Raw genomic sequence first — 57,671 nt, 5'->3', positions numbered from 1 at the left:
GTACTGCCCCGCTGGGTGAATAGGGTTTTTAAGAAGGACGAGTTGTTGAAATAGATTTTAATTTGTATTGGAATCAAATTGTAATAGCCTTTATGTGGTACATTTAATTCACAACAGGCTTCAATCCCCTAATCCCCATATCTAGCACCTTATCGCCGGCATCCGGCTGATACCAGCCATCGGGCGAAAAATGATCGTCCCACTCAAAACTCTTATTTATGCTGAGCGAAAGCGTTATGGTTATATCGCTGCTTTCATTTCCGCTTAACACCAGTGGGCTCGCAAAAGCACCTGTTACCACACAACTTCCCGGAGGAATTGGGGAGCTGGCAAATAACGGATTAGGCACCGTTGTTGCTCCCGGAGGCGCTTGTCCTTTAAAAGTAAGACCAAAAGTCTCAAATCCCCAATAACCTTGGTCTTTATTGGCGTTTTCAGTTATCGATAAAGTATTTATAGTGTAGCTTTGTACATAGGTTCTAAATCCTAAAAACGAAGCAATGGTACCGTTTGCCGTGCCACTACCCCCGGCATTGTTATACTTGTAGCGGATGTCGTAATTCTGATACGATAAAGAAACCCGCAACCACTGATAATTTCCGGCTAGCACTGAACTGATTGGAACACTAAAAAAAGTTTCCCCTTCTGCAACTTTAAGCGATTGGTTAAAGTCAATGGCATTAGCTCCTCCCGTTGTTACCTCCGGTGCTCGGTACAATACTTTTCCTGCACCCAATGCAGTTGTTCCGGTTGGGGCAAGCTCTATATAATGCGCGCTTATTTTTCGAAAATGGGGCGTTTGTGCCGCATGTCCGGGTAACATAGGAGCATTTTGTCCCAAATTATTCAAGCGTGGCTGCAGCGAATCAAATTTAAATTTAAAAATAAGTTTCGCTCCACTAGTTGCGGCCGGTTCATCAATCACGGCAACTACCTCCTTTTCGGATTTTTTACATGCAAAAACACTGAGCAACACAACGACTAACAATCCGTAAATTTTTGTTGGAATATTCATTTCCTTAAATTGATTTAAATTGCTGTAAAATTAATATTTAGAGCCAAAGAAATATATTTTTTTAAATTCGTAGCCCTTTTACAAACAACGCCTTAAACAGTATTTTAGTACATCTACATGAAATTCGCCACAAAAGCCATACACGCCGGTCAAGAACCGGATGCAAGCAACGGAGCCATTATGACTCCCATTTATCAAACCTCCACTTACGTGCAAGCCTCTCCAGGAAACCACAAGGGATACGCCTATGCACGCGGCAAAAATCCAACACGCACCGCCCTCGAAAAAAATATTGCAGCACTCGAAAATGCAAAACATACCCTCTGCTTTTCAAGCGGAATGGGTGCTGTAGATGCAGTCATTAAAATGCTTAAACCCGGCGATGAAGTGATTACCGGCGATGATATTTATGGAGGCTCCTACCGCATGTTCACTAAAGTATTCGCCAATTTTGGAATTAAATTTCATTTTATTTCCATGACGGATGCCTCTAATATCAGCAAATATATTACAGCAAATACCAAACTGCTTTGGGTCGAAACACCTACCAATCCTATGATGCAGATTATCGACATTGTAGCTTGTGCAAAGATTGCTAAGGAAAATAAAATTACACTGGCTGTCGATAATACCTTTGCCTCTCCCTACCTGCAAAACCCTTTGGATTTAGGTGCCGACATAGTAATGCACAGCGTAACCAAATACCTCGGCGGACACTCCGATGTAATTATGGGTTGCCTCTGCACCAACAACGATAAAATTCACGAACAATTGGCTTTTATTCATAACTCCTGCGGTGCCGTTCCCGGCCCGATGGATAGCTTTTTAGTAATGCGCGGAATCAAAACCTTGCACCTGCGCATGCAACGCCACTGCGAAAACGGAAAGGCAATTGCCCATTTTCTTAAGGCCCATCCAAAAGTGGATAAGGTTTACTGGCCGGGATTTCCCGAGCATCCCAACCACGAAATAGCAAAAAAACAAATGCGCGATTTTGGTGGAATGATCTCCTTTTCATTAAAGGATAATTCTATCGAGAACACATTTAAAGTTGCTTCATCACTTCACGTGTTTTCACTCGCAGAATCACTTGGCGGGGTGGAATCTTTAATCAATCACCCGGCAAGTATGACGCATGCCTCTATTCCAAAAGCCGAAAGAGAAAAAGCCGGTGTTACCGATTCTTTATTGCGATTAAGTGTAGGGGTAGAAGATATTGAGGATTTAATTGCCGATTTAAATAGCGCATTGGCATAATTTGAAGCCGAATAACTCGTATTTTAATTATCTTAGCTTAAATTTTAACCGCCCCTTTAATTAGTCAATTTGAAAACGAAACTGATAGTGCCTTTTTTTATTTTAGTTGCCTCCACAACTAATCTGTTTTCGCAGCAAACAATTGGCCCCTGTGGTGCGCATGAAATTTTTATAGAAGCACTTAAAAATCCCACTTACGCTAACAATCAGCAAGTCCTTGAAACCTTTACCCAACAGTATACTGCCCAGTATTTAAGTGAAAGGAATAGTTCCGGTGTCACTCAAAAAAAAGCGATTATCCGAATTATTCCTGTCGTGGTGCATGTATTTCATACCGGGGGTCCCGAAAATATTTCAAAAGCACAAATTTTAAGTCAGATTGATGCCCTCAATAAGTTTTTTAGAAGAACCAATGCAGATACGGTCAACACTCCTGGCCCCTTTAAAAGTATTGCCGGCGATAGTGAAATAGAATTCCGATTGGCTCAACTTGATCCCAATGGAAACTGCACCGATGGAATTGTTCGTGTTTACACTCCGCTCACCAATAATGCCGATGATAATGTAAAAGCATTAAGCTATTGGCCAAGCAATATGTACCTCAATATATGGGTGGTAAAATCAACACTGATTCAAAGAGTTGGATACGCCCAGTTTCCCGGATCTGGTGCTGCTGCAACCGATGGAATTGTAGTAATGTCGAGTTATTTTGGAACAATCGGAACTGCCGTTGTAGGCGAAACATCTGCTCATGAAGTCGGACATTGGCTCAACTTAAGACACATTTGGGGCGATGATAATGGCGCCTGTGGAGGTTCTGATTTTGTTGCCGATACACCCAACCAAGCCGATAACCATGACCAAACTTGTCCAAGCTTTCCATTATTAGATGCATGTACGCCTACAGGAAATGGCGTAATGTTTTGCAATTACATGGATTATGCGCTTCAACAATGCCAAAACATGTTCACAATTGGACAGGGAGCACGAATGAATGCAGCGCTATCCTCACCCATCAGCGGAAGAAACAATTTGTGGACCTCCACGAATTTAGCCCTCACCGGCGTAAGCCAAGCACAAAACCTCTGTAAGGCCGATTTTTCGACCAATGTAGCGAGCAATACCATTTGTGAAAACGGACAAGTTGTTTTTAGTGATATCTCTATCAATGGTCCTATCACCTCCAGAACATGGTCCTTTAATGGCGGAACCTTAGTACCCCCATCCTTGCCCGGCGATTCAGTTGTTACAGTAAGTTATGCTTCTGCAGGTAATTTCGGCGTAGGTTTATCGGTGAGCAATGGAGTAACCACTGTCAATACAAATCAAAATGCTGTAATTCATGTTTTGAGCAACCAAGCAGTTTACAATTCAGGCTTTTATTCCGAAGGTTTTGAAACGGCATCCCTACCCAACAACGATTGGGAAGTTACAAGCCCTGATGGTGGAAATATTACTTGGACTCAAAATACTTCAAGCAGCTTCTCAGGAAACTCTTGCGCTTTTGTCGAAAATTTTAGTGCCAATAGTTCCGATATGGATGAGTTACTTAGCCCTACCCTAAATGCTCAAGCAGTATTTGCACAAACAAGCCCCGGCAACATCACCTTTTCATTTCAATGTGCATTTGCAAAAAAAACGGTAAGCGATAACGATGTGTTAAAAATATTGGTATCAACCGATTGCGGACGATCTTGGGCACCTCGTTTGTCGCTAACAGCTTCATCCTTATCTTCCGTAACTGGTGTGAGAACTTCCTATTTTATTCCAACTGCATCCGAGTGGAAAAAACAAACGGTTAGCATTAACAATGTTACTGCTGCTCAAAATGTAAGAATCAAATTTCAGTTTATTAACGGCGGCGGAAACAATTTCTACCTCGATGATATAAATATTTCAAACCTGCTTTTAGGTGTAGATGAGCAATCCCTTGAAAATGCGAGTTTTCATATTTATCCCAATCCTACAAAAGGGGTTGCGCTGCTTTCCATCAGCACTAAAACAAAAGGCTATGCCGAAATTTTCATGACCGATATTGTTGGAAAAAAAATAGAACAACTATTTGTAGGTGAATTGCAAATGCCCAATCTTCAAATCGAAATCAATAAGAATGGCGCGCTTGCTGCCGGAATTTATTTCATTAATGCAACTATAAATGACAAACAGCGGGTTCAAAAATTTGTAATTGACTAAGACCAAAATGCTGTAAAAACAAACAAGTATTAAAATTTTTAATTCATTAACGCGTCAACTTAAACATAGATAATCGTACTAAACAATGAAATCAAAACTGTTTTTATCCATTCTTAGTTTCTTCCTGCTTTGGGGAAATCTTTTTGCGCAAACCCATCAAGGCTGGTGCGGTACGCACGAAACCTATGAAGCCGCCATGAAAAATGATCCGCATTTTGCTAGCGAACAACGAAATTTGGAAAGTTTCACTGAGCAATATTCAAGTCAATACATTGCTCAAAAAACAGCAAACACTGCCAATAAAAAGCAATCGGTGGTTAGAATTATTCCGGTGTGCGTGCATGTAATTCATGCGGGAGGGACAGAGAATATTTCAAAAGCACAAATACTAAGTCAAATTGATGCTTTAAACCGCGACTTCCGCAGAATGGCCGCCGATACAGCGCAAACACCCGGACCCTTCAAAAGTATTGCCGCCGACAGCGAAATCGAATTCCGAATGGCCAAACTCGACGACAATGGAAATTGTACTGATGGGATTGACCGTGTGTACTCCACTCAAACCGTATATGCCCGTGACAATGTGAAATCACTCAGCTACTGGCCCAGCAATAAATACCTTAACATTTGGATTGTAAAATCCATCCGTCGTGCAGATGGTTCATTGCCTCCCGCAGGTACCATTATTGCCGGATTTGCACAATTTCCGGGGGGGGCAGCAGCTACCGATGGTGTTGTGATTGCTGCAGCTAATTTCGGAACCATTGGAACTGCCCAAGGAAACCGAGGCAGAACAACCGTACACGAAGTAGGTCACTGGCTCAATCTACGCCACATTTGGGCCGATGATGGTGGTACTTGCGTTGGGTCTGACTTTGTTGGTGATACACCCAATCAAGCCAGCGAAAATTTTTCTACCTGCCCCAGCTTCCCCATGTTTGATGCCTGCACTGCTTCCGGAAACGGAATTAACTATAGCAATTACATGGATTATACCGATGAAGCTTGCCAAAACATGTACACGGTGGGGCAATCAGCACGCATGAATGCTGCTCTTTCCTCCGCAACCAGCGGGAGAAGTAATTTGTGGTCGGTAAATAACTTGGCCGCAACCGGTGTGAGCTTGCCAACTACTTTATGTGTAGCCGATTTTATCAACAATACTCCCGAAAATACCATTTGTGAAAACGGCTTAGTATCCTTTACCGATGTTTCTTTCAACGGCCCCTCCACTTCTCGAAACTGGACAATTACCGGAGGAACCTTCGTGGCTCCCTCCACAGCAAGCGATTCGATTGTTACGGTTAGATATACAACTGCAGGTGTTTATGATGTATCATTATCTGTGAGCAACGGCGCAACTACTGTGAGCGAAACAAAGCAAGCGCTTATTCGTGTACTGCCATCCCAAGCAGCATATTCCAATACACTCTACACCGAAAGCTTTGAATCGGGAGCTATTCCAAATGTGGATTGGGAAGTAACCAGCCCGGATGGAGGTTCTTTTATGTGGACTCAAAATACTTCAACAGGATTTTCCGGAACGGCATCCGCTTTTATTGAAAATTACAGTGCCGATTCTGCCGATGTGGATGACTTAACGGGCCCAACCATTAATGTTCAAGCCATTTACAATCAAACCAGCCCATCCAGCTTGACATTTTCTTTTCAATGCGCTTTTGCAAAACGAAAAGCTATCAATAACGATGCACTTAAAATTTTGGTTTCAAACGATTGCGGCCGCAGCTGGACTCCACGCCAAACAATCGCAGCAGCAAATTTATCGTCAGTTACCGGTTTAAAAACCAGCTATTTTATTCCAACGGCATCCGAATGGAAAAAACAAACTGTAAGTATTTTAAATGTTGCAAATGCACAAAACGTGCGTATTAAATTCCAGTTTTTAAGCGGAGGCGGAAACAATATTTACATCGACGACATTAATATTATTAATCCCCTGCTTTCAATAGATGAGAGTCAAACTCAAGCACTTTCATTTGAAGTATACCCAAACCCTAGTGAAGGAATAGCCACACTAGAGTTTACAGCACAAAATTCAGCCAGAGCTGATATCCGATTAACCGAGCCGCTTGGAAAAGAAGTGGCTGTTTTGCTTGCGGGAGTTGTAGACAGCGGAAAAAGACAAATTAAAATCAATGAAAATAAAAACCTTGCATCCGGAGTTTATTTTATCAAAGCCAACATCGACGGCAAGTTCGGAGTGAAAAAACTAATTATTAAATAAACCCAATTTCATAAATCATGCGTAATTTTTTAAAATCAAAATTAGTAATTGTAGGAATTTTCATGCAGGGTGCAGCATTTGCACAAGGCTTTAAATTTTGCGGCACCGATGAGGCGCAAAGGCTTGTTTTTAAGGAACATCCGGAGTTGGAGCTAGAATATTTACAGCGCGAAGAAGAGGCAATTATCCGTGATAAAAGAGAAGCAGCATCTAATTACGCCGAAGCACGTGCTACTAATGTAGTGCGCATTATTCCTGTAGTTTTTCACATCATTCACCAATACGGTCCCGAAAACCTCTCTGATGCAAAAATTAAGGAATCAATCGAAGTTATGAACGAGGATTTCAGAAAGCAAAATCCTGATTCCGGACAAACTATTGCACTCTATAAGCCATTAATGGCAGACTGCGAAATCGAATTCCGACTTGCAACAATTGATCCCAATGGCAATTGCACCAATGGAATCGAACGTTTTTACTCTTGGGAAACTAACAATGGTGGCGAATCAGCAAAGTTTAACCAATGGCCGCAAAATAAATACCTTAACATTTGGGTAGTAAAAAAAATGGGGCCATCCCACCTCAGTGCTGCAGCGTATTCCTACCTTCCAGGAACAGCACCCGGTGGTGGCGATGGAATTATTTGCCTCTACGATTATGTCGGAACAAATTCAGGAAACTCACATACCTTATCTCATGAAGTAGGACATTGGCTTAACCTAAAACATACCTGGGGTTCCGGAAATCAACCCAATGTTGCCTGCGGTGATGATAATGTTTCGGATACGCCTATTACAAAAGGGTCCTCATTGGTTTGTAACCTAAATTTAGCTGCTTGTAACCCACCTACTATCGAAAACGTACAAAATTTTATGGATTATTCTTTTTGTACAACCATGTTTACAAGTGGTCAGAAGGCACGCATGAATGCTGCGCTATTAAGCATCGTAGCCGGGAGAAGCAATTTGTCAACATCCAGTAATTTATTGGCCACCGGAACCGCAGCCGCTCCAACACTTTGTGCTGCCGATTTTGTTTCCAATAACTTTAATAACATTGTCTGTGAAGATGGTTTGGTTTCCTTTTCTGATGTATCCTACAATGGAACTGTTACTTCCCGTACCTGGACTTTTCCGGGTGGAACCCTTAATCCGCCATCTCAACAGGGCGATTCCACTATTACAGTTAAATATTTAACCGCCGGAGTGTATGATGTTGGCTTAAGTGCTACCAATACAATCAGCACTGTAAACACTACCAAAAATCAATACATTACAGTTTTACCGAATGTTGCCAGCTATAATACCAATTCTTACACGGAGAGTTTCGAAACCGCCCTTCTACCAAATGCCGATTGGGAAGTAAAAAGTCCGGATGGTGGAAATTTTACCTGGCAACAATTTTCTACTGCAGGTGCTTCCGGAGCAGCTTCTGCCTTTATCGAAAATTATAGCGCCGATTCAGCCGATGTGGATGAACTCATTAGCCCAACTGTGAATGTTCAGAATATTGGAAGTTCGTATTTGAAATTTAAATTTGCTTTTAGAAAAAAGACTAGCGCAGATAACGATGCACTCAAAGTTTTTGTTTCTTCCGATTGCGGTAAAAGCTGGAGCTTGCGTAAAACCATAACCGGAGCAAGTTTAGCAACTGTTGCAACTCCCAGCACGCAATATTTTATTCCCACAGCCATTCAGTGGAAACAAGATTCTGCGAGCATAGCCTCTGTAATTAATAAAACAAATGTGCGATTCAAATTTCAATTTATTAGCGGTGGTGGAAACAATATCTATTTAGATGATATTAATTTAATAGGAACTACTGGAATAAACAGTTTGGTGAACACATCTCCAGTATTTACACTATACCCTAATCCTGCAAAAGAAACAACGCGTTTAAATTTTTACCTTAATGCAAAAAGCGCTGTCGATATTGAACTTGTTGATCTGTTAGGTAAATCGATTGAACATTTAGCAAGTGAAAAAAATCAATTAGAACCGGGAAATCATCAGTATGAAATCAATTCCGATAAAAGAATGGCTCCCGGTGTTTATTTTGTGAAACTGCAGGTGAACAGTATCCGCTCCATAAAAAAACTTGTAATTAATTAATACCCGAAATAGCATATTATGCCAAATTTTACCCGTGTTTTTTTGTTGTTGACTTTGTTTGTTCAGCCCATTATCGGTTCTGCGCAAATGGTTGACTTTTGTGGCACCGATGCAAAAGTGCAGGAAGCCTTAAAGCGCTACCCTCATTTGCAAAAAAGCTACACTGCTTCTGCAATGGAACAAGAGAAAAGGGATATACAAAATTTTGCAAACGGCTATTCTTCCGCTAAAACCTCCAATGCCATCTATATCATTCCGGTTGTATTTCATATCATTCATGAAAATGGTCCCGAGAATGTATCGGATGCACAAGTTAAGGATGCTATCCGAGTATTAAATAACGATTTTAGAAAGTGGAATAGCGATACCAACCTTATCGTTCCTGCTTTTCAGGCGCTTGCAGCCGATTGCCAAATTTTATTTAAGCTGGCTCAAATTGACCCAAATGGGAACTGTACCAATGGTATCGACCGCATTTACAGCAGTCAAACCAATATTGGAGACGATGGAAGCAAACTCAATCCTTGGCCATATCAGAATTACTATAATATTTGGGTAGTTAAGAATATTAGTCCCGGCGGTATTGCAGGCTATGCATATTATCCCGGTACTGCACCTCCCAATGCCGAAGGAGTGATTATTCTGCACAATTACCTTGGAAGCATTGGCACCAGTTCTCCCTTTAGCTCCCGTGTACTTACTCATGAAACTGGACATTACTTAGATTTGCCGCATGTTTGGGGAAGTACAAATAGCCCAGGAGTGGCTTGTGGAGACGATGGTGTGAGCGATACACCTATTACAAAAGGATGGACAAGCTGTAACCTCAATGGAACATTGTGCACAAGCGCTGTGCTTGAAAATGTTCAAAACTACATGGAGTACTCTTATTGTACCAAAATGTTTACATGGGGACAAAAATCAAGAATGGTGAGTGCTTTAAATAGCTTTGATGGTTCACGAAACACACTATGGACAAACGGAAATTTGCTGCAAACAGGTGTTGATAATCCGGTTCTTTGCTCCGCAGATTTTACGGCTTTCCCAAATGCAGGCTCACTTTGCGAAGGAGAATCCATAACGTTCAAGGATGTTTCTTACAATGGAATACCTACCTCTTGGAGCTGGTCCTTTCCCGGTGGAACCCTAGTTCCACCAAGTACTGCCAACGATTCAATGCCAACTGTTCAATACCCTTCAGCCGGTACTTACTCGGTATCGTTAAGTGTTTCCAATGGAAGCAGCACTGCAAGCACCACAAAATCAAGCTTTGTAACTGTGAATGCTGCAACAGCACAATTTGTTGGCAATTCATTTATCGAAGATTTTGAAACCCATTTGGTGCCGGGCGATTGGATTGTAAAGGATTTGGACGCTTCAGGAATTACTTGGCAAAAAACAAGTAGTGCTCAAACTTCAGGTAATTTCTCGATTTTTTTAAATAACAACCTCGCTAATTTGGGTGATGCCGATGAATTAATCAGTCCGTCTATAAATATTGCTGCGATTGCAAGCCCCTATTTTACATTCAAATATGCTTTCGCTTCTAGAAGCGGTAGTGCAAGTAAATTATTAGTTTTCGTTTCTCCCGATTGCGGAAAGAGTTGGTTTCAGCGAAAGGGTATAAGTGGTACCGCTCTTCCAACTGCTCCATCCACATTCGGCACATTTGTTCCTCAAGCAAATGAATGGAAACAGGAAGTGGTTAGCATTGCTAATGTATTTAGCCAACCCAATGTGCTTATTAAATTCAAATACATCAACGAGGATGGAAATAATCTTTTTATAGATGACATTAATATCATTAGCGTTCTTGGAATCAATCCCAATTCTGCATCGACTTTTGATTTCAGCATAGGCCCAAATCCTATTACTGCTCAAACTAAAATGTCAATCGTCTTGGAGAAAAAAAGTATGATTAGTGTGGATGTACTTACCTTAACCGGACAAAACATTATTCATATGCCAACTGAAGAATTTGGTGCAGGCATGCATCAAATTGAAATTGGGAAACAAACCAATTTACCTGCTGGAGTTTATTTTGTTCAAGTGCTGGTAAACGGACAACAGTTCACCAAAAAATTGCTTGTAAATTAGGCATTCCGCATTTTAGCGAACCCATTTATCCTTGCCCCTAACCATCGATACAAGGAGGAACTTATTAACAATGCCTTCCTTAAAAAAAATTAAAAAAATCCTTTCACTTTAGCGAGGAATGACACTTTTGTTTGAGGAAACAAAAGAGCAAAATTTCATCTCGTTGAAAGATAGCAAATTAGAGCATTTGGGTTGGAGGGCACCATAACTTGAAAGTTGGCAAAGCATCCTTATTTAGAATTATTATAAATTACAGAAAGCCCACTTTTTTCAACATTTTATTTGAGTATAAAATATCAATTCTTGTAAATTTGCCGCCGTTAAAAGTGAGTCATGTTAAATAATGATAAAATTTTTGACGTGTCCGATTCCATATAAGTCTTGAATTTATTGATTTGTATGGAATTTAAAATATTCAGATTAGAACGTTAATATTGTTTTTATGATAAAATTAAAACCAGTCCGTTTCTCTCTTCTCCTTATTTGTTCCACGATTATTTTCAACTTTTCAGGTGTATTTGCACAAGCCAGCGTGGAGCAAGGCGAAAAAATCTTTAAGCAAAACTGTACTTCCTGTCACAGTATGGGAGCCACAAAAGTTGTTGGCCCCGGACTAAAAGGTGTAATGGGCCGTGTTCCAAGTGAAGAATGGTTGAGTAGCTGGATTAAAAACAACACTGCTCTTATTAAATCCGGAGATGCTTATGCTAAGAAGATTTACGAAGAGAATAATAAGGCTGCAATGACCTCCTTTACTAATTTGAAAGACGAGGAAATTGCCTCCCTTATTGAGTACATTAAAAACCCACCCGCACCAAAAGAAGCAACTGCTGCTGCTGGTGGAGCAGCCCCAGCTGCTGGCGGAGCAGCCAATAGTGACGGGATGTGGAATTATGTTCTTATTGGATTAGCTGCATTGTTTTTATTGTTAATTGTAGTGTTAGGTGGCATAAAATCAACACTTGCAAGATTAGTACGTGAAAAAGAAGGCCTCCCTGAACCGGTTCAATTGGCCTATGTTCCAGCTGCAAAACATTGGTTAAGAACGCACAAAAAACATGTGGCTGTAATCCTTCTTGTGCTTACCTGCTGGGGTGCGCGTGCTGCCTGGAATGGAATGATGGGATTGGGCGTTTATACTGGTTATAAACCGGAACAACCTATTAAATTTTCACATAAAATTCACGCCGGCCAAAATGGTATCAATTGTGTTTACTGTCACTCCGGTGTTGAAAAAAGTAAAGTTGCAAACGTTCCTTCTGCCAACGTTTGTATGAATTGCCACAAATATATTAAACAAGGACCGGTAACTGGAACAACTGAAATTGCAAAAATTTATGCAGCCTTGGATTATAACCCCGAAACACAAGTTTATGGGCCCAATCAAAAACCAATAAAATGGGTACGTGTGCATACCCTTCCTGATTTAGTTTATTTTAACCACTCACAGCACGTGGTTGTTGGACAAGTTGCCTGCGCAACCTGCCATGGACCTGTTGCGGAAATGGATACCATCCGTCAGTTTTCACCCCTCACTATGGGTTGGTGCGTGGATTGTCACCGCAAAACCGAGGTGCAAATGGCCGGTAATCCTTACTACGATAAACTACATGCTAAGTTAGCGGAGCAATACAAGGGTGAGAAAATAACAGTAGCTAAAATGGGTGGAATCGAATGTGGTAAATGTCATTACTAAGAGTACAATTTTCAACACACAAGCTGAAAAAATAATTTTGAGTTAATATCCCGCAAGTAAAAGGGGCATCAATTAAAAAAATATGGGTACAACAAAAAAATATTGGAAAGGATTAGAAGATTTAAATAACGACCCTGCGTTTATTAAATCTGCACAAAGCGAATTTGCTGAGGAAATCCCAATGGATAAGTTTCTAGCGAATGATTCGCTAGAGGAAACATCTACACCAAGAAGAGATTTCTTAAAGTTTTTAGGGTTTTCGGTTACCGCAGCTTCTCTTGCTGCCTGCCAAACCCCTGTGAGCAGAGTTATACCTTATGTGATAAAACCTGAAGAAATTACTGTTGGTGTGAGTAATTGGTATGCTACAGCTTACTACGATGGTCGTGATTTTTGTAATGTTTTAGTTAAAACACGTGAAGGTCGTCCAATTAAAATTGAAGGAAACAGATTTTCATCCATAACCAAAGGCGGAACCAATTCAAGAGTGCAAGCTTCAGTGCTCTCGTTATACGATAATGAACGAGCTACCGGTCCAAAAGAAAAGGGTTCACCAACAACTTGGGAAGAAGCAGATAAAAAGATTGCTGCACAATTAGATAAAATAGCAGCCGAAGGTGGCAATATTAGTTTGCTAACTTCATCTATTATTAGCCCAAGTACTACTCAAATTATTGCTGACTTTACAACAAAATACAAAAACGTAAAACATGTAAGTTACGATGCCATATCTTATTCAGGTATCATCAAAGCAAACGAGCAAAGTTTTGGAAAAGCAGTTGTTCCGGTTTATAATTTCGAGAACGCAAATGTGATTGTAAGTTTTGCATGTGATTTCTTGACCAACTGGGTATCGCCAATCGAAATTTCACGCCAGTATGCTGCAAAAAGAAAAGTGAGCGATGAGAAAAAGGAAATGAGCAAACACTACCAGTTCGAAAGTAATCTTTCACTAACCGGTAGTAACGCAGATGAGCGAATCGGAATAAAACCATCTCAGTTGGGTGCGGCCTTAATCAGTTTATATAATAAAGTGGCTGGTGCTTCTGTTGGAGGTAAACAACTCGAATTTGATGCGCACATCACTGCAGCCGCAAAAGAACTAGTTGCTGCCAAAGGAAAATCACTAGTAGTGTGTGGTTCTAACGATCCGGCCCATCAAGTTTTAGTAAATGCAATTAATGCTGCGCTGAATAATTACGGTGCTACCATCGATATCGATAATGCAAATAGAGTGCATCAAGGAAATGATGCCGAGGTTGTTGCTTTAGCAACAGATATGAAAGCCGGCAAAGTGGGGGCATTAATCATGTATAATGTAAATCCAGTTTACTCTTTACCGGCCATGTTAGGCTTTGAAGAAGGATTGAAAAAAACAGGACTAAGTATTTCTTTTAACGATAGAGAAGACGAGACTGCAAGTTTATGTACTTTTCTGTTGCCCGACCACAATTACCTTGAATCGTGGGGCGATGCAATGCCACGCAACGGTCATTATAGCTTAATTCAGCCTACTATTTTCCCAATATTTAATACCCGTTCCGCACAGGAAAGTTTAATGAAATGGACAGGTATTGCAGGTGACTATCAGAGTTACGTGAAAGCAAACTGGGAGAAAAACATCTTCCCTATGCAAACTTCAGAGGTGTTGTTCGACAACTACTGGATGAAGAGTTTACACGATGGTGGGGTTGAATTTGTGCTTACACCGGCTGCTGCTCCAACATTTGCAGGTGATGTAAATGCAGCTGCTGCCAGCGCAATGCAAGCTGCATCAAAAACAGGTGCATTTGAAATTACACTGTATGAAAAAACTGCCATCGGAAACGGAAATCAAGCCAATAATCCTTGGTTACAAGAAGTTCCTGATCCCGTTTCAAAAGTAGTTTGGGACAATTACATTACCATGTCGCCAAAGCAAATGAAAGAATTGGGCTTTGAAACCTATCAAGAGCAACGCGCTATGGCGGATGTTGTGGAGGTTACCGTAAATGGTATAACCGTTAAAGCTCCAGTGTTTCCTCAACCCGGACAGGTTTATGGTACTATTGGATTGGCATTAGGTTACGGAAGAACAAAATCCGGAAAATGTGGAAATTTAGGAACCAACGCTTATGCCTTAATTGGCAACAGCAATGGTGCAATGGCCTACACCAATTTCGACGTAAAAGTTGGTGGATCTATTGAAAAATATAGTTTAGCTTCTACCCAAACACACCATACCTTAATGGGTAGAAACATGGTGAAGGAAGCTTCTTTAGCCGAATACAAAAAAGATTCAAAAGCCGGAAACGAGCGCGAAATGTTCAAAGTGAAAGAAGGACATGAACATGTGGAGAAAACAGCTGAAGAATTGGATTTATGGGCAACCAAAGATTACCCGGCACAACCTACAACCGATTTAAAATGGAGCATGAGCATCGACTTAAACTCCTGTATCGGTTGCGGTAACTGCATTGTAAGCTGTACCGCCGAAAACAATGTTCCTGTGGTAGGTAAAGATCAAGTGAGTCGTACACGTGAAATGCATTGGTTACGTATCGACCGCTATTACAGCAGCGACATGACCAAGGCTGAGGCTTCAAAGGATGGTAAAGGAAAGATTGATATGTATCGCGAAATGGAAATTCCTTCCGAAAATCCAAAAGTAGTTTTCCAACCGGTAATGTGTCAACATTGCGATCATGCACCATGTGAAACAGTTTGTCCGGTTTTGGCAACAACACACAGCAGCGAAGGCTTAAATCAAATGACTTATAACCGTTGTTTAGGTACTAAATATTGTGCAAACAACTGTCCGTATAAAGTACGCCGATTTAACTGGTACCGTTACACACACGATTCTCAGTTCGATTTCAACATGAACAACGATCTAGGTAGAATGGTATTGAATCCTGATGTTTCAGTGCGGTCTAGAGGGGTAATGGAAAAATGTAGCATGTGTGTGCAACGCATTCAAGAAGTTAAACTTACTGCTAAAAAGGACGGAAGAAGAATCAATGACGGTGAAATTCAAACTGCCTGTTCACAGTCTTGCCCAACTCATGCCATTACTTTCGGAAATATTTTTGACGAAAGCAGTGAAGTGGCGAAACACAGCAAAGATGAACGTATGTATCACATGTTAGAGGAAATTGATGTGAAGCCATCCGTATTTTACCTGACTAAGATTAGAAACACCGAAGAAGCTGAAGCTTAATTAGAAGAGCATATTAAAACTATTTTTTGTAAAAATTCAGAATACTATGATGTACGAAGCACCGATAAGAGAACCGCTGATATTAGGTGATAAAACAAATCACCAAATTACGGAAGATGTGTGTCGCCCAATTGAAGGAAAAGCCAACAAATATTGGTGGTGGGCTTTTGGAATATCTGTAGCCATGCTTTTATGGTGGGTACTTTGCGTAAGTATCACAGTAGGAAAAGGAATTGGTGTTTGGGGCTTGAATAACGTGGTGGATTGGGGTTGGGATATCACCAATTTCGTTTGGTGGGTGGGTATCGGTCACGCCGGAACCTTAATTTCAGCAATCCTTTTGTTGTTCCGTCAAAAATGGAGATTATCTATTAACCGTGCAGCTGAAGCGATGACAATTTTTGCCGTTATCTGTGCAGCCTCTTTCCTTTTAACACACACCGGTCGTCCTTGGTTGGATTATATTTTATTTCCACTTCCGAATCAATTTGGATCTTTGTGGGTAAACTTTAACTCCCCTTTGATTTGGGATACTTTTGCAGTATCGACTTATTTCTCCGTTTCCTTAGTTTTTTGGTATACCGGTTTGATTCCTGATTTTGCAGTAGTACGTGATCGTGCTAAAACAAAAGGCTACAAAAGATTCTACAGTTTATTAAGTTTTGGATGGGTTGGTTCTGCTAAAAACTGGCAACGTTTCGAGGAAGTATCACTGGTACTTGCAGGTATGAGTACACCACTTGTATTATCGGTTCACACCATTGTATCCATGGACTTTGCTACTTCTATTATACCGGGTTGGCATACCACCATATTCCCGCCTTACTTCGTTGCCGGTGCAATTTTCTCTGGATTTGCAATGGTGCAAACACTATTGATTATTACACGAAAAGTGTTGGGTTTAGAAGAATACATCACCACCTATCACATCGACATGATGAACCGTATTATTTTAATTACCGGTTCTATAGTTGGTGTTGCTTATATAACAGAGTTCTTTATTGCATGGTATTCAGGAGTAGAGTATGAATCCTATGCTTTTATCAATCGTGCTACCGGACCTTATTGGTGGGCATATTGGAGCATGATGACCTGTAATGTGGTTACGCCGCAGTTATTTTGGTTCAAAAAAATCAGAACCAGCATTATGGCAACCTTCATCATTTCCATCTTCGTTAACATTGGTATGTGGTTCGAGCGTTTCGTAATTATCGTTACTTCTCTCCACCGTTCTTATGTTCCTTCAGAATGGGGAATGTATCATCCTTCTTGGGTGGAAGTAGGTATTTTTATTGGTTCATTGGGATTGTTTTTCACATGTTTCCTTTTGTTTGTGCGATTCTTCCCGGTTATTGCTATGAGTGAATTAAAAACCATTACTAAAGTTTCAGGTACTAAGATTAGAAAAGAATATAAGGATATGGACGAAGCGCATGCGCATGCTGATGCTGCTCACCATTAAGATATAGAAGTAGAACAAGATTTTCATATTCAAAAAACGAAGCGTATTATGAGTAAAATGATTTTTGCAATTTTTAGTGATGAGGAAGTGGTGTTGCACCAAATTCCATCCTTAAAATCAAAGGGAGTTCGAATTAAGGACGTGTTTAGTCCTTTCCCAATTCACGGATTGGATAAAGCACTTGGGCTAAAACGTACACGCATTTCAATCTGCTCTTTCCTTTATGGTATGACAGGTTTAAGTTTGGCTATTCTAATGATTTGGTACATGAATATTAGCGATTGGCCAATGAATATTGGAGGAAAACCTAATTATTTTTTCTATAAAAATGTACCGGCTTTTGTACCGGTATTGTTTGAATCCACAGTGCTTTGTGCAGCGCATGGAATGGTAATTACATTTTATTTGAGAAGCAAACTTCTGCCGGGAGTTACAGCATTTGTGCCGGATGCAAGAATGACCGATGATAAGATTGTAATGCAGGTTGAATTGAAAGATGAAAACAAAGAAGCAGAAATTACCGCACTATTAATAAATGCGGGTGCAGAACAAGTTAAAGAATACGGCAAATAATAACAAAACGCATTAAAATCAGATACCGTGAATCCTATTTTCAAAAACGTAAAATCGCTCACACTACTGGCTGTTTCTGGCGTAATGTTGGTGATTAGCTCCTGCGACCAGGCAAATCCACTTAGTCCCGGTTTAGAATACATGCCCGATATGTATCGTTCGGAAGCTTATAAACCGTATACTGCAAATCCAGTTTACAAGGATAGTTTAGAGGCGCGCAAGCCGGTACCGGGTACCATTTCTCAAGGAGCTAATCCGAATACTGCATTAAGTATTAATCAAATGATTTATCCTTATCCGGATTCTCCTGAAGGATACGAAGCTGCTGGAATGAACTTAAAAAATCCATTGGAGCACAGCCAAGCAAATATTGACGCTGGTAAGGCAATATTTACAAAAATGTGCATCCATTGTCACGGTGTAAAAGGCGACGGACAAGGCAGTATAAAAGTTGCCGGTGAAGCATTTCCAGTACCTTCTTATTCAAGCGATGCATTAAAAAATCTTCCGGAAGGAAAAATGTTTCACACCCTTAATTATGGTAGAAATTTGATGGGTTCCCATGCTTCACAATTAAGTAAAGAGGAACGTTGGCAATGTGTGCTTTGGGTTCAGGAATTGCAAAAGCAAGCGCTTGGAGCTTCTGCCCCTGCAGCTCCGGCAGCAGATTCAACTAAAACAGCAATGGCTGCAAAAAAATAAGTGTAACAGAAAAAACTATTGGCTTTATGATGAATTATACGGTTACAAAAAATAACAAAATGGTTGCCATTGGCCTCATGGTACTGGGCATCCTATCAATTGCGTATGGCTTTTCTACCGGCGATACCACACGTTCATGGGCTAACTTGCTCGTAAGTAATTTCTACTTCATGGCAATTGGATTAGGGGCAACCTTTTTTCTGGCGGTACAATATGTTGCAGAAGTAGGTTGGTCAGTTCAAATTAAAAGAGTGTGGATGGCAATGGGTCAATATCTTCCTTTTGCTGGATTATTCATGATTTTGATTTTTGCGTTTGGGCACCACGATTTGTATGCATGGACACATCCTGAAAACTATGATAAAACATCGGAGCATTATGATGCAATATTGGATGGTAAAAGTGGCTATTTGAATATGACTTTTTACTTTATTCGATTGGTGTTATATGCTGTAATTTGGGCTGGATTTGCATTTTTATTACGAAGAGAATCACTAAAAGAGGATGAAGTTGGTGGTTACACTCATTACCACAAAGCTTCTCGCTTGTCTGCAATATTTTTGGTGCTCTTCGCAGTTAGCTCTTCAACTTCAGCTTGGGATATTCTTATGTCAGTTGATGCCCACTGGTTTAGTACCTTATTTGGATGGTACACATTTGCAGGTTTATTTGTTACCACTATGACCGTAACAACCATGATTGTTTTATACTTAAAACGCAAAGGTTATTTGCCAAATGTGAACGATAATCACATTCACGATTTGGGTAAATTTATGTTTGCATTTAGTATTTTCTGGACTTACTTGTGGTTCTCACAATTTATGTTGATTTGGTATGCCAATTTACCGGAGGAAGTAGTTTATTTCATGCAACGTCAAGGACATTACAAACCACTATTTATTGCCAATTTAGTAATAAATTTTGCGGTTCCATTTATTGTATTAATGACAAGAGATGCAAAACGTATGAATGGACTTTTAACATTTGTAGGATGCGTAATTGTTGCCGGACATTGGTTAGATGTATACATTATGGTTATGCCCGGAACTGTTGGAGAACATGGTGCTATTGGAATTCAAGAAATTGGAACTCCTTGTTTCTTTGCAGGATTATTTATGTGGGTGGTTTTTCACAAATTGGCTTCAGCTCCTTTGATCCCCAAGAATCACCCAATGCTCAAGGAAAGCTATTACCATCATATTTAAGATTGAATAAAGGATATTTGTAAAACAAAATTAAGCGCAAGAAATGGAACAATATTTAGTATATGCAGTCATTATTTTAGGAGTAATCGCTTTTGCTCGTTTAATCAAAGTATTTGAATTAACGGGTCAACTAAAAGGAAGCGACACCGAAAAAGTTACCAATAACGATAATCGGGTAAATGCTGCCTTGATGCCAATATTTATGATTGCATTTTATGCATTTATATACTGGCAAGTTAAAGAATATACGCCTTTCCTGTTGCCCGAATCTGCATCAAAACATGGAGTGGATATAGATAGATTGTGGGATTTTAACATCTACATCATCACTTTTGTGTTTATTATTACCAATACTGTATTGTTCATCTTTGCTTGGAAATACTATTACCGTAAAGGAAACAAAGCCACTTTCTTTGCCCACAGTACTAAATTGGAAATGATTTGGACTATTATTCCGGCTATCGTTTTAGCAATTATTATTTCCTACGGACTAAAAACCTGGAATGCCATTACCACCGAAATCGATTCTAAGAATACAGTTTTAATCGAATTATATGCAAAGCAGTTCGATTGGACTGCACGTTATGCCGGTGCGGATAACATACTTGGAGCTACAAATTATAAACTAATTGCCGATGGAAATGATTTAGCGCTTGACACTACCGATGTAAGCAATATGGATGATAAATTAGTGAAAAACGAATTTCATATTCCTGTAAACAAAGAGGTGCTATTTAAATTCCGTTCTCGAGATATCATTCACAGTGCTTACATGCCACATTTCAGAGCTCAAATGAATTGTGTACCGGGTATGGAAACCCAATTCCATTTCGTGCCTACCATTACTACTGAAGAAATGCGTAAAAAAGTAAACAATCCTACTTTTGATTATGTTTTATTGTGCAACAAAATATGTGGTGCAGGCCATTATAACATGCAAATGAAAATTGTTGTTGAAAGCGAAGCGGATTATACTAAATGGTTAGCCGGGCAACAAACTTTTGCCGATAGTCGCAAGCCTGCTCCTGTAGAACCACCGGCAGCGGTAACAGTTCCGGCAACTGCAGATACTACAAAATCAGTAACAGCTATGAAAGCTGCAAAATAATTAACTCAGAGAAACCTATAGAACGATATGGACACACACGCAAACCTTCATCACGATGCACATGCTCATCCCGAGCATCACGCACACGAGCATGAGCACGAAGAACCAAATTTTTGGACCAAATACGTATTCAGTCAAGACCATAAAATGATTTCTAAGCAGTTTCTTGTAACTGCTGTTTTCATGGGTGTGTTGGCAATGGTTATGTCCATTTGCTTTCGTTTGCAATTGGCTTGGCCGGAACATCCGTTTCCATTTTTAAATGCCATGTTGGGCGACAAATGGGCACCGGGTGGAGTAATGAGTCCTGACATGTACTTGGCACTTGTTACCATTCACGGAACCATTATGGTGTTCTTTGTTTTGACAGGTGGATTAAGTGGGACATTTAGTAATTTACTAATTCCATTGCAGTTGGGAGCAAGAGATATGGCTTCAGGCTTTTTGAACATGCTTTCTTTCTGGTTCTTCTTTGCAGCTTCTTTAATTATGTTTTTCTCTCTCTTTGTGGAAACAGGGCCCGCTTCTGCCGGATGGACAATTTATCCTCCATTAAGTGCATTGCCACAAGCAATTCCCGGTTCTGGTTTGGGTATGACCATGTGGTTAATAAGCATGACTTTATTTGTGGTGGGATCCTTATTAGGAAGCTTGAACTACATCGTAACGGTTATAAATTTGCGCACCAAAGGAATGAAAATGTCGAGAATGCCACTTACCATATGGGCGTTCTTTATTACTGCAATTCTGGGTGTACTTTCTTTCCCGGTGCTTTTTGCTGCTGTCTTGTTGTTGATTTTTGACCGTACCTTCGGAACAAGTTTTTACTTATCAGATATCTTTATAAGTGGACAGGCATTAGAATCTACAGGTGGTAGCCCGATTTTATACCAACACTTATTCTGGTTCTTGGGTCACCCTGAAGTTTACATTGTGTTGTTGCCGGCTTTGGGTATTACTTCTGAAGTGATTGCAACCATGAGCCGTAAACCAATTTTTGGATACCGTGCCATGATTGGTTCTATTTTGGCAATTGCATTTTTATCCTTTATTGTTTGGGGACATCACATGTTCCTTACAGGGATGAATCCATTTTTAGGATCCGTCTTTGTGTTTACCACCTTGCTTATTGCAATTCCTTCTGCGGTTAAAGCATTTAACTACATTACAACATTATGGAAAGGAAACTTAGTAATGTCTCCGGCAATGTTATTTGCCATTGGATTGGTTTCAACATTTGTAACAGGCGGTGTAACAGGTATTATTCTTGCCGATTCAGCTTTAGATATTAATGTGCACGATACTTATTTTGTGGTTGCCCACTTCCATATTGTAATGGGTGCTTCTGCTATATTTGGAATGTTTGCCGGTGTATACCACTGGTTCCCACGCTTATTTGGTCGAATGATGAATAATAAGTTGGGTTATGTACATTTTTGGATCACTTTCGTTGCTGTATATGGCGTGTTTTTCCCAATGCACTTTATTGGTATGGGCGGCGTTCCCCGAAGATATTATTCAAACGAAGCTTTTGAACTTTTCAAAAACTTTGGTGAAGTAAACGTATTGATTACCATGTTTGCCATAATTGGTGCATTCGGACAAGTATCATTCTTGTTTAACTTTTTCTACAGCATGTGGAGAGGTAAAATTGCTCCGATGAACCCTTGGCGTTCAAATACCTTAGAATGGACTGCTCCGGTAGAACATTTACATGGAAACTGGCCTGGAGCAATTCCAGAGGTACACCGTTGGCCTTATGATTACAGCAAGCCAGGCAAATCAGAAGATTTTGTGATGCAAGATGTACCCTTAGAAGATGGGGAAGAAGCGCATTAAGAGTTAAAATAGTAGTACATAAAAAAACCTTTCTGGATTCCAGAAAGGTTTTTTTTATGAGGTATAATTATGGTTTTTTATGCCTTAGCTCACCAAAGAAATATCAAATTGAACCAAATCAATAAATTGTTGCACGCGTTCCTCCACATCTGCAGCTGAAAGATTTACCAAACGTTCTGTTCCAAATTTTTCAACACAAAAAGATGCCATTGCTGAACCAAAAATAATGGCCCGTTTCATATTGTCAAATGAAATGTCTTTTGTTTCGGCCAAATAGCCAATAAATCCTCCTGCAAAAGTATCTCCGGCACCTGTTGGGTCATACACATCCTCTAATGGCAAAGCAGGAGCAAAAAATACCTGTTCTTTATTAAACAACAATGCACCGTGCTCTCCCTTTTTAATAATAAGGTATTTAGGACCCATTTTAAGAATTTTTTGTGCTGCCTTCACTAAGGAATACTCTCCGGATAATTGGCGCGCTTCTGCATCATTAATGGTAAGTACGTCGGTGAGCGATATTGCTTCAATCAAATCGTCCCAACAGTTGTCCATCCAAAAGTTCATGGTATCCATTACCACCAATTTAGGTTGAGAGTTTAATTGTGCAATTACTTTTTTCTGCACCGATGGAACCAAATTCCCTAACATTAAAAATTCACAATCCTGAAATTCTTTTGGAATTATAGGATCAAAATTTTCTAACACATTCAACTGCGTGTCCATTGTGTCGCGTGAATTCATATCGTTGTGATATTTTCCAGACCAAAAGAAGGTTTTTTCATTTTCTTTGATCTGAAGACCTAAAGTATCCACTTTTCGGTTTTTAAGCATTTGTATCGCTTCATTCGGGAAGTCACCGCCCACCACAGAAACAAGATTTATTTTTTTGGTAAAGTAGGAAGCAGACAAACTTATATAGGTTGCAGCTCCTCCAACAATTTTGTCGGTTTTACCAAAAGGCGTTTCTATTGCGTCAAATGCAACTGTTCCAACAACTAGTAAACTCATAAGGATTTAGGTTTTAGATAATTTTTGCGTAAAGATATTGTATATTTATTTTTTTTTCTACTTTTGCACACCTAAAATTTAAACATTATTAATTTTAGTACCAGATTCTTCCTTAGCTCAGCTGGTTAGAGCATTTGACTGTTAATCAAAGGGTCCTTGGTTCGAGCCCAAGAGGGAGAGCAAAAAGGCCATCTGCAGACGCAGGTGGCTTTTTGGTTTTACAGCCTGTTGTAAATAAAAAAAATCGCCGTTAGAAATTTTCTAACGGCGATTTTTTATTTGGTTTAATTTGAAAGTTATTCTACCACAAATTTTTGTACCATGAATTCACCTGCAACAGTCATACTTACAAAGTAGATACCTCTTGCTAAAGAATGCACATCCACAGCAAATTTGTTTTCACCTGCATTTAATTCCTGCGATTTTTCAACCACAACACGACCCAATTGGTCAGTAACCTGAAGCGTTGAATTTAATTCTACATCGGATGTATAAAGAATATTCAAAGACTCTTTCACAGGATTAGGATAAAGTGAAATTCCATCAGTACTTGCCTTTCCTGAAACATCCACATCCTCACCCGGCATAATTCTGAAATTAGCTGATCCGGTGCTAACTCTTAAAGTATAGCAGCTAGATGCATTAAATGCACTTGAATAACCATATACTTTTAAATATAAAGTTGTTGCAGTGGTTGAATTTCGAATGATTTGTTCAGATGTGGTTCCTCCATTTTGAGAAGTATATAATAAAGTAACACTTGAGTTATACATTTTAACATCATAATCGGCAGGCAAATTTGTCACAGTAACTTTAACTTTAGTGTTGGGAGCTACTGTCGTAAATTTATACCAATCTACATCAGAAGATTTGTTGATTAATGCAGTGATATCAGTATTCATTGGAATAACCTTAGCTGCCGATGAACTGTTATTAGCTTCATACGCATCGCTGCATGTAACTACAATTGCAGAAGTGGTAAAGTTTGACGAAGCAGAGAATGCACTTGATGCACCTGTACACACACTCTGTACTTGAAACTCATAATTTGAAGATGCTGTTAAACCTGAAATCGCTTTTGAATTTGTTGTGCTGGTAGTTGAGGTCCATGATGCCGCACCCACAATACGGTATTGTACATTGTAACTGTTTGCACCGGATACCGCAGTCCAAGCTAAAGTTGCAGAACTAGAAGTTAAGGAGGAAGCTGTTAATCCACTTACAGCTCCACAAGTTACAACAGATGATAAAGTTGTAAAGTTTCCGGAAGCAGAATAAGCACTAGTTAAAGCAGCACAAACACACTGAACTTGGAATTCGTAATTTGTTACTTCGCTTAATCCACTAATTGCTAAAGAAGTTGAAGCGGTACTTGCTGATGACCAAGAAGCTGCACCAACTGCACGGTATTGCACATTATAAGTAACTGCGCCACTAACTGCACCCCAGTTTAATGTTGCCGATGAAAAAGTTACTGCCGAAGCAGAAAGGCTTGCCGGAACACCACAAGAAGCAGTTGGAGCTTGACAACCCAATGAAGTTGTCAACCCAACGCGAGCACCACCTGTTGCAAATAAAGCAGCCATGCGCGCACTTTGACCTGCAGTAAACATATTCATACATCCATCATCTGTATAATCCATGTAATTCATAAACATATCCCCATTTGCACCATTGCTGCAAGTTGTATGTGGAAAAGTTGGACATCCAAAATTAGAAGTAGATTGCGTTGGAGTATCAGAAACTAAATCGTTTCCACAGCTTGCATCACCCCATATGTGGCGTAAATTAAGCCAGTGACCAACTTCATGTGTCATTGTTCTTCCTAAGTGATATGGAGTTGCTGTACCGGGTGAGGTCATACTTCCAATAGAAGAATACAAACAAACTACACCATCTGTAGAAGCTGCTCCTCCAGGAAATTGAGCATATCCCAACAATCCACCTGATAAATTACAAGACCAAATGTTTAAGTATTTTGTTGCATCCCATGCATTATCACCACCATTTGCAGTTCTCTTAACATTATCATTACTTGAAAAAGAAGCAGTTGTTGTGGATTTATGAATGATACCGGTTGTTGCATTTCCATTTGGATCTCTTTGCGCCAAACAAAACTGAATTTGAGTATTTGCAGCAAGACCCTGAAAAGCAGCAGGCGTGCTTGAAGCATCAGAATTCAAGCGAGCGTAATCTAAATTTAATTGGTTTAATTGCGCAATGCATTTAGCATCCGAAATATTTTGAGTAGCGTTAGCATATACTACGTGAAAAACAACTGGAATGGTAACAATAGCGGCCGTTTTGTTAGCAGCACTATTAGCAAGTATTTGAGCGGTTTGTTGTTCAATTTGTTGCATTCTGGCCGCCAGCATAGGATCTGCTGCTTGCAAATCTGAAAGATGTTGCATCGTTCCACAATTTCTAACCGCTGTAGTCTGCGCCATTGCAGAACTTGCCATAACTGCACTTAATCCGAGTGCAAACAGTAAATTTTTTTTCATTGATTTTGGTTTTAGTTATATGTACTCCAAACATAATGATATTTATTTTGAAATTCAAAGGATTACGTTACAATCAGAAAAAAAAATTAGGTGAAATGGCAAAAATTATAGCTGAAAGGGAATGTGTGATTTATGTTACAAGTCCAATACTAAATTGCTTTTTGTATTTTTGAGCAAAGTATAATCGTATTAGTGAATTATTTTGGAGATTAAAGAGCTACTAAACAGTGGTTTAATTGAAATGCACTGCTTGGGATTAGATTCCCCTGAGGAACGACAATTGATTAATAAATTCATAGAAGCCTATCCCGAAGTGAAAGCCGAAGTGGATGCCGTTTATGCAGTTTTACAAGGCTATGCAACAATTAGTGGAAAGCAACCCAGTGATATGCTGAAGAAGCAAATATTGGCACAACTAAATACGACTACCAAAACAGCTGAAATCCCTCCCACGTTAAGCAAACAGCAAGATATTATCTATTGGCTAAATTATATTAGTGATCAATTGGAAACTCCTTTACATGTTAGCGAAATTGAAGTGAAAGAACTCCCATCTAATAACAATCAAGTTACTTATGTGGTATGGGCAAATGCAGGTGCAATAGTTGAAGAAACTCATGATTCGGAAGATGAATATTTGCTGATGTTAAAGGGGAGCTGTTCCATTTTATTTGATGGAATTGAAAAGGTATATGCAAAAGGCGATTTGGTGTTTATTCCTAAAAATGTAGCTCATAAAGCACAAGCGCAAAGCGATGATATGATGCTTGTAGGTCAAAGAATTGTGCGTTAAAAAGCCCTCAAATGAATCTTGATTTCGAAACCGGAGCAGTGTTGCTCATGAATAAGCCCTATAAATGGACCTCATTTGACGTGGTGAATTATGTGCGAAGAATAGCAAAAGTAAAAGTTGGTCATGCCGGCACACTGGATCCACTCGCAACCGGACTTTTGATATTATGTACCGGAAAAATGACCAAGCAGATTGATGCGTATCAAGCTCAGGAGAAGGAATATACCGGCATCATAAAATTAGGAGCAACTACCCCTTCTTTTGATTTGGAGACCGAGATCGATGCTACTTTTCCGATAAATGGAATTACCTCTGAGGCAATACATCAGGCGGTAAAACTTTTTCAAGGAACCTTACAACAAATACCTCCTGCACACTCTGCAAAAAGAGTGGATGGTGAAAGAGCCTATCACAAAGCCCGCAGAGGTGAAACAGTGGAAGTTAAGCCCAGAGAGGTTACAGTTAGCGAGTTTGAAATAACTAAGGTGGATTTTCATGAGGAGTCAATTGATGCCCATTTTCGAGTGATTTGCAGCAAAGGCACTTATATTCGTTCCTTGGCCAGAGATTTAGGATTAGCGCTAAATAACGGTGGACATCTTACCCAATTGATAAGAACCCGAATCGGAAATTTTTTACTTTCTGATGCAAAAACAGTGGAGGATTTGAGGGTGCTTTTTCCTTTGCCAATTCATTGATTTAACTCTATTTAGCACTACACACGAAATTTGGTAGTATTCAAATCAAGATAATTTTATACTTTCGCAGCCTGTTTTAAATAGCTTAACCGCTAACATATCGAAACCCGTAAGTTTCAAACTCCCTAATAGAGCGAACAATTTGCGGGAAATTGTTTAACGCTTTAAACCCTATATTAAAGAAATGAAATTATCTCAATTCGGCTTTCACCTGCCTAAGGAATTATTGGCAGAACACCCAGCAAAAAACCGCGAAGATGCCAAACTAATGGTGCTCGACCGTAAAAAAGGAACCATTACCAACAAAAAATTTAAAGATATCTTAGGTTATTTTGACGATGGCGATGTGATGATTGTGAACGATACTAAAGTTTTTCCTGCTCGATTATACGGAAACAAAGAGAAAACAGGCGCAAAAATAGAAGTGTTTTTATTGCGCGAACTTAATCGTGAAAGTCGTTTGTGGGATGTGTTGGTTGACCCTGCACGAAAAATAAGAATTGGAAATAAATTATATTTTGGAGATGACGATAGTTTGGTTGCTGAAGTAATTGATAATACAACTTCTCGTGGCCGCACCCTTCGCTTTTTATTTGATGGAACTTACGAAGAGTTTAAAGAAACGGTAGTATCCTTAGGGCATACACCCCTTCCAAAGTATATTAAAAGAAAAGCAGAGCCGGAAGATGCTGAGCGTTACCAAACGGTGTATGCAAAGCATGAAGGTGCAGTTGCTGCGCCCACTGCAGGATTACACTTTAGTAAAGAATTGATTAAGCGTTTGGAGATAAAAGGTGTAAACTTTGCACCGGTTACTTTGCATGTTGGCTTGGGAACTTTCCGTTCGGTAGAAGTAGAAGATTTAACCAAGCACAAAATGGATTCGGAGCAAATGATTATAACCGAAGATTCGTGCAAAATTGTGAACGCAGCGAAAGAAAAAAAGAAAAAGATTTGTGCCGTTGGAACTACCACCATGCGTGCTATCGAAAGTTCGGTAAGTACAACCGGAATGGTAAAGCCTTATGATGGCTGGACGAATAAATTTATTTTTCCTCCTTATGATTTTAGCGTGGCCAATTGCATGATTACGAATTTTCACATGCCGGAATCCACTTTGCTGATGATGGTAGCAGCTTTTGCTGGATATGATTTTATGATGGATGCTTACAAACAAGCAATTAAAGACAAGTATAAATTTTTCTCTTATGGAGATGCAATGCTTATTCTTTAACCCATAGATTTTTTTTCACCCTTCCCGTCAAACTTTGATGTGGAAGGGTGTTTTTCTTTTAAGTGTAGAACCATCAAATGAAAAACATTGCATTGTTTGCATCGGGTAGCGGCTCAAATGCGGAGGAAATAATACGCTATTTTCATAAAAGTGAAAATGTCCGTGTAAAATTCATAATTACAAACAATGCTACTGCCGGAGTTATAAATCGTGCTAAAGCACTTGGGGTTTCTACCTTTTATTTTACAAAAAATCAACTCGATGACAGCGAGAACCTCTTGGATTTTTTGCAACAAAACTATATCGAATTTATAGCCTTGGCCGGATACCTTCGAAAAATTCCGGATGCACTGGTAAATGCTTTTCCAGGTGCAATTGTAAATATTCACCCTGCTTTGTTACCTCATTTTGGCGGCAAAGGTATGCATGGAATTCATGTGCACCAAGAAGTATTGAAATCCGGGAATAAGGAAAGTGGAATCACGATTCATTATGTAAATGAAGCCTACGATGAGGGGCAAATTATTTTCCAACAAAAATGTAAGGTGTTGCCGAATGATACCCCTGAAACCCTTGCTAAGCGGGTGCTTGAATTGGAGCATAAAAATTATCCAATGGTAATTGAAAGCTTGCTTTTGGAATAATGCAATTGCAAATTCTAGAACAGATAGAATCAGCCCATTTTTTTCAAAAAAACTCCCTTCAATCTTTCATTAATTCTGAATTATTGTATATGTTTGCACCCGATTTCAAAAAAAGGATTTTATTTTCATCTCAATGACCAATAAATTCAACGCATTCAGAGCTTTTTTGCTAAGTTTTTCCCTGGTATTAGCAATTTCTTTACCTTCCATTACTGTTTTTGCCCAAGGTACTGATTCAGTACATATTGTTTCAGACTCTTCCGCTGTAGCTGCTGTTGAAGAAGAACACGCGCACGAAGCAACTCACGAAGGTAAAAAGGAAAAATTTAATGCAGGTAAATTAATCTCCGAGCACATTGGGGATGCACACGATTGGCATATTATGGGAGAAGGCGAGAGCACTGTTGCCCTGCCTTTACCGGTAATTGTTTATTCTAAAGACCGTGGCTTAGATATGTTTTTAAGCAGCAATTTTCACCACGGACATAAAACCTACAAAGGGTATATGTTAGAAGAGAATAAAATAGTTGCCGTGAACGAAATGGAGGAAGTAGAAGCGCACGAGGCAACTGTAAACGAAGAAGTTACTAAAGGACTTTACGATATTTCAATTACCAAAAACGTGGCAACCCTATTGTTTAGCATTGCCATTTTAATGTATGTAATGTTGAGCGTTGCCGGAGCTTACACCCGCAATCCAGGTAAGGCGCCTAAAGGACTTCAATCTTTTGTAGAGCCGCTTATTATTTTTATCCGCGACGATGTGGCCAAAGCGAGCATCGGATCAAAATACGAAAAGTTTATGCCGTATTTGCTCACTGTGTTTTTCTTTATTTTGATAAACAATTTATTGGGCTTGATTCCAATTATCCCCGGAGGCGCTAACTTAACCGGTAACATTGCCATTACTATGACTTTAGCAGTGATGACATTTATCATCACTTCAGTAAATGGAACAAAACATTATTGGGGACACATTTTGGCCATGCCGGGTGTTCCAAAATGGGTATTGTTCTTATTAACGCCTATTGAGATTTTAGGTGTGTTTTTACGTCCTTTTATCCTTATGATCCGACTTTTTGCGAACATTACCGCCGGTCACATTATTGCACTTTCGTTCTTTAGTTTGATTTTTATTTTCGGTGAAATCAATATGGGAGCAGGTTTAGGTGTATCTGTAGTATCCGTTGCATTTACCGTATTTATGAACTTCTTGGAATTGTTGGTGGCTTTTTTACAAGCTTATGTATTTACCTTGCTATCGGCCATTTATTTTGGTGCGGCGGTGGAAGAAGCACATCACGATACACATGATCACGATGCAAAAGTAGAAGAGGCAGCGATTATTTAATTTGTTTTTTTGTTTAACCTTTAATATATAAATCAAATGTTGTCAACAGTTTTATTACAAGCAGCAGAGCAAGCCGGAAACTTAGGAATAGGTTATGGTATTGCCGCTTTAGGTGCAGGAATGGCTGCCGTAGGTGCAGGTGTAGGTATCGGCCGTATCGGTGGTAGCGCATTAGAATCAATTGCTCGTCAACCAGAGTCTTTGGGTGATATCCGTGCAAACATGATTCTTACTGCAGCGCTAGTGGAAGGTGCAGCCTTCTTTGCGATGGTTGTTGGTTTACTTGTAGTTTTCAAGTAATCAAAAAATTAAAAGAGTACTGCAACGGTTGGTTGCAGTACTCTTTTTTAAAAGAATTTTTATTTGTCTTTGTACTTAGTACTAACATCTTAATACGATATAAATGGAATTAGTTACCCCCGCATTCGGCCTTGTTTTTTGGATGTTAATTACATTCTTAACAGTCCTATTTCTGTTAAAAAAATTCGCTTGGAAGCCGATATTGAATATGATTAAGGAGCGCGAAGAGAGCATTGAAAAAGCTTTGTCTTCGGCCGAAAAGGCAAAAAACGAAATGGCTTCTCTAAAAGCCAGCAACGAAAAAATATTAAGTGATGCTAAATTGGAGCGCGATGCTTTATTAAAAGAGGCTCGTGAGTTAAAAGAAGGCATAATCAATGACGCAAAAGGTAAAGCGACAGCAGAAGCTGATAAAATTGTTAGCGCTGCGCGTGAAACCATTAACAACGAAAAAATGGCTGCTATTACAGAACTTAAAAATCAAGTAGCAACTTTATCCATTGAAATTGCAGAAAAAGTATTGCGTCAACAATTGGCCTCCGATGAAAAGCAAAAGGCTTATGTTAAGCAATTGCTGGACGAGGTAAAATTGAACTAAAAATTTAGCTAATCGTTATTCAAAATTGGATATTTATCAGAACCCTATACCGAATAACACTTCAAGCTTAATCTAAAAAAAATGAAAGATACCAAAGTAGCTGCCCGATACGCAAAAGCTGTTCTTGATTTATCCATCGAGTTAAAATCACTGGAAGTGGTGTTGGCAGATATGAAAATGATTTACAGTGTATGTTCTGAAAATTCAGAATTGGTAGCTGTTTTAAGAAGTCCCATTATAAAGTCGGATAAAAAATTAAGCATTTTAAATGAATTGTTTGGGAAACAAATTTGTCCACTCACACAAAAATTTTTGAACTTGCTGAGTGTAAAATCCCGCGAAAGCTATATCCTTGATATTGCAGAGCAGTTTGTGAACCAATACAAAATAAACAAGAATATTGCTACTGCGGTAATATCGAGCGCAACAGCCTTAGACGAAGCTTCAAGAAGCAAAGTAATGAGTATGGTAAAAGCAGCTGCGAAATCTGAGGTTGAATTGGAAGAAAAAGTGAAGGCTGATTTGTTGGGCGGTTTTGTGTTACGCATTGGAGATACACAGGTGGATGCAAGTGTTTTAAGACAAATTAAAAATCTACGTAGAAACTTTAGTGAGAATCCTTATGTGCGGGAGTTTTAATTAAGTTTTGAAAGGCACACATCACATACAGTAATGAAGAGTTAAAAAAATTAAGAATTTCAGTAAATAGTTAATAAATAACAACAAATGGCAGAAGTAAGACCGGCAGAAGTATCTGCAATTTTAAGACAACAATTGGCAGGTTTCAAATCTGAAGCACAATTGGAAGAAGTGGGTACCGTACTCGAAGTGGGTGATGGTATTGCCCGTATTTACGGTTTAAGCAATGTGCAATCCGGAGAGTTGATTGAATTCGATAACGGATTAAAAGGAATCGTGTTAAACTTGGAAGAGGATAACGTGGGTGCCGTATTGCTTGGTAGCTCTAACTCTATTAAAGAAGGAGATGTAGCTAAACGTACACGCAGAATTGCATCGGTGCATGTAGGAAATGGAATGTTGGGTCGTGTGGTGGATACCTTAGGTGAACCTATTGATGGAAAAGGTCCGATTACAGGTCAAACCTATGAAATGCCCTTGGAGCGTAAAGCACCGGGAGTAATTTACCGTCAGCCGGTAAATGAGCCATTGCAAACGGGTATCAAAGCGATTGATGCGATGATTCCAATTGGCCGTGGTCAGCGTGAGTTGATTATTGGTGACCGTCAAACCGGAAAAACGGCTGTGGCGATTGATACCATTATTAACCAGAAAGAATTTTTTGAAGCAGGAAATCCTGTATTTTGTATATATGTTGCTATTGGACAAAAAGGTTCAACCGTTGCAAACATCGTTAAAACATTGGAAGAAAACGGAGCAATGGCTTACACGGTTGTAGTTGCTGCAACTGCTTCTGATCCTGCGCCAATGCAGTTTTATGCACCTTTTACAGGAGCTGCCATCGGAGAGTTTTTCCGCGATTCTGGAAAACCTGCTTTGATTGTATACGATGATTTATCTAAACAAGCAGTAGCGTATCGCGAGGTTTCTTTGTTGTTGAGAAGACCACCGGGACGTGAAGCTTATCCGGGTGACGTATTTTACTTACACAGCAGATTGCTGGAGCGTGCGGCTAAAATCAATGCTTCTGACGAGATTGCAAAAAACATGAACGATTTGCCGGATACCATCAAAGGTATTGTAAAAGGAGGCGGTTCATTAACGGCACTTCCAATTATCGAAACACAAGCAGGCGACGTATCTGCGTATATTCCGACTAACGTAATTTCGATTACAGACGGACAAATTTTCTTGGAATCGAATTTATTTAACGCGGGTGTACGTCCGGCAATTAACGTGGGTATTTCGGTATCGCGTGTGGGAGGTAATGCGCAAATTAAATCCATGAAGAAAATTGCAGGTACCTTAAAATTAGATCAGGCACAATTCCGTGAATTGGAAGCTTTCTCTAAGTTTGGTTCTGATTTGGATGCTGCTACTAAAGCGGTATTGGATAAAGGAGTTCGTAACGTGGAAATTTTGAAACAAGGACAATATTCTCCTTTAACAGTAGAGAAACAAGTAGCAATTATTTATTGCGGAACAAAAGGTTTGTTGCGTGATGTGCCAACTACTCGTGTAAGAGAATTTGAAACGGAATTCTTATCCTTTATGGAATTGAAGCACAAAAATGTATTGAACGATTTGAAGGCAGGAAAATTAACGGATGAAATTACCGGTACATTGGAAAGTGTTGCAAAAGAGATTTCAGCCAAGTATAAGGCATAAATGCAATGAAGAATTAAGTATGCAGCTTTAATTTTTCTATAAAGGAAAAGGTTTATTCGCAGCAGTTCTTAATTCGTCAAAAAAATAAATAAATAATTCTGAATTCTACATTCTGAATTCTTAATTCTTGTTAGAAGATGGCAAATTTAAAAGAGGTTCGATTACGCATTGCTTCTGTATCCAGCACACAGCAAATTACCAAGGCCATGAAAATGGTTTCGGCAGCTAAGTTGCGACGTGCGCAGGACGCTGTAACTCAAATGCGACCCTATGCTTCGAAATTGCGCGAAATTCTAGAAAATGTGAGCGCAACATTGGAAGGCAGTGCAGGTGGTGCATTTGCAAAACAAAGAGCTGAAAAAAATGTGTTGTTGATTGTGATTACTTCCAATCGCGGATTATGTGGTGCTTTTAATGCGAACGTGATTAAAACAGCTAATCGCTTAATGAAAGAAGATTACAAAGCTTCAAAAGTAAGCGTGTTTTGCATTGGTAAAAAAGGTGCCGATTATTTCCGTAAATCGGATGTGAAGGTGGTAGATGGCGAAAATGCAGCAAACTTAAACTCGATTTTTGATAAATTAAAATTCGAAAATGCTGCTCCTATAGCTGAACGCATCATGAAATCGTTCGAAAATGGTGAGTTTGATAAGGTGGTGTTGATTTACAATCAATTTAAAAATGCAGCAGTACAAGTTTTAACTACCGAAAATTACTTGCCGGTTCAAAAACCCAAATTAGACGTAAATGCAAAGAAGGGCAAAACGGCCGATTACATTTACGAGCCCAATAAAGAGACCATAGTTGAAAATTTAATCCCCAAATCGCTTAAAACACAGCTTTACAAAGCGCTTTTAGATTCGCTAGCCAGTGAGCACGGTGCGCGTATGACAGCGATGCACAAAGCAACCGATAATGCTGGTGCACTAATCAAAGAATTGAAACTGATGTATAACAAAGCCCGTCAGGCTGCGATTACTAATGAAATATTGGAGATTGTGGGTGGAGCGGAAGCTTTGGAAGGCTAAGATTTATTTATATTGATATTTTAAAAGAGCTCTGCATTGCGGGGCTCTTTTTGTTTGAAATCGCTTATTCCATATCAGAAAATTGTATTTTTATAATAGTTATCCAAAATTCAAGAAACCATGAGAAAAAATTTCCTATTCATTTTACTTGTTTTTTTCTATTATGCTACCTATGCCCAAGACTGTTTTTGGTTGCAGGGTGCGGGAAGTAATGATGCGGATAGTTATTGCACCGCAGTGGATAAAGATGGAAATGTTTATGCTGCAGGATACTTTAAGGATCATTCGATAACTTTTGGAAGTATAATCTTAACTGAACATTCCGTTACGGTTAATACTGAACAACAAGCCTTTATTGTAAAATATAATCCAAAGGGTAATGTGTTGTGGGCAAAAAATTTTAATGGTAAGTCAACTGGAAGGGCAGTTGCTGTTGATTCTTCCGGAAGCGTTTATTTTACCGGAAATTTTTTAGGAGATTCAATCACCTTCGGAACAATTACGTTAACAAAATCAACAGGTAGCAGTTCACCGGACATTTTCATTGTCAAATTAGATGAAAATGGAAACATTATTTGGGCTAAAAAATCAAGCTCGACAATTCCTGCATTCGGTATGAGTGGGAATCAGGTCTATGCCATTGCAACAGACAAATTGAATGGTGTTTATATTACAGGTTACTTTGGCAATGACACGCTATTATTTGGAAACGTAGCTCTCTATAATCCGCCAATTGGAACAAGTACTAGAAGTAGTGTTTTTGTAGTCAAATATGATTCAGCAGGGAATGCAATTTGGGGTAGGTGCGCTGTTGCTAAAAATAATTGTTTTTCTAGGGCAATAGCGGTTGACTCTGCAAACAACATATTTATTGCTGGAGATTTTAATGGCGACTCATTAAATTTCGGTAACGCTACTATTTATCGTGGCATGGGAAATAAAGCGGCTTTTATTGTTAAATTCGATCCTTTGGGCAACACCCTATGGGCTAAGAGTGGTGTGGGGTCTACCGGTGGAAGTGTCGTTGGAAGTATATATGGCTTAACTACCGTTGGAAATGATGTAATTGTAGCTGGAAGTTTTGGCAGTGACATTAATTTTGGAGGAATTCCACTTGTTTCAGCAGGATCGAACGACTTGTTCATTTGTAAAATTAATGAAAATGGGACAGTACTGTGGTCAAAGAAGGCAGGAGGAACTAATGATGACAATGCCTATGGTATTATTGCTGACAAATCTGGAAATTTTTATCTAACAGGATACTTTAAAAGCGCTTCAATTGCATTTGATGGTGTAAATTTAATAAATAGTGGCACTTCCAGTTCAAATACCTTCCTTGTAAAATATGACTTGACAGGAAATGCAATGTGGGGAAAAAGTTCTACGGGCAATGCTTATGCCAGAAGTATTGCAGTTACTTTAGGAGACCATGTATTTATAACAGGGTATTTTAACGGCTCAGCAATGAGTATAGGAAATGAAGTTTTATCATTTAACAATACAAGAAGCGTTTTTATTGCAAATACGTATGCTTTTTCGTCCTCAGTTTTTTCAACAAATGTTACCTGCAATGGCGGTAATGATGGAGCTGCGGTGATAACGTTAAGTGGTGGAAGTCCAGCGTTTACCTACACCTGGAGTAACGGCTCAACTGCATCTTCAGTAAGTAATCTCGCAGCAGGCAATTATTTCATAATTATTCACGATGATTATGGTTGTGCCAAAACTGAATTGGTTGCAATTACCGAACCTCCAGCAGATTCTGCTCACATTTGCCTCGTTTCCGTAGATTCAATTTCTCAGAATAATATTATAGTTTGGGATAAGACTGTATTTAATTCTGTTGATACTTTTATTGTATATCGCGAAATTGCTTTAGGGAATTATCAGCCAATAGCCTCAATTCCATTTGATTCATTAAGCCAATTTATTGATACAGTTAGAACAAAGTATTTTCCAAATACGGGAAATCCCAATGCCGGAACTTATCGATATAAATTGCAGGCCAAAAGTACCTGCGGCAGTAATAGTTCATTAAGTCCTTATCACAACACAATTTTTATTCAGAACAATGCTGGAACATTTTATTGGGTGCAACCATATTCCATTGAGAATGGCCAAAATCCTGTATCGAGTTATGTGCTTATGAGAGACGATAACAGCAACGGTCAATGGCACGATATAAGCAGTGTTTCTGGAACACAACAAACTGTGAGTGATCCTCTTTATGTAATTTATCAAAATACTGGATCCTGGAGAGTAAGAACACAATGGAACATTACCTGCACACCAACATTGCGGATGGCATCAATTTATAGCTCATCTCTTTCTAATATATTCAACAATACCATTACTTTTCTTGGAAATATTAATTCTGATTCAATATCCCAAATTTATCCAAACCCTAGTACTGGTGCGTTTACAATTCAAATGGCTCGAAATCAATTAGCGGCAAAAATTGAAATAATTGACGTGCTAGGAAATGTAGTCTTTTCAAAAATCACTGATATCACTAACAAAGCAGATGTGTTGCTTGATATAGCCCAAGGTGTTTACCTTGTTAGTATAACAACATCTAACGTTAAAAACATATCAAAGCTAATTATACGATAAGTTTAGTGGGTTGTAATGAAATATAAGATATGATTCAGGCTAAAATCAAGAACCCCTAATATTAGGGATACCACTTATCGAAGTTCAGCCCTTAGGATAACCGCTTCTTTTTATATTTGGCAGTCAATATTGACAAGTAGTTCAAGTCTTTTCAAAACCCTTAATTCAAAAACATGAAAAAAAATTACACCAGAATTTATGCGCTTTTTATTGCTGCATCACTCGCTTTTGCTGCATTTGATGTTAAGGCCGGTTATGTAACCGTGCCTTGTACCGGTTTTACTGCCGATGTGGTAGCAAACGGACTCGGATATCCGCAAAGTACAACAGATAGTACTTTTGACAAAGCCGGTTTTTATTTGCTCGATTCAACTTATCGTTATCCAACCTTGCCCGCAGTGCTACCCGCACATGCTTTATCGCCGGCTGGTTTAATTCACAGTGTAGTAGTTGGAACTCCGGGTTTGGATTTTCAATTAGCAAGTTTTAGTGGGGCAAATAGTTTAAGAATTGATGTAAATAATTCTGCTAAGACCTTAAGTTTTGTGACACCGGTAAGTGCCTCTCAAGTATTTTTATTGGGAGCAACAGGAAGCGGTGCGGCAACCATGACAGTAGTTGTTAATTTTACTGATTTAACAAGCCAAACCTTTACTGCACAATCATTGCCCGATTGGTTTAATTCAACAGGATTCGCCATCCAAGGAATAGGTCGTGTAAATCCATTGAATTCTCAACCCACAGGATTGACTGCCCCAACTGATCCCCGTTTGTATCAAAAAGCGCTTACCTTAAATGCTGCAAATTACACCAAGTTGATTTCCGGCATTACGGTTACTCAAACAAGTGTTACTGCCGGCGTTGTGAACATAATGGCAGTTTCTATTCAAACTCCACCTTTAGGCATCAACAATTCAAATGTAGCAGCAGCACCATCTATTAAGTTATATCCAAATCCGGTAAGTACTGATTTTTATGTGGAACTGAATGGATACAAAGGCAATGTAAATGAAAAAGTAAGTTGCAAAATTTACAATATGATTGGAGAGCAAGTGTTTGCAATCACAAGCGGAGTATTAGAAGAGAACCGAATTTTCATCAAACCGGATACTAAATTAGCTCCCGGTATTTATGTATTGGAAACCGAAGTAAATGCTAAGAAATCACTTCAAAAATTTGTAGTGAAATAAGGCAACAAGAAAGTTAAACAACTATTTTTTTGTACTGTTATCAGAAGCGGAGACTGAATATTGATTCAGTTTCCGCTTTTGCATTTGGCGCCCTGCTAAATGAAAGGGAACTGCTGCAATTCTTTTTAAGCGGGAAATAGAAATCAGGGAAGGCTGTGTAAATACTGTTTTCAATTCTGCAATTCCTTGCTTGGTTCGATAATTTCGATGCACATAACGTTGCAAGGCTTTGTAAAAGGAGGAAGGATATGTGCTCCGAAAAAGCATGGCCATTTCGTCTGAATCCGTCCAGTTTGTTTTATCTTTTAAATCGTTTTTTACTTTATCATAGAAAAGGGTTCCCGGCAAGGGATAGGAAACTGAAATACCAATATCATCGGGCAATAATTCATTCAACATATGAATGGTCATATCAATGTCTTCTTGGGTTTCGCCCAGATAGCCAAACTGCAGGAAGAAAGCCGGTTTAATAGCAAACTTTTTTAAGAGCCGAGTCGCCTCATAAATTTGCGCCACTTTTGTTCCTTTGTCCATGGCATCGAGAATTTTTTGCGAGCCACTTTCTGCGCCTACCCAAGCAGTTTCACATCCTGCTCTAGCCAATGCTTCAATATTATTCTCCTCCAAAAGTAAATCCACACGCGATTGAATTTTGAATTGAAAGCTAAGGTTTTCACGTTTTACAGCTGCTGCAAATTCGTTTGTCCAGCCCGGTTTCAATCCAAAAATATCGTCACAAAACCAAATGTGATCAAAGTCGAAAATTTGTTTCAGGTATTTTAATTCCTTAATAACATGATTTACCGAACGTGAATTGTAACGGTTTCCATAAATGGGTTTAGCACACCAATTGCATTTATATGGGCAGCCACGGGTGGTACTCATGTTTATCGAAAAGTAGCCGTTTTTTTGCAGCCAATGCATTTTGTACTCCAACATATTTACCAAGTCCCATGCGGGCATCGGAAGCGCATCTAAATCGCGCATTACCTCACGTTTAGAAGTGGTAATGGTATTTCCATTTTCTCGAAAGGCAATTCCCTGAATACTTTTTAGGTCGGAATTATTTTTTGAAAGTGCATCAAGCAATTCCAACAACGTTTGTTCTCCTTCCCCTTTGATGATAAAATCGGCTCCATTATCTAAATAAGTTTCTACCCTATCGGTGGAGTCGGAACTTGAGAAAATAACCTTACAGCCGTGCTTTTTAGCTTCTTTCGCCATTTTAAATGCAGCCTCCCGCATATTGGTAAGGCACATTTTAGTGAGGTAGTTGAAGCCATCGTCATAGAGCACAAAAAAGGCAGGTTTTGTTTTTTGAAGTAGCGGAAAAATATCCTCAGCTGCCTCGGCAAACATGGTGTCGAATAAATCTACCTCATACCCTTTTTCACGCAAAAATGCTGCAGCGGTAATAGTAGCTAGTGGTGCATAGGGCTGACCCAGCTTCCATTGTTTGGGATCGAAGCGGAGAAAGTAGGAGTGTGAAAAAAGAACTTTGTGCGACATGCAACTATGTCTTTTGATAACGTTCCACTTTTACGCCGAATTTTTTTAAAAATTCAACTCCTTCATCCACGCCCATTTTTTTATACTCGGCATACGAATCGAGGTATATAATTTTTTTGATACCGATGGTGTAAATCACACGGGCACAGGAAATACAAGGAGATAACGTAACATATAAGGTAGAACCTTCAATTGAAACATTATTTTTTGCCGCGTACAAAATGGCGTTTTGTTCGGCGTGCAGGGCAAGTGAGCAACTTCCTTTGCTATCGCGCGGGCAACCTTCTTGCGGCCATACTTCATCGCAATTGTGTGTACCGGCGGGGGGGCCGTTATAACCCAATGAAATGATGCGTGTGTCTTTTGTAAGCACCGCGCCAACCTTAGCTTTCACGCAATGTGATTTAAGCGCGAGGTTGGAAGCGAGTTCCATGTATATATCGTCAAAACTGGGTTTTGCTTTAAGGGTCATAAATTTGAAGAGGAATAATTGCTTAACAAAAATAGGAAAGAATATCCATTAAAAAGAGTTCGCTCAAACATCTCTTCATCGAAATGTAAAGCCTTGTGCAAGAATTAAAATTTACATTTGTTAAAAGCACTATACAATGAAAAAAATTCTACTCCTTCTTGTTTTTTCTTCAATGACCTTTTTACTTAAGGCTCAGAATCCACATCATGTTACTTTTAACAGTGCCAACCATGCAGTGTGTATGGTTCCACAGGGTGATTTTCTGTGGTATGGAACTGAGTCTTGCCTGATCAAAAGAAATGTTTTGACAAACGAATGCCAAACCTTTACTGATGAAAATTCCGGTGTTTCTTTAAAATGGATATATGCTCTGGCCATAGATGAGAAATCAAATATATTGTGGATAGGATGCGATAGCGGCTTAATTAAATATGATGGTACTTCCTTCACCCGCTATAGCCTCACCTGGCCTTCTTTGAGTTTTGGTCCACGTCAGGCCAAAGACATTAGTGCCGATACCCTTGGAAATGTATGGATCGCGATGGGATATTATGGTTTAGCGAAATTTGACGGGAGCAACTTTACCTATTACAACTACTCCAATACCACAATACCCAATGATAGTTATATTAAAGTAAAAGTTACAAAGGCGGGTAAAGTGTGGGCAGGTACTAACGGACAAGGACTGATTAATTATAATGGTACGCAATGGACAATTTACAATAAAACCAATTCGTTGCTTACCTTTAACAGTATTGAGGCCCTTGCCTTAGATTCCTCTTCAAATCTTTATTTTTCTGATTCTTATTATCTCTATCACTTTGATACGAGTATGCATAAACTTGTTGGCTTAGATGGATACTACACTTTGGCAGGGCTAAGTATCGATGCGCAACAAAATGTCTGGACAAGTTACAGTTCTTTAAGATATGACATAAACTCGAATTCGTATTGGTGCCAGGAAGTGGAAAAGTATAATACAGCAACAGGAGACACTACAATTAGTGTGATCACAACAAATTTTGAAAAAAATATAGGTTTATATCCTGTCTCCTCTTGTTTTGATAGTTATAATAATTATTGGACGGGTCAATACTGGGGACTTCAAAAAATTGACCTGCAAACAAAAGTCAGCGTGCTTTATTATCAAGGCCTTCCTCCCGCCTGGACCAATACCTGCGCCTTCGTGGAAAATGCTTTTGGCAAATTATGGCTGGGGTCATACCTGGAATTGGAAGGGTGGAGTGGGCTCGGGAGTTTTGACGGTAAAAATTGGGAAACATACATTAAATATAACAGCTCCCTGAAGAGTGATGGTATTATTGGAATGGACAAGGATGACCAAGGTAATTTATGGTTAGCAGTGAAGTATTTATATGATGGATCAGGTAGCCAGGATACAAATTTTCTTTATAAATATGATGGTCAGAATTTTTCCCTTATATATAAATTCCCGGACTATACTTACGTAAACTCACTCCTGGTGGATACTTTTAATAATGTCTGGACTTCTGATGATAGAAAAATCAGAAAATACAATGGAAATTCATGGGTAGTTTATGACTCTCTCAGCTTTCCTGCTTTTCAAATTGGTTATAACGGATTTATATTTAAATCCATTAAGAAAGACCATAACAACAATATATGGGGCATTGCAGTTACGAATAGTTTCACTAACATAACCTCTAAAGTAATAAAATATGATGGTATAAACTGGACACAATATCTACTTCCCGATAGCTGTAATGCAGAGTCTTTTACGATTGATAACAGTAATAAACTGTGGATATCCACTGACCACGGATTGTATAAGTTTGATGGAACAAACTGGACAAACTTTACCACAGCTAATTCAGGCATTTCCTCAGACAGAGTAAATTGTTCTGTGATGGACAACAATGGGAAACTTTATGTCGCCAGCAGTAGCTTGTCATCTGGTGGGACGATGAATGTTTTTAATGATACCACATGGACGAATTTTACGGCCCTCCCCTATTCTTCCAATTCATTTAATACTCTTAATTTTCACCTTTTCTGTGATTCGCATAATAACATTTATTTCTGCTATTATGGTTTTGTGTATGTGTACAATGAGTCGAGACAGGGCGTAACTTTCAATTCGCTTTATAAGGACCAGGTTTCGGAAGGAAAGATTTATTATGATTCCGATCTGGATGGGATGTACGATTCCACTGAAGTGGGACTGGCTAATCAAAAAGTAATGCTCTTGCCGGATAGCATTTCCTGCTGGTCAAATGCTACCGGTGACTACAGCATCAATGCCGACACCTTGGCTCACAGCATTATTTTTATTCCCAAAACGAACTGGAACCAGACTTCTGCATTTAGCGGTTATAACATCCACTATAATTCACCGGAGTGTTGTTATAATTTCGGAACCATACCTTCTGTTTTACAGGATGATCTTTCCATTAATGTTACAAATGGTGCCCCGGTACGTTGTGGCTTTACTATCCCTTATCATCTGAATTATAAAAATACAGGAACCACAATCTGTGATGGAACAGTTAGTTTATCTCATGATCAGGGTTTTCAATTTATGTCATCAAGTCAAGCTGTGAATAATGTAGTGGGGAATACATCTGTGTGGAATTTTACAAACTTATATCCGGATGAGGAAAGACATATTGTGATTTACCTGCAAGCTCCACTTACTGCTTCAGGGCAGCTGTGCAATTATGCTGAGATTAGCAGAAAATCAGGTATACAGTTTATTGTTGAAGAGGGAGACAGTATCTGTTCTACACTCACCTGTTCCGCTGATCCAAATGATAAGGCAGTAGAACCAGAAGGAATAACCGGTGAACATTTTACTCTGAAAACTGCTCAATTCGAATATACCATCCGCTTTCAAAACCTAGGTACTGATACTGCTTTTACGGTAGTAATAAAAGATTCATTAAGCAACCTGCTCGATTGGAATAGTCTGGATGTGACAGGTTACAGTTCACCGGTTATGACCTCAATTGATAAAAACGGACTTGCTACTTTCCGTTTCGAAAATGCATTACTTCCCAACGATGATGTAAATGAACCCGCCAGTCATGGGTTTGTAAAATATAAGATCAATCCGAAACAAAATTTAGCTGACGGTTCTCAAGTTTATAATATTGCTGATATCTACTTCGATTATAATTATCCAATAAGAACCAATACCGTTTTTAACACCCTGGTTACTAGCATAAATGTAGGATTTGCAGAGGTTTCAACATCAACACCCAATGAAAGCGTCATCCCTCAACCGGTGAAAGATAATGCGGACATAGTTTTTCCACTCAACGCAAAAGGAAATTATTTGCTTACACTTTATGATGGATTGGGAAATGTGACAAGTTCTGAAACAAGATATTTCAGCAATTCCATATATGGGAAATTTGAAATTAATCTGGGTAATTCTCCAGCGGGTATTTATTTTTTCAGAATATCCAATCCTGAAAAATTATGTGAAATATCCGGAAAGATCCTTAAGCAATAATTCGCTAAGAGTAATTTACTCAGCCGGAGAAGTGGTTGGGATTTCCTCATAAATCACCTGCATTACCGTTTGCCCTACCATTTTTAAAGTGCTTTTTTCAATGATGCTGATGTTATCGGCATGAGTGTGATGAAAGGCGGGATAAGTGCCGGTAATGGGATCCATGTGCACAATATCGATAGTGGGGATTTTTGCAATTGCATTCAAGTACAAATGATCATCGGTAGTTTGCCCGGTGCGAGCGGAGATGAAATAATTCCCATATCCCAGCCTGCTTGCAGCATCCCATACTTTTTGTACAATTTCTGGCGCATAGTTCATGGAGGTTCCTTCCATTGGAAACAGGGGGTTTTGACCGCCTACCATATCCAATAAAATTCCAAATTTAGGGGTATAATCTGCAGGTTTATTTTTTGCCCAATACTGTGTCCCTAGGCACCAGGTATCTTCTTTGCGTTGGCCCATGGTATTGTCGGGCTGACCATAATCTTCGAGGTCGTTAAGAAAAATATCAATTCCTATTTCGGGTTTGTTTTCGGAAAGTAAACGCGCAATTTCGAGCAAAACAGCTGCTCCGCTTGCACCATCGTTAGCGCCGTCGATTGCTTTTGCAATATCCTTAGTGTCTTCGTCAGCAAAGGGGCGGCTATCCCAATGTGCGGTAAGCAGAATTCTGTTTTTTGATTCGGGTTTGTAGGAAGCAAAAATATTTTTGAGGGTGTAAGTGTTGCCGTCGAATGTCGTGATGGGAGCTTGTTGCAAATCAACTTTTAGTCCGTAGGATTTAAGTTTATTTTGAAAATAACTGGCGCAGCTTGCATGTGCTTTGGTACCGGGCACACGTGGTCCAAAATCGACTTGTTTTTTGAGGAATGCGTATGCGCTGTCTGCATTAAAATCAGGAGAAGCTATTTTTATTACTTCAGTTTGGGGTGCTTCCGGTGTTTTGTTTTCGGGCTCTTTGGTAGGATTTGAGCAGGACGAAAGCAACAGGATAAAAGCTATACAAAGTTTAGAAATGGATTTTATCATATTGTTTAAAGCATTGCAAAATAAGTGAAAAATAGCGAAGCCTGTATTAATTCCAATTGAAAGTTAATTGTGTATACACTTTTATGTTACTAAAATGGGACGCAGATGAAGCGGATTCTGCAGATTTTCACTGATTTGTTTTTAGCAGTCAATTATTGTTTTGTTGTCCATATTGAATCAACAATTGGGTTTAGATTTAAATAAAATTGGCTGAATTGAAATTTTTCTCAAAACAAACACTCTCCTTTATATTTTCATACTGCCCATAATTTGGGATAATTAAATAGCCGTTTCTTTTGTAGAGCGCAATAGCTTCAGGCTGTTTTTCACCGGTTTCTAAAATGCATTTGGTGTACGAAAGCTCGGCTGCCCATTTTTCTAATTCCTTTAAAATAGATGTCGCTACTCCTTTGCCACGATGGGAGGGAAGTACATACATTCTTTTTACTTCCATAGTATCCGTATCGTAGGTTTTTATTGCCCCGCAACCAATGGCATAATCATTTTCAAATGCAATTACAACATGTTTGATGTTGTCCGTTTTATTGAATTGTGCATAAAAAGAATGATCCTCTCCATCGCGCAGCTGCAAGTCTTTATCGAGCAGCGCAACAAGTTGGTGAAAGCTTGTATTTTCAGTGTTGGTTCTTTGGATGATGAGCATATTATTTAGTGCCAATTGCGTTAGGGATTGCAGTGGAAATCCTTTTTCTTTTTCGGAAAAAGATTGGAGCGAAAAGCCCGACCATTTAGCACTTTGATAAAAGTGCTAAATGGGAACGCCCAAATTGAAGTGCCTATTATATTAAGGATTTACGCTCCAAACCGCTCCTTCCTTGGTATCTTTAATAGTGATGTTGTGCTTTTGCAATTCATCCCGAATTTTATCGGAAGTGGCAAAATCTTTTTTAGTCTTAGCTTCGCTACGTAAGGCCAACACCACTTGCATTACGTCTTCCACCAAAGAAGAATCGCTGCCGGCTTTTTCTGATTTTAAACCTAAAATATCAAACACAAAATCCTGCAACAGTTTTTTGAGTGCCAATAAATCATCGGCCGAAAGGCTTTCAGTACCTGCATTTACTGAATTGATGATGCGCACCGCTTCAAATAAATTGGCAATTACAATGGGGCTGTTAAAATCGTCGTTCATAGCAGCATAGCAGTTTGCGCTGAGTTGGCTGATGTTTGACGTTGACTTATCCCCGGCCTTTAACTTTTCCAGTGTTTCGAGAGCTGCCATTAATTTAGCGAATCCCTTTTCGCTTGCTTGCAAGGCTTCGTTGCTAAAATCGAGTGTGCTGCGGTAATGCGTTTGCATCATAAAGAAGCGCACGGCCATTGGGCTGTATCCTTTTTCCAACAAGGGATGATTGCCGGTAAACAATTCCCCCGGAAGGAAACCATTGCCGGCACTCTTACTCATGCGCACTCCATTTACAGTAAGCATATTGGCATGCATCCAATAATTTACAGGAGCCGTGTGGTTACAACCATGAGATTGTGCAATTTCGTTTGTATGGTGAGTGGCGGCCAAGTCCATTCCTCCGCCGTGTATGTCGAAGGTATCGCCTAAATATTTTTTACTCATGGCGCTGCATTCGATGTGCCATCCCGGAAAGCCTTCGCCCCAGGGGCTTTGCCAGCGCATGATGTGTTCGGGCTTTGCTTTTATCCACAAGGCAAAATCCAATCTTCCACGCTTTTCGTCTTGCCCATTCAACTCGCGCGAATTATCCAATAAGTCCTCCAGTTTGCGATTAGTAAGGATGCCGTAGTCTTGCTCTTTGGCATATTTATCTACATCAAAATAAACTGTACCATCCACTTCGTAGGCATAACCATTGGCTATTATTTTTTTGCACATTTCAATTTGCTCAATAATGTGGCCAGTTGCAGTAGGTTCAATACTGGGCGGAAGGGCATTAAATTCCCGCATAATATCGCGGAAGCCAAGTGTGTAGCGTTGCACAATTTCCATAGGTTCAACCTGCTCCAGCTTTGCTTTTTTACTGAATTTATCATCGCCCTCATCGCGATCCCCCTCCAAATGCCCGGCATCCGTAATGTTGCGCACATATCTTACTTTAAATCCGAGATGCACGAGGTAACGGTAAATTAAATCGAAGGATATAAAAGTGCGGCAATTGCCTAAATGTACATCGCTGTAAACAGTAGGTCCGCACACATACAAACCCACAAAGGGTGCATTAATAGGTTTAAAAATTTCCTTTTTTCGGGACAGTGTATTGTAAATTTCCAATGGCTGGTTCATAGGCCAAGTAAGGTTAATGGATTAAAATAATAAGAAAATGCTAGAAAATAGTGAACGAAACTAGCAACAGACAAGAAAAGGAAAGGGTTGCAGAAAATGAAGGAGCATGAAGTTTTACTTTTCGGTTTTAACTTCAACCACCTTTCCCTCTTTCACAATGGAGGTTTTTATCAATTTTGCGCCATCGTATTCGTATTTTTTCCCATCTATTAAAACGCTGTTTTTGTAGGTTCCTTCGGTAGCTAATTTGCCTTTTGAGTTGTAGGTTTTGTTAAACCCGTCTTTTAAATAGCCCACAGGGGTTTCAACTTTCGGAGCTTCTACTTTTACCTCTTCCACTTTCACTTCTTCTTTTGGTGCTTCTACTTTTTTCTCTACAAATATTTTTACTTTGTTGGTATCCAAACGACCGTTGTTAAAGGTTTTTTCAGATTTAGGACTGCCGTCATCGTAATATTCTTTTAGTACACCGGCTTCTTGTCCGTCGGCCCAATTTCCTTCAATTTTTACTTTGCCGTTTTCGTGGTAATATTTTTGAGCGCCTTCTCTTTTTCCTTGAGGATTATAGTTGAATTCGTAGGCCATTTGCCCATTCTCGTAATAGTATTTATAAGCACCTACCCACACATTGTTTTGCCACAATCCTTCTTCAGAAAGTTTGCCGTTGGAGTAATAAAATTTTGCGTAACCACTTGGAATATTGTTCACAAAAATGAGTTCGTTTTTTGTTTTTCCGTTGCAATAAAATTGATACCAGGTACCATTCTTTTTACTGTCAACAAAATTTCCTTCTTCCACTTTTTTGTCGGCCGGACAATCCTCTAAGCGTCCATCTGCATTAAGTACTACCCAATGACCTTGTTTTAAACCGGCAGCATCAGATTGATTTAACGAATCTCCGGCTAGTGGTGCAGCAGCATAGGCCGCTGAAAGTCGGATAAAAGCAATACTGATTAGTAGAAAAAATTTTCTCATTCTTTTAATTTTGAATTGATTTTAATTTTCAAATATAAGTTATTTTACATAATTCAATTTTTGTGGTTGAGATACTTTATCAACAGGTTATTCATATCCTCTTGCTTATATATTTCGGTTTTTATGAGATGACTGAAAAGTGCAAATAGGATGGGCGAAATATCTTGTAATAGGGAACAACTTATTTTTAGTAGATTAAATGAAATGTGAAATTCGCTTGAATAGTTGTTTAACAGCCCAAAGATTCAGATGAAATGCGTGTGAACGTTTACTAAAACACTTTACAGTCAATCCTGAAAAATGTGGGTTAGAAAAAAAATCCGCATTGTTCGCAGAAAAAAATTAATATTGTGATTCTTTTTTTTACGAAAACTAAATCAAACAAGTGAAAAAAACTCTTGCAGCCATTACTGCCGTTAATGGTTATGTCCCCGAATATAAGCTCACCAACAAGGAGTTGGAAGGAATGGTAGATACGACCGAAGATTGGATACTGAGTCGAACCGGTATTGCCGAACGCCGAATTTTAAGGGAACCGGGTAAGGCAACTTCTGATATGTGTGCCGAAGCAGTTAAAGGATTGCTCGAAAAGCGCGGCATTAAGGCAGAAGAAATTGATTTATTGATTTGCGCAACGGTGACAGCAGATTTGATTTTTCCGGCAACTGCACAAATTATTTGTGATAAAGTGGGTGCAAAAAATGCCTGGGGATACGATTTGAATGCAGCCTGCTGCGGCTTTTTATATGCCTTGGCTACTGCTTCTAAATTTATTGAGACAGGTGCTCATAAAAAAGTTGTAGTGGTGGGTGGTGATAAAATGTCGAGTATTATTGATTATACCGATCGTGCTACTTGTATCATATTTGGCGATGGGGCTGGCGCTATCTTGTTAGAACCTAACGAGGAAGGCAATGGACTAGTAGATGCGGTGTTGCGGTCGGATGGTGCAGGCCGTGAATTTTTGCATCAAAAAGCTGGAGGTTCCTTGAAGCCGCCAAGCTATGAAACGATTGATGCGCGGGAACATTTTGTGTATCAGGAAGGAAAAACGGTTTTTAAATTTGCGGTAACCAATATGTCTGGAGTTTCGGCTGAAATTATGGAACGTAATAATTTAAAATCGGAGGATATTAATTGGTTAGTACCCCATCAGGCCAACCGCCGAATTATAGATGCCACCGCTGAACGCATGGGCATTGGAAGTGACAAGGTAATGATGAATATTGAAAAATATGGAAATACCACAGCAGGCACTTTGCCCCTTTGTTTGTGGGATTATGAAAGCAAACTAAAGAAAGGTGATAACCTTATTCTTGCTGCCTTTGGTGGCGGATTTACTTGGGGAGCCATTTATCTTAAGTGGGCCTACTGATTAAATGTATGCCGATAAAAAAAAATTAATACTTTTATCTTTCTGAATTAAAAAAGAAATTATCAAAATCAATAGATATGGAACTAAAAGAAATACAAGACTTAATTAAATTCGTTGCGAAGAGTGGCGTGAGTGAAGTGGAATTGGAAAGCAAAGGATTTAAAATTGTAATCAAAACCGGAAATGGTAGCGATGCTTACCGCGGAGAACCAACCATAATACATACACCAGTACCTATCGCTGCACCAATTCTGCCAATGGCAGCTGCTCCTGTTGCCGCACCGGCTGCTCCTCAGGCCCCTGCACCAGCTGCACCGGCTGCTGACGCTAAATACATAACCATTAAATCACCCATGATTGGAACATTTTATCGTTCGGCCGGACCAGGAAAACCTGTTTTTGTGAATATAGGCGATGAGGTTACACCCGGAAAAACCACTTGTATTATTGAGGCCATGAAATTGTTCAACGAGATTGAATCCGAAATTTCAGGAAAAATTGTAAAAGTGTTGGTGGAAGATTCTTCGCCGGTAGAATACGATCAACCGCTATTTTTGGTAGATCCTTCTTAATCGAAGTTATTGTGGATTGTTTAAAGTAAAAGCTGTTACCGCTAAACCTTAAACTAAAAAATCAAACTAAACTAAGTATGTTCAAAAAAATATTGATTGCCAATCGTGGAGAAATTGCCTTACGTATAATTCGTACCTGTAAAGAAATGGGTATACATACGGTTGCAGTTTATTCTACTGCCGATAAAGATAGTTTGCACGTGCGTTTTGCCGATGAAGCGGTATGCATAGGCCCTCCGCCAAGTAAGGATTCGTATTTAAATATTGCCAGCATTATTTCGGCTTGTGAAATTACAAATGCCGATGCGATACATCCGGGCTATGGATTTTTGAGTGAGAACGCAAAGTTTTCGCGCATTTGTGGGGAGCATAGCATTAAATTTATTGGTGCATCCCCTGCCATGATTGATGGCATGGGCGATAAATCCTCTGCCAAAGATACCATGAAAAAGGCAGGTGTACCCACCATTCCGGGCTCTGATGGATTGATTACGGATTTGGATGAGGCCAAGAAGATTGCAAAAAAAATTAAATATCCGGTCATTCTAAAAGCTACTGCCGGTGGTGGTGGACGCGGGATGCGCATTGTGTGGAAAGAAGAAGATTTGCTTCCGCTGTGGGACAGTGCCCGACAAGAAGCCAGTGCAGCCTTTGGAAACGACGGCATGTACATGGAAAAATACATTGAGGAACCGCGTCACATCGAAATTCAAATTGTGGGCGATCAATACGGAAAGGCCTGTCACTTATCGGAAAGAGATTGTTCGATTCAACGCCGGCATCAAAAATTAGCGGAAGAAACTCCTTCGCCTTTTATGACGGATGAGTTGCGCGACAGAATGGGCGAAGCAGCCATTAAAGCAGCCTTGGCCGTAAGTTATGAGGGGGTAGGAACAGTAGAGTTTTTGGTAGATAAGCACCGCAATTTTTACTTTATGGAGATGAATACCCGTATTCAAGTGGAGCATCCCATTACTGAAGAAGTTATTAATTACGACTTAATTCGGGAACAAATATTAGTGGCAGCAGGCACACCCATTTCCGGAAAAAATTATTTTCCACAATTGCATGCCATCGAATGCCGTATTAATGCGGAAGATCCTTTTAATAATTTCCGTCCTTCACCGGGCAAAATTACCAACTTGCATACTCCCGGTGGACATGGAGTGCGCGTAGATACCCATGTGTATGCCGGCTATACCATTCCGCCCAATTACGACAGTATGATTGCCAAACTTATTACCATTGCGCAAACCCGTGAAGAAGCAATTGCAAAAATGATTCGCGCTTTGAGTGAGTTTGTGATTGAAGGCGTAAAAACCACCATTCCGTTTCACTTGCGTTTGATGAAAGATGAGCAATTTAGAGAAGGGAATTATACTACTAAATTTTTGGAGAGTTTTGATTTGACGGAGTAAGGTTATTATATGAAACTTATTAAAAGAAGGAGCAAGCATGACGCTTGGCTCCTTTTTTTGTTTTAGGAGCTCGTTTTTGGAGTAAGCAGCGAATGTGGCACCACGCGCTACAATCGCGCGCTAATATTTGTTCAGGCAGGATGCCTGGTAATAGCCACACTCGCAGGATGCGAGCGAGTGGTGTGTTTTTGAGAAAAAGTGCATTGTTTTAAGCTGTGCTTGTTTTTGTTTTTGGACCTAATTTTTCTATTGCCCATCCAATTGCCACCACCATCCCACAGCCCAACACATTGAGCCACAAAAAGGCCATCACATCAAAATACCAGCAATACATTACAAAAAGTTCAGTAAGTATTGCCGCAATAAAAACGGGAGTTCCGGAAACTGTTTTGACATAAAAGGCAACTATAAAAACGCCCAGAATGGTGCCGTAAAACAAGGAGCCCAGTACATTCACGGCCTCTAATAAGTTGCCCATTTTGCCGGCGTATAAGGCAGCCAAAATGCAAAATACACCCCAGCCCAAGGTGGCCAATCGGGAGGCATTTAAATAACGTTTATCGCTGGCGGTTTTATTGATGGAGCGTTTGTAAATATCGATAACACTGGTAGAAGCCAAGGAATTTAATCCCGATGCCAAGGAACCCATGCTGGCTAAAAAAATTACAGCAATGAGTAAGCCTATTAAGCCTTTCGGCAGATGTTGCATCACAAAGGTGAGAAAGATGTAGTTGCCATCATTTTTATCGAGTGCAGCGTTTTGCACTTGTAATTGGGCTATGCCTTTTTTACGGAGTTCTTCGGTATGTTGAAATGCAGTCTTGAATTTACTTCGCTCAATAGCTAATTGTGTTTCATTTTGAGATTGATAGGCAATTGCCAAAGCATACACGGCTTTTTGCTTTACTTGAGAAGCACTGTCAAATTGGGATTGTATGCGGTTGAAGGCAGAATTGTCTGCACTATTTTCAGTCTTAGGCATTTCGGCCTTATTGAAAAAAAGCGGAGGGGTAGTGAATTGATAAAAGGTAAAAACTAAAATCCCAAGCAAGAGAATTAAAAATTGCATGGGGATTTTTAGCAGTCCATTCATGAGCAAACCCATACGACTTTGGGTAATGCTGTGAGCTGTTAAGTAGCGTCCCACCTGCGATTGGTCGGTGCCGAAATAAGCGAGTTGCAAAAAGAATCCGCCAATAATTCCACTCCACAAATTGTAGCGGTTGTTCCAATCGAAATGCAAATCAATCACATTCATGCGGCCTGCATCGCCGGCAATGTGCAGGGCTGTGGATAAATTTACGCCCGGTGGCAACATGTTGAGCACCACTATTCCTGCGGTTAACATGCCTAAAAAGATAATGCCCATTTGTAGCACTTGTGTATAGGAAACTGCGCGGGAGCCGCCATACACCGTGTAAAGTATTACAAGTGTGCCAATGATAACGGTTGTAATTTGAATATTAACATGCAAAATGGTAGATAGAATAATTGCAGGGGCATAAATTGAAATACCGGTAGAAACGCCTCTTTGCAGTAAAAACAAAAAAGCGGTGAGGCGGCGGGTTTTATGATCGAAGCGCTTTTCTAAAAACTCATAAGCCGTGAATACCCGCAAATTGTGAAAAATGGGAATAAAGGTCATGCTCAACACAATCATCGCCAAAGGCAAGCCAAAATAAAATTGCACAAAGCGCATTCCATCCGTGTAAGCTTGTCCGGGCGCCGAAAGAAAGGTTATGGCGCTGGCTTGTGTAGCCATTACACTTAATAACACATGGTACCAGGGTAATTGCTTCCCAGCTAATAAATAGGAGTCGATATCTTTATTTCCACGGCCTTTCCATATTCCAAAAAGCACAATAGAACTTAAGGTAAGCGCTAATACAATCCAGTCGAGTGTGCTCATTGATAGTGTTGAGTTAGCCAAAAATAAAACACAATTTGGAGCACAAGAAGTACAATTACCAAGGCATACACCTTAGGCCAGGATTTGAAAATGGATTTTCGGTTTTGATTCATGGTTACATTGCTGCTTAAAACTATTTAATTTTATTGAAAGCAGCCTAGTCTTTTGTAATTTTTCGCTGCGCAACTTACATCTGCACCATTAAAGCACTTATCTTTGCCGCAATGGCTAAAGAGATAGAAGCACAACTTCAACAACTACTGAAATCATTGCCCGATAAGCCGGGGGTGTATCAGTATTTTGATAAAGAAGAGAAGATTATTTATGTAGGCAAGGCCAAAAGTTTAAAGAAGCGGGTGAGTTCTTATTTTAATCGAGATAATTATGAAAACAATAAAACTCAAATTCTGGTAAAGCATATTTGCGACATTAAATTTATTCTTGTTGAAACCGAATTGGATGCTTTATTGCTCGAAAATAACCTCATAAAAAAATACCAACCGCGCTACAATGTTTTATTAAAAGATGACAAAACCTATCCTTGGATCTGCATTAAAAATGAACGGTTTCCAAGAGTATTTTCTACCCGAAATGTCGTAAAAGATGGCTCCATTTATTTTGGACCTTATGGCTCCGGTAAAATGATGCATACCATATTGGATTTGATTCATCACTTGTATCCCTTGCGAAATTGTAATTATAATTTGTCGGATGAAAACATTGAAAAGGGAAAATTTAAAGTATGCCTCGAATATCATTTGGGAAATTGCAAAGGACCCTGTGAAGGATTGCAAACGTTGCGGGATTATAACGAACAAATTGAAGATATAAAAAGTATCATCAAAGGAAATGTGAATGATGTGGAGAAACACTTAAAAGTACTGATGCATGAGTTTGCTCAGAATTTTGAATATGAAAAAGCACATCAGATAAAATTAAAAATTGAACAGCTCGAAAAATACCAGAGCAAATCAACTGTTGTAAATCCAAGTATTACCAATGTAGATATATACTCGATTGCTACGGATGAAAATTTTGGCTATGTGAATTTTTTGAAAGTCGTGAATGGTTCAATCATACAAGGACACACCATCGAGTTAAAAAAGAAATTGGAAGAAAGTCCTGAAGAACTATTATTGATTGCCATAGCCGAATTAAGGCTGCGCTTTGAAAGTAATGCTAAAGAAATAATTGTTCCCTTTATTCCGGATGTAGAAATTCCGGGAACCGAATTTATCGTCCCGCAAAGGGGAGACAAAAAGAAATTGCTCGAACTGAGTGAGCGAAATGTGGAGTATTACCGCAAGGAAAAGCAAAAGCAATCGGATTTGGTAGATCCCGAAAGGCACAGCAAGCGCATTTTAGCGCAAATGAAAAAGGATTTGCGTTTGCAGGAAGAGCCGCGCCACATTGAGTGTTTTGACAATTCGAATATACAGGGAGCCTATCCGGTTTCGGCGATGACGGTTTTTAAGGATGCCAAACCCAGTAAAAAGGATTATCGTCATTTTAATATTAAAACGGTAGAGGGTCCGAATGACTTTGCATCTATGGAAGAAGTGATTTATAGACGCTATAAACGCATGATTGAGGAAGAGCAGGAAGTGCCTCAATTGATAGTGATAGATGGAGGAAAAGGTCAATTGAGTTCGGCGATGGAAAGCTTGGATAAATTGGGCTTGCGCGGAAAAATTACGGTTATTGGGATTGCAAAAAAATTGGAAGAAATATTTTACCCAGGCGACAGCATTCCGATGTATTTGGATAAGAAAGGGGAGACCTTAAAGGTATTGCAACACATCCGTGACGAAGCGCATCGCTTTGGAATTACGCATCATCGAAACCGCAGAGATAAGGGTACTATAAAGTCGGAATTAACCGACATAAAAGGGATTAGCTATAACACCGCGCAAAAATTATTGTGGAAATTTAAATCGGTTAAAGTCATTAAGGCCACTCCTGAAGCAGCACTGGTGGAAGTTATAGGAAAATCGAAAGCGAAGCTTGTGGCGGAGCATTTTAAGCAGCAAGATACTCCTCAAGACAAAATGGAATAGGCTTTTTATGCAAGAATAGTGGAAGTAATTTTTTAATTTTTCAAAACAAAAACTGTACAATTAGATTGTTGACCATTCCCCTATTGAATTTTCTTACTTTTTGGTCTTTAATGATGTTTTTTGGGGTTGCTATTAAACTTGTTTTTCATTTTTAGGTACATTTCTTTATGATGTATTCTGACTTTTTGCTTGATCAAAAAGTCAACAAAAAATCAAGGCTGATGATAAATTGACTAAAATTTAAATTCATTTTTGCAACGCAACCCAAGCGCTCGATTTTGTTCAGTAATCGCGAAATATTTTTGTTGCTCGCTCGAGGGTTGCTTACACAGGGCCCACGCTTAAAAATGAATTCAAATTTCTTAACGTCAATTTCTCATAGGCCGTTCCATTTCGGTTTTTAATGATGCTTTTTTATCGTTCTCGCTCGAGGGTTGCTAGCGCGGGGCCTGCGCAAAAATGAATTTGAATTTCTTAATGTCAATTTCTCATAGGCCGGTCCCTTTAGAATTGAATTAAAATCCATATTAGTTCATTTCTAACTTTAAGTAAGATTGGTTTATTGAAAATTAACTGATAGGGACAAATTGCGAACAGGGATTTAGCTTTAACTCAGCTTTTCGGTGAGTAATTTGATTTCGATTGTAGGTGAAATTTTTTCGTAAATAATGTTGTAAACGGCCGAGGTAATGGGCATGTTAACTTGGTAGGTTTTATTTATTTCGTGGATGCATTTTACAGCATAATAGCCTTCTGCAATCATTTCCATTTCCATTTGTGCAAATTTCACTGAATAGCCCTTGCCCAGCATGTTACCAAAGGTACGGTTACGGCTAAATTGGGAGTAAGCGGTTACTAATAAATCGCCTAAATAAGCAGAGCTTTTTATGTCGCGATTTATCGGATGCACTGCATCTACAAAGCGTTTAATTTCTTGAATGGCGTTAGAGATAAGTACTGCTTGAAAATTATCGCCATAGCCCAAGCCGTGACAAATTCCGCTGGCGATAGCAAAAACGTTTTTTAATACTGCTGAATATTCGGTGCCATAAATATCGTCGCTTGGAGTTGTTTTGATGTAACGGCAATTTAAATTTTGCGCCAAAAGCTTAGCATTTTCAGGGCTCTGAGAAGCAATGGTGAGGTACGATAGTTTTTCCATGGCCACTTCTTCTGCATGACAGGGTCCTGAAATTACACCGAAATGTTGGAACGGAACATCAAATTTTTTATGAAAAAAATCACCGATAATTAAATTTCCGTCGGGGACAATTCCTTTGATGGCGCTAAAAACCAATTTATCTTTTAAATCTTCTTTAGTGATTTGTTTTAAGGCATCTTCTAAAAAGGCAGCCGGAACAGCCATAATCAATACATCAAAATTTTTGACAATGTATTTTAAATCAAATTGCACCTCCAGTTTACTTAGGTCAAACTCAACTGAACTGAGGTAATGCGGATTGTGTTTAAATTTTTTGATAAACTCTACTGAATCTTTGTTGCGCATCCACCAACCCACTTTCTCGTTGTTGTTGAGCAGCATTTTTACGATTGCAGTAGCCCAGCTTCCTCCTCCAATGACTGCTATTTTGCTATTCGTCATGTTGT

The 57,671-nt window shown here is 39.3% G+C and carries 43 protein-coding genes and 1 tRNA gene (2 of these 44 running past the window's edge); 32 read left to right on the top strand and 12 right to left on the bottom strand.

What is annotated here, in order from left to right; genetic code table 11:
- Positions 1-54, top strand: partial view of a flippase-like domain-containing protein gene (locus tag IPP32_02695; protein ID MBL0046994.1) — the 3' portion only. 1,023 nt of this gene lie to the left of the window's left edge; 54 of the gene's 1,077 nt are visible here — the last part of the coding sequence; the start codon falls outside the window, past its left edge; the stop codon is at positions 52-54.
- A 49-nt stretch (positions 55-103) separates the two neighbouring features.
- Here the strand turns inward: IPP32_02695 and IPP32_02690 are convergent, their stop codons facing one another.
- Positions 104-1,015: a hypothetical protein gene (locus IPP32_02690; protein MBL0046993.1), complete on the bottom strand. Its 912-nt coding sequence runs from the start codon at positions 1,013-1,015 to the stop codon at positions 104-106.
- Positions 1,016-1,132: 117 nt separating this feature from the next.
- Between IPP32_02690 and IPP32_02685 the strand changes: the two genes are divergently transcribed.
- The 13 genes from IPP32_02685 to IPP32_02625 all read left to right on the top strand — a co-directional run bounded on the left by IPP32_02685 (position 1,133) and on the right by IPP32_02625 (position 22,702).
- Positions 1,133-2,272: a cystathionine gamma-synthase gene (locus IPP32_02685; protein MBL0046992.1), complete on the top strand. Its 1,140-nt coding sequence runs from the start codon at positions 1,133-1,135 to the stop codon at positions 2,270-2,272.
- Positions 2,273-2,341: 69 nt separating this feature from the next.
- On the top strand, positions 2,342-4,465 hold the full coding sequence (locus tag IPP32_02680; protein ID MBL0046991.1) for a T9SS type A sorting domain-containing protein: 2,124 nt from the start codon (positions 2,342-2,344) through the stop codon (positions 4,463-4,465).
- Between the two features lie 85 nt (positions 4,466-4,550).
- Positions 4,551-6,710: a T9SS type A sorting domain-containing protein gene (locus tag IPP32_02675; protein MBL0046990.1), complete on the top strand. Its 2,160-nt coding sequence runs from the start codon at positions 4,551-4,553 to the stop codon at positions 6,708-6,710.
- 17 nt (positions 6,711-6,727) lie between these two features.
- Positions 6,728-8,821 (top strand): T9SS type A sorting domain-containing protein, encoded by a 2,094-nt coding sequence (locus IPP32_02670; protein MBL0046989.1) that lies wholly within the window; start codon positions 6,728-6,730, stop codon positions 8,819-8,821.
- An 18-nt stretch (positions 8,822-8,839) separates the two neighbouring features.
- The gene (locus IPP32_02665; GenBank protein MBL0046988.1) at positions 8,840-10,918 is read left to right on the top strand and encodes a PKD domain-containing protein; all 2,079 of its coding nucleotides are present in this window, start codon (positions 8,840-8,842) and stop codon (positions 10,916-10,918) included.
- A 442-nt stretch (positions 10,919-11,360) separates the two neighbouring features.
- The gene (locus IPP32_02660; protein MBL0046987.1) at positions 11,361-12,614 is read left to right on the top strand and encodes a c-type cytochrome; all 1,254 of its coding nucleotides are present in this window, start codon (positions 11,361-11,363) and stop codon (positions 12,612-12,614) included.
- 82 nt (positions 12,615-12,696) lie between these two features.
- On the top strand, positions 12,697-15,813 hold the full coding sequence (locus IPP32_02655; protein ID MBL0046986.1) for a TAT-variant-translocated molybdopterin oxidoreductase: 3,117 nt from the start codon (positions 12,697-12,699) through the stop codon (positions 15,811-15,813).
- A gap of 46 nt (positions 15,814-15,859) precedes the next feature.
- Positions 15,860-17,275: a polysulfide reductase NrfD gene (nrfD, locus tag IPP32_02650; protein MBL0046985.1), complete on the top strand. Its 1,416-nt coding sequence runs from the start codon at positions 15,860-15,862 to the stop codon at positions 17,273-17,275.
- A 45-nt stretch (positions 17,276-17,320) separates the two neighbouring features.
- The gene (locus tag IPP32_02645; GenBank protein MBL0046984.1) at positions 17,321-17,848 is read left to right on the top strand and encodes a DUF3341 domain-containing protein; all 528 of its coding nucleotides are present in this window, start codon (positions 17,321-17,323) and stop codon (positions 17,846-17,848) included.
- 27 nt (positions 17,849-17,875) lie between these two features.
- On the top strand, positions 17,876-18,550 hold the full coding sequence (locus tag IPP32_02640) for a cytochrome c (protein MBL0046983.1): 675 nt from the start codon (positions 17,876-17,878) through the stop codon (positions 18,548-18,550).
- Between the two features lie 26 nt (positions 18,551-18,576).
- Positions 18,577-19,755, top strand: a complete 1,179-nt coding sequence (locus IPP32_02635) for a quinol:cytochrome C oxidoreductase (GenBank protein MBL0046982.1) — start codon at positions 18,577-18,579, stop codon at positions 19,753-19,755.
- A gap of 43 nt (positions 19,756-19,798) precedes the next feature.
- Positions 19,799-20,863 (top strand): cytochrome c oxidase subunit II, encoded by a 1,065-nt coding sequence (locus IPP32_02630; protein MBL0046981.1) that lies wholly within the window; start codon positions 19,799-19,801, stop codon positions 20,861-20,863.
- Between the two features lie 27 nt (positions 20,864-20,890).
- On the top strand, positions 20,891-22,702 hold the full coding sequence (locus tag IPP32_02625; GenBank protein MBL0046980.1) for a cbb3-type cytochrome c oxidase subunit I: 1,812 nt from the start codon (positions 20,891-20,893) through the stop codon (positions 22,700-22,702).
- Between the two features lie 84 nt (positions 22,703-22,786).
- On the opposite strand, the gene IPP32_02620 is transcribed toward IPP32_02625, so the two are convergent.
- Positions 22,787-23,713 (bottom strand): bifunctional hydroxymethylpyrimidine kinase/phosphomethylpyrimidine kinase, encoded by a 927-nt coding sequence (locus IPP32_02620; protein MBL0046979.1) that lies wholly within the window; start codon positions 23,711-23,713, stop codon positions 22,787-22,789.
- Positions 23,714-23,819: 106 nt separating this feature from the next.
- On the opposite strand from IPP32_02620, the gene IPP32_02615 reads away from it, so the two are divergent.
- Positions 23,820-23,893 (top strand) — tRNA-Asn (locus IPP32_02615).
- A 116-nt stretch (positions 23,894-24,009) separates the two neighbouring features.
- On the opposite strand, the gene IPP32_02610 is transcribed toward IPP32_02615, so the two are convergent.
- The gene (locus IPP32_02610; protein MBL0046978.1) at positions 24,010-26,217 is read right to left on the bottom strand and encodes a fibronectin type III domain-containing protein; all 2,208 of its coding nucleotides are present in this window, start codon (positions 26,215-26,217) and stop codon (positions 24,010-24,012) included.
- A 202-nt stretch (positions 26,218-26,419) separates the two neighbouring features.
- Here IPP32_02610 and IPP32_02605 point away from each other — a divergent pair, with 202 nt between their 5' ends.
- The 12 genes from IPP32_02605 (at position 26,420) to IPP32_02550 (ending at position 38,973) form a co-directional block, all read left to right on the top strand.
- Positions 26,420-27,010 (top strand): cupin domain-containing protein, encoded by a 591-nt coding sequence (locus IPP32_02605; protein ID MBL0046977.1) that lies wholly within the window; start codon positions 26,420-26,422, stop codon positions 27,008-27,010.
- Positions 27,011-27,021: 11 nt separating this feature from the next.
- Complete coding sequence (gene truB / locus IPP32_02600) at positions 27,022-27,708, top strand: tRNA pseudouridine(55) synthase TruB (GenBank protein ID MBL0046976.1); 687 nt, start codon at positions 27,022-27,024, stop codon at positions 27,706-27,708.
- Between the two features lie 184 nt (positions 27,709-27,892).
- The gene (gene queA / locus IPP32_02595; GenBank protein MBL0046975.1) at positions 27,893-28,942 is read left to right on the top strand and encodes a tRNA preQ1(34) S-adenosylmethionine ribosyltransferase-isomerase QueA; all 1,050 of its coding nucleotides are present in this window, start codon (positions 27,893-27,895) and stop codon (positions 28,940-28,942) included.
- Positions 28,943-29,019: 77 nt separating this feature from the next.
- The gene (gene purN, locus IPP32_02590) at positions 29,020-29,586 is read left to right on the top strand and encodes a phosphoribosylglycinamide formyltransferase (protein MBL0046974.1); all 567 of its coding nucleotides are present in this window, start codon (positions 29,020-29,022) and stop codon (positions 29,584-29,586) included.
- Between the two features lie 133 nt (positions 29,587-29,719).
- Positions 29,720-30,937, top strand: a complete 1,218-nt coding sequence (gene atpB, locus IPP32_02585; protein ID MBL0046973.1) for a F0F1 ATP synthase subunit A — start codon at positions 29,720-29,722, stop codon at positions 30,935-30,937.
- Between the two features lie 36 nt (positions 30,938-30,973).
- Positions 30,974-31,237, top strand: a complete 264-nt coding sequence (gene atpE, locus IPP32_02580) for an ATP synthase F0 subunit C (protein MBL0046972.1) — start codon at positions 30,974-30,976, stop codon at positions 31,235-31,237.
- A gap of 103 nt (positions 31,238-31,340) precedes the next feature.
- Entirely contained in the window at positions 31,341-31,835 is a 495-nt protein-coding gene (locus IPP32_02575) for a F0F1 ATP synthase subunit B (GenBank protein ID MBL0046971.1), read from the top strand.
- A gap of 81 nt (positions 31,836-31,916) precedes the next feature.
- Positions 31,917-32,474: an ATP synthase F1 subunit delta gene (gene atpH, locus IPP32_02570; protein ID MBL0046970.1), complete on the top strand. Its 558-nt coding sequence runs from the start codon at positions 31,917-31,919 to the stop codon at positions 32,472-32,474.
- A gap of 87 nt (positions 32,475-32,561) precedes the next feature.
- Positions 32,562-34,142, top strand: coding sequence for a F0F1 ATP synthase subunit alpha (locus tag IPP32_02565; GenBank protein MBL0046969.1), 1,581 nt, complete (start codon positions 32,562-32,564; stop codon positions 34,140-34,142).
- Between the two features lie 137 nt (positions 34,143-34,279).
- Positions 34,280-35,170 carry an ATP synthase F1 subunit gamma gene (atpG, locus tag IPP32_02560; protein ID MBL0046968.1) on the top strand — a complete coding sequence of 297 codons (891 nt, stop codon included), beginning with the start codon at positions 34,280-34,282 and terminating at the stop codon, positions 35,168-35,170.
- Between the two features lie 120 nt (positions 35,171-35,290).
- Positions 35,291-37,783: a T9SS type A sorting domain-containing protein gene (locus IPP32_02555; GenBank protein ID MBL0046967.1), complete on the top strand. Its 2,493-nt coding sequence runs from the start codon at positions 35,291-35,293 to the stop codon at positions 37,781-37,783.
- A 173-nt stretch (positions 37,784-37,956) separates the two neighbouring features.
- Positions 37,957-38,973 (top strand): T9SS type A sorting domain-containing protein, encoded by a 1,017-nt coding sequence (locus IPP32_02550; protein ID MBL0046966.1) that lies wholly within the window; start codon positions 37,957-37,959, stop codon positions 38,971-38,973.
- Between the two features lie 21 nt (positions 38,974-38,994).
- Here the strand turns inward: IPP32_02550 and IPP32_02545 are convergent, their stop codons facing one another.
- Together IPP32_02545 and IPP32_02540 are read right to left on the bottom strand one after the other, a co-directional pair.
- Entirely contained in the window at positions 38,995-40,482 is a 1,488-nt protein-coding gene (locus IPP32_02545) for a B12-binding domain-containing radical SAM protein (GenBank protein MBL0046965.1), read from the bottom strand.
- 4 nt (positions 40,483-40,486) lie between these two features.
- Positions 40,487-40,954, bottom strand: a complete 468-nt coding sequence (locus IPP32_02540) for a dCMP deaminase family protein (GenBank protein MBL0046964.1) — start codon at positions 40,952-40,954, stop codon at positions 40,487-40,489.
- Positions 40,955-41,090: 136 nt separating this feature from the next.
- On the opposite strand from IPP32_02540, the gene IPP32_02535 reads away from it, so the two are divergent.
- Positions 41,091-44,450 (top strand): hypothetical protein, encoded by a 3,360-nt coding sequence (locus IPP32_02535; protein ID MBL0046963.1) that lies wholly within the window; start codon positions 41,091-41,093, stop codon positions 44,448-44,450.
- A gap of 15 nt (positions 44,451-44,465) precedes the next feature.
- On the opposite strand, the gene IPP32_02530 is transcribed toward IPP32_02535, so the two are convergent.
- The 4 genes from IPP32_02530 to IPP32_02515 all read right to left on the bottom strand — a co-directional run bounded on the left by IPP32_02530 (position 44,466) and on the right by IPP32_02515 (position 48,732).
- Entirely contained in the window at positions 44,466-45,482 is a 1,017-nt protein-coding gene (locus IPP32_02530) for a M28 family peptidase (GenBank protein MBL0046962.1), read from the bottom strand.
- A 196-nt stretch (positions 45,483-45,678) separates the two neighbouring features.
- Positions 45,679-46,146, bottom strand: a complete 468-nt coding sequence (locus tag IPP32_02525; protein MBL0046961.1) for a GNAT family N-acetyltransferase — start codon at positions 46,144-46,146, stop codon at positions 45,679-45,681.
- 141 nt (positions 46,147-46,287) lie between these two features.
- Entirely contained in the window at positions 46,288-47,757 is a 1,470-nt protein-coding gene (locus IPP32_02520; GenBank protein ID MBL0046960.1) for a cysteine--tRNA ligase, read from the bottom strand.
- Positions 47,758-47,871: 114 nt separating this feature from the next.
- Positions 47,872-48,732, bottom strand: coding sequence for a toxin-antitoxin system YwqK family antitoxin (locus IPP32_02515; GenBank protein MBL0046959.1), 861 nt, complete (start codon positions 48,730-48,732; stop codon positions 47,872-47,874).
- A gap of 385 nt (positions 48,733-49,117) precedes the next feature.
- On the opposite strand from IPP32_02515, the gene IPP32_02510 reads away from it, so the two are divergent.
- The 3 genes from IPP32_02510 (at position 49,118) to accC (ending at position 52,097) form a co-directional block, all read left to right on the top strand.
- Complete coding sequence (locus IPP32_02510; GenBank protein ID MBL0046958.1) at positions 49,118-50,107, top strand: ketoacyl-ACP synthase III; 990 nt, start codon at positions 49,118-49,120, stop codon at positions 50,105-50,107.
- Positions 50,108-50,184: 77 nt separating this feature from the next.
- Positions 50,185-50,679 (top strand): acetyl-CoA carboxylase biotin carboxyl carrier protein, encoded by a 495-nt coding sequence (gene accB / locus IPP32_02505; GenBank protein ID MBL0046957.1) that lies wholly within the window; start codon positions 50,185-50,187, stop codon positions 50,677-50,679.
- Positions 50,680-50,756: 77 nt separating this feature from the next.
- The gene (gene accC, locus IPP32_02500) at positions 50,757-52,097 is read left to right on the top strand and encodes an acetyl-CoA carboxylase biotin carboxylase subunit (GenBank protein ID MBL0046956.1); all 1,341 of its coding nucleotides are present in this window, start codon (positions 50,757-50,759) and stop codon (positions 52,095-52,097) included.
- Between the two features lie 208 nt (positions 52,098-52,305).
- Here accC and IPP32_02495 read toward each other — a convergent pair whose 3' ends face one another.
- The gene (locus IPP32_02495) at positions 52,306-54,006 is read right to left on the bottom strand and encodes a sodium:solute symporter (protein ID MBL0046955.1); all 1,701 of its coding nucleotides are present in this window, start codon (positions 54,004-54,006) and stop codon (positions 52,306-52,308) included.
- A 224-nt stretch (positions 54,007-54,230) separates the two neighbouring features.
- On the opposite strand from IPP32_02495, the gene uvrC reads away from it, so the two are divergent.
- Positions 54,231-56,063, top strand: coding sequence for an excinuclease ABC subunit UvrC (gene uvrC / locus IPP32_02490; protein MBL0046954.1), 1,833 nt, complete (start codon positions 54,231-54,233; stop codon positions 56,061-56,063).
- A gap of 607 nt (positions 56,064-56,670) precedes the next feature.
- Here the strand turns inward: uvrC and IPP32_02485 are convergent.
- Entirely contained in the window at positions 56,671-57,666 is a 996-nt protein-coding gene (locus IPP32_02485) for an NAD(P)H-dependent glycerol-3-phosphate dehydrogenase (protein ID MBL0046953.1), read from the bottom strand.
- Positions 57,656-57,671, bottom strand: the 3' portion of a protein-coding gene (locus tag IPP32_02480) for a hypothetical protein (protein MBL0046952.1). Its footprint extends 1,820 nt past the window's final position; 16 of the gene's 1,836 nt are visible here — the last part of the coding sequence; its start codon lies off the right edge, out of view; the stop codon is at positions 57,656-57,658. The genes IPP32_02485 and IPP32_02480 overlap by 11 nt, the downstream gene beginning before the upstream one ends.

Source organism: Bacteroidota bacterium, assembly GCA_016721765.1.
In the GTDB taxonomy this organism is placed as follows: Bacteria; Bacteroidota; Bacteroidia; order UBA4408; family UBA4408; genus UBA4408.
Note: the sequence above shows the minus strand (reverse complement) of the source record. Positions and strands in the feature narration are given on the sequence as shown.

Bases quoted from the DNA above. Each gene is read 5' to 3' on its own strand.
- IPP32_02675 (MBL0046990.1), top strand. From the start codon at position 4,551: ATGAAATCAAAACTGTTTTTATCCATTCTTAGTTTCTTCCTGCTTTGG.
- IPP32_02535 (MBL0046963.1), top strand. From the start codon at position 41,091: ATGAAAAAAATTCTACTCCTTCTTGTTTTTTCTTCAATGACCTTTTTA.
- IPP32_02530 (MBL0046962.1), bottom strand. From the start codon at position 45,482: ATGATAAAATCCATTTCTAAACTTTGTATAGCTTTTATCCTGTTGCTT.
- IPP32_02685 (MBL0046992.1), top strand. From the start codon at position 1,133: ATGAAATTCGCCACAAAAGCCATACACGCCGGTCAAGAACCGGATGCA.
- IPP32_02610 (MBL0046978.1), bottom strand. From the start codon at position 26,217: ATGAAAAAAAATTTACTGTTTGCACTCGGATTAAGTGCAGTTATGGCA.
- atpG (MBL0046968.1), top strand. From the start codon at position 34,280: ATGGCAAATTTAAAAGAGGTTCGATTACGCATTGCTTCTGTATCCAGC.
- IPP32_02485 (MBL0046953.1), bottom strand. From the start codon at position 57,666: ATGACGAATAGCAAAATAGCAGTCATTGGAGGAGGAAGCTGGGCTACT.
- IPP32_02545 (MBL0046965.1), bottom strand. From the start codon at position 40,482: ATGTCGCACAAAGTTCTTTTTTCACACTCCTACTTTCTCCGCTTCGAT.
- atpB (MBL0046973.1), top strand. From the start codon at position 29,720: ATGACCAATAAATTCAACGCATTCAGAGCTTTTTTGCTAAGTTTTTCC.
- accB (MBL0046957.1), top strand. From the start codon at position 50,185: ATGGAACTAAAAGAAATACAAGACTTAATTAAATTCGTTGCGAAGAGT.
- IPP32_02575 (MBL0046971.1), top strand. From the start codon at position 31,341: ATGGAATTAGTTACCCCCGCATTCGGCCTTGTTTTTTGGATGTTAATT.
- IPP32_02515 (MBL0046959.1), bottom strand. From the start codon at position 48,732: ATGAGAAAATTTTTTCTACTAATCAGTATTGCTTTTATCCGACTTTCA.
- IPP32_02525 (MBL0046961.1), bottom strand. From the start codon at position 46,146: ATGCTCATCATCCAAAGAACCAACACTGAAAATACAAGCTTTCACCAA.
- IPP32_02630 (MBL0046981.1), top strand. From the start codon at position 19,799: ATGGAACAATATTTAGTATATGCAGTCATTATTTTAGGAGTAATCGCT.
- IPP32_02665 (MBL0046988.1), top strand. From the start codon at position 8,840: ATGCCAAATTTTACCCGTGTTTTTTTGTTGTTGACTTTGTTTGTTCAG.
- IPP32_02635 (MBL0046982.1), top strand. From the start codon at position 18,577: ATGATGAATTATACGGTTACAAAAAATAACAAAATGGTTGCCATTGGC.
- IPP32_02690 (MBL0046993.1), bottom strand. From the start codon at position 1,015: ATGAATATTCCAACAAAAATTTACGGATTGTTAGTCGTTGTGTTGCTC.
- IPP32_02540 (MBL0046964.1), bottom strand. From the start codon at position 40,954: ATGACCCTTAAAGCAAAACCCAGTTTTGACGATATATACATGGAACTC.
- IPP32_02660 (MBL0046987.1), top strand. From the start codon at position 11,361: ATGATAAAATTAAAACCAGTCCGTTTCTCTCTTCTCCTTATTTGTTCC.
- IPP32_02620 (MBL0046979.1), bottom strand. From the start codon at position 23,713: ATGAGTTTACTAGTTGTTGGAACAGTTGCATTTGACGCAATAGAAACG.
- atpH (MBL0046970.1), top strand. From the start codon at position 31,917: ATGAAAGATACCAAAGTAGCTGCCCGATACGCAAAAGCTGTTCTTGAT.
- IPP32_02565 (MBL0046969.1), top strand. From the start codon at position 32,562: ATGGCAGAAGTAAGACCGGCAGAAGTATCTGCAATTTTAAGACAACAA.
- IPP32_02550 (MBL0046966.1), top strand. From the start codon at position 37,957: ATGAAAAAAAATTACACCAGAATTTATGCGCTTTTTATTGCTGCATCA.
- IPP32_02495 (MBL0046955.1), bottom strand. From the start codon at position 54,006: ATGAGCACACTCGACTGGATTGTATTAGCGCTTACCTTAAGTTCTATT.
- purN (MBL0046974.1), top strand. From the start codon at position 29,020: ATGAAAAACATTGCATTGTTTGCATCGGGTAGCGGCTCAAATGCGGAG.
- atpE (MBL0046972.1), top strand. From the start codon at position 30,974: ATGTTGTCAACAGTTTTATTACAAGCAGCAGAGCAAGCCGGAAACTTA.
- IPP32_02555 (MBL0046967.1), top strand. From the start codon at position 35,291: ATGAGAAAAAATTTCCTATTCATTTTACTTGTTTTTTTCTATTATGCT.
- truB (MBL0046976.1), top strand. From the start codon at position 27,022: ATGAATCTTGATTTCGAAACCGGAGCAGTGTTGCTCATGAATAAGCCC.
- IPP32_02625 (MBL0046980.1), top strand. From the start codon at position 20,891: ATGGACACACACGCAAACCTTCATCACGATGCACATGCTCATCCCGAG.
- queA (MBL0046975.1), top strand. From the start codon at position 27,893: ATGAAATTATCTCAATTCGGCTTTCACCTGCCTAAGGAATTATTGGCA.
- IPP32_02670 (MBL0046989.1), top strand. From the start codon at position 6,728: ATGCGTAATTTTTTAAAATCAAAATTAGTAATTGTAGGAATTTTCATG.
- nrfD (MBL0046985.1), top strand. From the start codon at position 15,860: ATGATGTACGAAGCACCGATAAGAGAACCGCTGATATTAGGTGATAAA.
- IPP32_02655 (MBL0046986.1), top strand. From the start codon at position 12,697: ATGGGTACAACAAAAAAATATTGGAAAGGATTAGAAGATTTAAATAAC.
- IPP32_02520 (MBL0046960.1), bottom strand. From the start codon at position 47,757: ATGAACCAGCCATTGGAAATTTACAATACACTGTCCCGAAAAAAGGAA.
- accC (MBL0046956.1), top strand. From the start codon at position 50,757: ATGTTCAAAAAAATATTGATTGCCAATCGTGGAGAAATTGCCTTACGT.
- uvrC (MBL0046954.1), top strand. From the start codon at position 54,231: ATGGCTAAAGAGATAGAAGCACAACTTCAACAACTACTGAAATCATTG.